Source organism: Helicobacter sp. CLO-3, assembly GCF_001854545.1.
Lineage (GTDB): Bacteria > Campylobacterota > Campylobacteria > Campylobacterales > Helicobacteraceae > Helicobacter_B.
Map to the genome: position 1 here is coordinate 1 of NZ_MLQN01000011.1, position 57,671 is coordinate 57,671.

The window sequence follows — 57,671 nt, forward strand, 5'->3', positions numbered from 1 at the left end:
AAGAGACAGGGACTAGGGGGCGGTCTTCGCCTAAAGCGCAAGCTTCTTTAGAAAACAAGCGAAGCGCCGTTTCTTCAGTAATTTAAGCCCCCTGTCCCCCTGCAAGAAGCTGGCGACGATAAACAAAGATAAACGCAAAAGTTTGGCGACTAAAAACTAGATTCTAGCCAACGAGAATCCAAACAAAATTACATATAAATCCCAAGCAGAAAAGGAGCATCAAATGGCGGTTGTTACGAGGTTTGCGCCTTCACCCACAGGATATTTGCATATAGGCGGTTTGCGCACCGCGCTTTTCAACTACTTGCACGCTAGGAAACATGGCGGGAAGTTTCTACTGCGCATCGAGGATACTGATTTGGCGCGCAACTCTGAAGACGCCGCGCGCGCTATCATCGAGTCGTTTGAATGGGTGGGACTAGAGCATGATGGCGAGGTGGTGTATCAAAGCAAGCGATTTGCGCTCTACCAAGAATACGCCCAAAAGCTCATAGACGCGGGCAAGGCGTATCGCTGCTATATGAGTAAAGATGAGCTTGATGCCCTGCGCGAAAGCCAGCGCGCCGCTGGGCAGACACCGCGCTATGACAATCGCTACAGGGATTTTACCGGCACGCCACCAGAAGGCGTAGAGCCGGTGGTGCGGATAAAAGCGCCGCTTGAGGGCGAGATAGCTTTCAATGATGGCGTGAAGGGCAAAATATCGGTGCAGGCAAAAGAGATCGATGATTTTATCATTTTGCGAAGCGATGGCAGCCCGACTTATAATTTTGTCGTGGCGATAGATGACGCGCTGATGGGTGTCACTGATGTCATACGCGGCGATGATCACACGAGCAACACACCAAAGCAGATCATCATCTACAATGCGCTTGGCTTTAGCGTGCCAAAGTTTTATCATATCCCCATGATCCTAAATCCCGAGGGCAAAAAGCTAAGCAAGCGCGATGGCGCGATGGGCGTGATGGATTATAAGCTTATGGGCTATCTGCCAGAGGCGATTTTAAACTTCCTCGTGCGGCTTGGATTTAGCTATGAGGATAAGGAGATTTTCTCGCTAAAAGAGATGATAGAGCTGTTTGATGCTGGCGCGATGAATAGCTCGCCTAGCCGCTACAATCAAGAAAAATTCCTATGGCTAAACCAGCACTATATCAAAGAATGCGATAATGCGCGGCTTGAAGCGCTTATAAGCGAGTTTGGCGCGGAAAAGGTGGAGGATAGGGCGAAGCGCGATTTGCTCTATAGCGCGCTCAAAGATCGCTCCAAAACGCTAATTGAGTTTGCCACGCAGTGCAATGACATACTGCGCGCGCCAGAATCTTACGATGAAAAAATGCTAAAAAAGCTCGATCCTGATGCGTTGGAGGCGATGAAGGCGCTTAGCGCGGATGAAAAATTTATAGCGCTTATCGATGATGCGAATATCAACGCAGAATCTATAAGCGCGCTAGATGCGTATCTGCATGAGTTTGCAGAATCTAGGGGGGTGAAAATCGGCAAGCTTATGCCAGCGCTGCGCCTAGCGCTACTTGGCAAAGGCGGAGGTATCGGCGTGTGCGATGCGATACTCATCATCGGAAGCGATGAGATGCGAAGCAGAATCGGGGTGTTTGTAAATAAAACTTTTGTAAAGGAGTCAAAATGAATTATGTAAATTTTGTTAGGGGGGGGGGCAATAGCACACTAAAAGCTCCTGCCTTAAAGGTTTGGAGTGTTGTTTTTTGGTGTTTTGTTTTTGTGTATGCTTTTTTAGTCGCTATAAATGCTAATTTTAGCGTGATTGATGATCATGGTATCATAGGAAGCTTGTTCATTGGAGAAAGGATACCACTTTTTATCAGTATCGAAAACGGGCGATTTTACCCACTCGATGGGCAAGATCTCAATATTTTAAGCATGCTTTTTGGTGCAAGTGCGAGTGTATTTTACACTTTCAATGCTATTTGCGTAATCCTTGTCGCATTTTGCTTAGCACATGCATTACCTATATTTTTTGCGATGATTGACAATAATATGCCATCAAATATGCAGATGAAACAAAATCTTGCGCGCTATACCCTCACTTCTTATGTCCTTATCTTTCTTGTGCTTTGTTCGCCAAGTTTTGTTACCTCATTTTTGAGACTCTTTGTGCCAGAGCGCATGGAGTTTGTATTTTTTAGTATTTTTTTAGCATGCTATGCCTTTGTATTAAAAAATCACCACAAAAAGAGCGCGTATTTTGTGTTATTGCTTGGGATTGCAAGCGCGACTATTGCGCTTTATTATAAAGAAACAGGCTTTGCCATGCTTTTTGCTTTTGCCTTTTTGCATTTTGCATTGAGCTTTAAATATTCTAATCTTAAGGTAAAAATATTTGATATCGCACTTATGCTTACAAGTATTATTTGGGTGCTTGTATATATATTTGTTGTTGTATTGCAAAAAACAAGTAGTGGCTCTTATGGTGATACACCTTATAATCAGCTTATTGTGCTTGCAAAGGTTATATTTAGTTATGCACTTAGTGAGCCCTTTTTGCTCATTGTGCTGCCTTGCTTTTTTATTTATAGAACCTATAGTGTATTTATCAAAAAACAGCCATTTAACGCTTTGTTAGATTCTAGCTTATGTGCTGCTTTGGTTCTTATTGCAGAATATCTAGCACTAAAAATTGGCGATATTCATTATATCCTGATTGGCTATGTTTTTGGGCTTATTGCGCTTGGCGGATGGATGCTAAACTTTCTAAAATTAAGATTTTTTAAGCTTCTTATGGTTATTGCTTGTGTGGTTTTTGTTTTTAATAGCCTACCTTTTGGCATTAGCCAATACGCACATTATAAAGTCGTGCCAAATGGATTCCAACAAACTCTTGGCTTTTTAAGCGAGTATATAAAAGAATATCCAAATACAAACATCTATCTTGAAGGCGTAAATCGCGCATCTAATGTTGAAGTATATGTAAGCTTTGCAATATGGCTTAATTATTATGGTGCGAGCAAATTTGACCTACAATCAGATTTACCGATTGACAATAATCTTTTAGGAAAACCAAACCCAAATAGCCCTTATAGCGTATTTCGCAGCAATGACCTTGCGCCAAAGCAAAGCGGAGACATTGTGGTCCTAAGCCCATATACTTATTTTGAGTTTAGCAATGGGCTTTTAGAAAAACTAGATTCTAAGTATGAGCGCTTGTTTGAAAGCGGCTTTGGCTATAACTTTCCGCGACTTGGGATAAAACCACTTATCAAATACTTTAGTAAAGACCACATTGGCGGAAGCGAAATGATGCTGGGTAAAAATTCCTTTGGCTTGCCATTGAAATTTTACATATATCGCGTGCCTTAAAGATTTTATAATACACAAAAAAGTCGCATTATTTATTTTGCGCGGCTTTTTAGGATATCTGCTACGAGAAATGCCATTTCTATCGCCTGCGTTGCGTTTAGTCTCGGGTCGCATTGCGTGGAGTAGCAGGTGGCGAGGTTTGCCTCTGTGATTGCCTGCGAGCCGCCCACGCACTCGGTGACATCGGCACCCGTCATCTCTAGGTGGATGCCCCCAGCCACGCTGCCGCAAGCCCTATGTATGTCAAAAAAGCTTTTCACCTCGCTTAGTATCTTATCAAATGCGCGCGTTTTATAGCCATTGCCCGCCTTCATCGTGTTGCCATGCATCGGATCGCAGCTCCAGAGTATCGCGCGCCCTTCTTTATGCACGCTTTCTAGGAGTTTTGGGAAGTTGGATTTTATCTTGTCCGCGCCCATGCGCACGATGAGATTTAGCCTGCCAGATTCGTTTTCTGGGTTTAGGATGTCACAGATTCCCATGATTTCATCTTTTGTCGCGTTTGGTCCTATTTTCACACCCACTGGATTCTCCACGCCTCGCAAAAACTCAAGATGCGCGCCATCAAGCTCCCTTGTGCGCTCACCTATCCAAAGCATGTGTGCCGAGCAGTCATACCATTTGCCACTTAGGCTATCTTGGCGCACGAGCTGTTCTTCGTAGTTTAGCAGCAGCGCTTCGTGGCTGGTGTAAAACTCGGTGGTTTTAAGCGTTGGCGTGTTTTGCGTGTTTATCCCGCAGGCTTGCATAAAGCCTAGCGCTTGGGTTATGGATTCTGCTAGCTTTTCATATCGCTGTCCGAAGTCGTTGTTTCGCACAAAATCTAGATTCCAGCGATGCACTTCGCTAAGATCTGCCAAACCACCACTTGCAAACGCGCGCAGGAGGTTTAGCGTGGCAGAACTTTGATGATAGGCGCGCAGCATCCGCGCTGGGTCTGGCTCGCGCGCGCTTGACTCAAACGCCAAGCCATTGATAATATCGCCGCGATAGCTTGGCAAAGACACGCCCTGCGCCTCTTCAAAATCCGCACTCCTGGGCTTGGCAAACTGCCCCGCCAAGCGCCCCACCTTCACCACCGGACAGCTTCCAGCAAATGTCAGAATCGCGCCCATTTGGATGATGACTTTAAACAAATCGCGTATGCTAGAGCCGCTAAACTGCTCGAAACTCTCCGCGCAATCGCCACCTTGAAGCAAAAACGCCTTGCCTTGCTCCACCTGCGCGAAATGCGCGCGCAGGCTTCGCGCCTCGCCGGCAAACACCAGCGGCGGGTAGGATGCGAGCTCTTTTTCGATGGATTCTAGCTGGGTTTTGTCGCTGTATGTGGGATGCTGCTTGATAGGGAAAGCTCGCCATGAGCGCTTATCCCAAGATTTACGCGGATTCATCATCTCTCCTTAAATGTCTGAAAATCTAAAAGTCAAATTTGCAAAAGCCAAAAAGCCCAGAATCCAGAATCTAGATTCTAGTCCGAGGGCTTACATGCTCTTAATAAAAGCGGATTGTAGCATATAAATTCTTGCAATGTGACAACAAGCGGATTTTCAAGCTGCATTATTTGTAGTTTTTGGTATAATCGCGGGTTTGAGACTGCCAAAAGAAAGGTCACCACATGACACATGAGATACTTGATGACAATATGCTAAACAAGCTTCAAAGGCTCGCGATGATAGAGATAAGCGAAAATGAACGCGCAAAGGTCAAGCAAAATCTTAGCGAGGTGCTAGGATTTGTGCAAAATCTAGCTAGCCTTGATACTGCGGGCGTGGATTTGCAAAGCGAGCGCAAAACGCCTATGCGCGATGATGTCGTGCATGAGTCGCCTGTGGCTAGCGATGTGCTAAAGCACGCGCCAAAATCTAGCGAAAACTTTTTTGTCGTGCCCAAAATTATTGAGTAGATTTTGAATCGATTTTGAGTCGCGCGGCAAAATCGCTCGTGCAACAATCGCAAGAATCCAAAAGCCAAAATCTAGGCGCCCTAGATTCCAGCGTGGCTAGATTTTCAAAGCGTTTAGATTCTGGTATTTGCTAGATTCTAGCCTTTAGATTCTAGCGCGCCAAATCCCAAAAGAAAGCAACACCATGCCAAAACCAAAACCCACACCAAAAAATCAAAATAAAAAATCCGCGCCAGCAACAATAGCCAAGAGCAAACCAGAATCTAAAAATCCAGATTCTGCGCCCATAAAAGCGACTAAAACGCCAGCACTCACGCCCGCACAAGTCGCCAGCCAAACACCCGCGCCCCAAGATTTCATCCACATACTCGGCGCCAAAGAGCACAATCTCAAAAACATCCACCTGCAAATCCCCAAAAACAAGCTAGTCGTTTTCACCGGGCTTAGCGGCAGCGGCAAAAGCACGCTGGCATTTGACACGCTCTATGCAGAAGGACAGCGCCGCTACATCGAGTCGCTCTCCAGCTATGCGCGCCAGTTTTTAGACCGCGTGGGTAAGCCTGATGTCGATAAGATAGAGGGGCTGACACCCGCTATCGCGATAGACCAAAAGACCACCTCCAAAAACCCGCGCTCAACCGTTGGTACGATAACCGAGATTTATGACTATATGCGGCTTTTATACGCGCGCGTGGGCGTGCAGCACTGCCATATCTGTGGCAAAAAGATTTCGCATATGTCTTCGACTGACATCATTAGTCAGATTCTAGCGCTCCCAAATGACGCCAAAATGATAATCCTAGCGCCCATCGTGCGCGACAAAAAGGGGAGCTTTGCCGATAAAATCGAAGAGCTTAGGCAAAAAGGCTTCGTGCGCGCACAAATCGATGGCGTGATGGTGCGACTGGATGAAGAGATAGAGCTTTCAAAAACCAAAAAACACACCATAAAGATAATAATCGACCGCGTCATAAACACCGCGCAAAACCACACGCGCATCGCGCAAGCAGTGGAAAAAGCGCTCAATGAGACTTATGGCGAAGTCGAGGTGGAATACACAGAGGCAGAATCTAGTGTGGATTCTAGCCGAGATTTGCGCGCGGAATCTAGTCTGGATTCTGGCGCGGGTTCTGTGGATTCTGGCGAGAAATCTGCAAAATCTAGCACAAAATCCAGCACAGAATCCACCGCAAAAACAACACACAAAGCAGAATCCAAACACGAGCCAAAACCCCATCTCATCCACTACTCCGAGCATTTTGCATGCTTTGATTGCAAAGTAAGCTTTGAGCCACTAGAGCCGCTTAGCTTTTCTTTCAACTCACCAAAAGGCGCGTGCGAGGAGTGCGGCGGGCTAGGGAGCAAATACAGCATCGACATCCGCAAGATTCTAAACACCTCTTTGCCGCTCAATGATGGCGGTATCAAAGTCATTTTTGGCTTCAATCGCAACTATTACGCCGAGCTTTTCCATGGATTCTGCCGCGCGGAGAAAATCGATGAGCGCAAAAGCTTTGATGAGCTACCCGAGCACAAACAACAAGCGCTGCTTTATGGAAGCGCGCAAAGCGTGGAGTTTGAATGGGGCAGAAGCAGGCTCACGCGCCCATGGCGAGGGATTTTGCAAATTGCTTATGATATGTTTAAAGATGAGCGCGATTTGAGCGAATATATGAGCGAGAAGCCTTGTAGCGCGTGCCAAGCACATAGGCTAAAGCCCCAAAGCCTAAGCGTAAAAGTCGCAGGGCAAGGCATAGGCGAAGTGATTGATATGCCTATCGAGGAGGCGTATGCGTTTTTTGCCGATGATGCGAGATTTGCTTATCTAAACGAGCAGCAGCATCTCATCGCCACGCCGATTTTAAAAGAAATCAAAGAGCGGCTATTTTTCCTCTATGATGTGGGGCTAGGCTATCTCACGCTTGGGCGCGATGCGCGCACGATAAGCGGGGGCGAGAGCCAGCGCATACGCATTGCCAGCCAAATAGGCAGCGGGCTTACAGGCGTGATGTATGTGCTAGATGAGCCTAGTATCGGGCTGCATGAGCGCGACACGCTGCGACTTATCAAAACCCTGCGAAGCCTGCAAGAAAAGGGCAATAGCGTCATCGTCGTCGAGCACGACAGAGAGACGATAAGGCATGCGGATTTTATCGTCGATATCGGACCCGGCGCTGGGCGCAATGGTGGCGAGGTGATTTATAGCGGGGATTTGGATGGGATGCTAGATTCTGATACTTTGACGGCGGATTTTATCAATCGCAAGCGCGAGATATACTACCCCAAACACCGCGCGCAAGAGCAATGGCTAGAAGTCAAAAATGTAAATCTACACAACATAAAAAACCTAAGCGTAAAAATCCCGCTAGGCAACTTCGTATGCGTCACCGGTGTGAGCGGCAGCGGCAAAAGCTCGCTCATCCTCCAAACCCTCCTCCCCACCGCGCAAGAGCTGCTAAACAATGCACGCAAAATCAAAAAATGCGATGGCGTAGAAATCCTAGGACTAGAGCATCTAGACAAAGTGATATATCTAGACCAAACCCCCATAGGACGCACACCGCGTAGCAACCCAGCCACATACACCGGCACCATGGATGAAATCCGCGCGCTTTTTGCAGAGACCAAAGAAGCCAAAATGCTAGGCTTTGGCGTGGGGCGATTTAGCTTCAATGTCAAAGGCGGGCGATGCGAAAAATGCCAAGGTGAAGGCGAAATCCGCATCGAGATGCACTTCCTGCCCGATGTCATGGTGAAATGCGACCAATGTGGCGGCGCGAAATACAACCCACAAACCCTAGCCATCAAATACAAAGGCAAAAATATCGCCGAAGTGCTAGAGATGAGCGTAGATAGCGCATGCGAGTTTTTCGCCAAAATCCCCAAAATCTACCAAAAGCTAAAAACCCTGCAAGATGTGGGGCTAGGCTACATCACGCTAGGGCAAAATGCCATAACGCTAAGCGGGGGCGAAGCACAGCGCATCAAGCTAGCCAAAGAGCTAAGCCGCAAAGACACCGGGCGCACGCTCTATGTGCTCGATGAGCCGACTACGGGCTTGCATTTTGGCGATGTGGATAGGCTGGTGCGCGTGCTGCATCATCTAGTCGAGCTTGGCAATAGCGTCATCGTCGTCGAGCACAACCTCGATCTCATCAAAAACGCCGACTTTATCATCGACATGGGACCAGAAGGCGGGGACAAAGGCGGCAAGCTAGTAGATAGCGGAAGTGTCGAACAAATCGCCGCGCGCGCTGGCAAAAGCGGCAGCTACACGGGCAGATTCCTAGCAGAAGAGCTAGAAACCATGGGCGTGAAACAAAAAAAATAAAAACGGAATCTAAAGTGCGCAGACAAATAATTTAAATTTATTTGGTTTATGCATACTTAAAAACCCTATCAAAACGAGAATTGTATTTATTTTGTTATGCGCATTTTATCTAAAGCATGCTTGGAGCGAATTTCCTAAATGAGTGAATTTTTATTTTAAGTCAACCATAAAATTCTTAAAATTGCACATTTTGCTCTAGCTCACCCATATCCGCGCTTGTTTATCGGATTTTTATATGTTTTTGGCTATAAATGCGCGAAAGTTACACAAAGACATATAAAATCTGGGGTTTATATTATGGATATTTTTATGAGTTTTTTGTGGCGCGCGGTGCTGCTTTGTGCTATGAGTGCGGGCGCACTAAATGCCGCGCTTCTGCCAGATCTAGATTCTCCCAAAACAGATTCTTTTGAAACGAATTCTTTTGAAACAGATTCTGCCACATCAGAATCCACGCAAGCTGCAGAATCCACACCGCAAAATCCAGCGCCAGCAGAATCCACAGAATCCGCGCCAGCCACAAAACAAGCAGAACCCACAGAATCCACCACCCCACAACCCCAAGAATCCGCCGCGCTTGACATCAAAAGCGCGTGGCAAAAAGTGCTAGATTCTAGCGAGGCGCTCAAAGCACAGCGCCTAAACACGCAGCGCGCGGATAAACTTTCGCTCGGCGCGAAGCTTAGCTTCCTGCCAGAGATAAATGCTAGCATTTCATACATCCATTTTGGCGACACGATAGAAGCACGGCTTGGGCGCGAGCTTAGCGCGCAGGAGCAAATGGCGCTGCAAGCCATGCAGGGCACACTGCAAGGGCAGCTACTAAATGGGCTTTTTACCTCGCTAAACACGCCCATCCGCATAGCCAACCAAGACACCATGCTAGGCGCGCTAAACATCATCTATCCGCTCTATACCGGCGGGGCGCGCTACCATGGGGCAAAGATCGCTGCCATCACCGCCAAAGACGCCAAAGAAGCCTATCGCCTAAAGACGCTGGCTAGCTTTGAAGAGCTGGTGGGCGTGTATTATGGCGCGGTGCTTAGCAGCGAGGTGCTAGGCGTGCTAGAGCAGATCAAAGAATCAAGCGCGCTGCACTATGACAATGCCTTGCAGCTGCAAAAAGGCGGGCAAATCGCGCGCATAGAGGTGCTAGGCGCGCAAGTCGCGGACGACAAAGCAGGCAATCGCATCAAAGAAGCGACAAATGCCAGCGAGATAGCCTACCTCGCCTTGCAAACAGCCCTAAGCCAAGACATCACGCCAATCTCAAAGCTAGCGATCTCTGACAAACCGCTTGAAAGCGAGGAGCATTATGTAGAGCGCGCGCTTAGCGCATATCCCGCGCTAAAATCGCTAGATCTCAAAATAGATTCTGCCAAACAAGGCAAAAAGCTAGCTATCGCGCCATTTCTGCCAAAAGTCGCTGGCATGGGAAGCTATATATTTTCTGACAACCAAAACACGCTTCTTGGCAACAATCTCCCAACTTGGTTTGTGGGCGTGAGCGCTAGCATCTCGCTCATCACGCCAAGCGCTAGGATCCAGCGCTACCAAGCCGCCAAAATCACACAACTCGAGCTAGAATCCCTGCGCGCCCAAGCGCAAAAAGATTTGGCACTGCTTGTGCGAAAGACTTATAAAGAGGCGGTGTATGCGCGCAGTGAATACGCTAGCCTCGCCTCTTCAGTAGAGCTAGCGCAGGAGAATCTAAAGCTGCAAAACCAAGCTTTCAAGCAGGGACTAGCCACAAGCGCGCAGGTGGTGGATGCGCAAAGCTCGCTGCAAAGCGCGCTAATCGAGCGCCAAACAAGCTGCTATAAAGCAATAGTAGCACTCGCCAAACTTCTAGCACTAAGTGATGAGATAGATAAATTTTATGAGTATCAAAAATAGCGAGAATGGCGAAAATAACACGCGAGCAAGCTCTAGCCTTGAAGTCAAGACTTATTTTATTGTGTAACTTTTTTGTTGTGCAAAAATGCTATAATCACAAAACGCCAATATTAAGGAGAAAAATGCCCCCGCTAGATAAGAAAAAAGCAGAACGCGTTGTCTTTCGGGCTTGTCTCTTGGGTAAATTCTCTTGATTACTTCGTCTCGCTTGTGCGATAGCCATCACAGGCTTATCTCCGCGCTCGCCTTGCAAAGCAAGAGAATTTCCTCTAAGATACTGCGCCTTTGGGTTTTTCTCGCTCGACTCGCAAACGATGATTTTTCTTCCGAAAACGAACGCAGTAAAGTTTCTTCAGTAAAACGAGTCGAGGGCGAAGTTTCTTTAGCAAATACTGCCGCTTTATTTTTCTAAATAATGTTGTTTTGCGCTTGGCGCGGTTGTCATTATCTTGCAAATCAAGATTAAAAAGCTAATCAAGGAAATAGGAGATTTATAATGGAAATTTTAGTTATCTGTTCTATTGTAGCTGGATTTGCGAGCTTTTTTATCGCAGCTTTTATAGCTATTTCTTAGTCGCAAACTTGCGAGCGCTAGCTGCGCCAAAGCTTGCTACACCATTTCAAGGACTTTTTGTGCGTGTCCTTTGGCTTTGACATTATACATGGCACACACGATTTTGCCGCCTTGGATGATGAAAGTCGAGCGGATGATGCCATTCACTTCCTTGCCATACATGAGCTTTTTGCCATACACGCCATACGCGCTAGCCACTTTTTTTTCAGGATCGCTTAGCAATATGTGTTTTAGATTTTGCTTAGTGATAAAGTTTTGGTGGCATTTTGGCGTGTCAGGACTCACGCCTATCACCACCGCATCTTTGGCTAGAAACTCCTTCAAAAGCGCGCTAAAATCGAGTGCTTCGATAGTGCAGCCCGGCGTATTGTCTTTGGGATAAAAATACAAAATGATAGTCTTATCGCCAAAATCTTTTAGCGAAATCTCCACGCCCTCCGCATTTAGCAAGCAAAAATCCGGCGCTTTGTCGCCGCTCTCTAGCCTTTTTGGCGCATCTTGTGTGGTCGTGCTGTCATTTTTCATTTAGATTCTCCTCTTTTGTATTTTTTGGGTGGTTTTGGCATTTTGCTATATTTTGCTGGCGTGATTTTACCTTAAATTTATCGCAGAATCTAGCTAATTTGCGCTTAGATTTGGTGCGGATTTAGCGCGGATAAAAGTGCCTGCGCGATATAATCTTGTGATTTTCTATCCAAAAAGGCACAAAAGGGAATCGAAAAAATCCCATTAGCCACGCGCTCGGATACTGGGAAATCGCCCTTTTTGTATCCCAAAAATGCAAAAGCCTTTTGTAAATGCAAGGGCTTTGGGTAGTGGATAGCAGTGGCGATGCCAGCGCGCGCTAGATGCTCGATGATGTGCGCGCGTATTTTGCTAGAATCTAGGGCGCTTGGGTTTTGCACTTTGGAATCTTGCGCGCAAGATTTTGCTGCACTATCGCTAGAATCTGCCAAATCCCGAGAATCCCAAGAATCTGTAGAATCTAAAGACTCCACGCGTAAGCAAAACTGCGCATATACGCTGTTTGGCTGGTTGATAGGCAAAATTAATTTAGCAGGCGTAGCTAGAGGCGCGGCTAGAGCGCTTTTGGATTCTGCGCCAAACTCCACGCTAGAATCCTTAGAATCCTCGCAAAAATCACTCAAGATCTCAAAATATCTAGCAGCGACTTTTTGGCGCGCGCGCAGTTCGTCTGTAAAATGCGCCAGCTTCACGCGCAAAATCGCGCACTGCATGCTATCTAGCCTTGAATTTATGCCAAGCATATTATGTTCGTATTTGCTGCTCTGCCCGTGGTTGCGAAGCTGTCTGAGGCGCGCAAAAATCGCGCTATCATCGCAAAATATCGCCCCGCCATCGCCATAGCAGCCAAGCGGTTTGCTAGGAAAAAAGCTAGTGATGCTGATGTCGCCAAATCTGCCGGAATGTATTTTGGTGGAATATATTTTGCCAGAATGTATTTTGTCGGCGCGGATTCTGCTGGGCGCTTTGGATTCTGCGCCAGAATCTAAAACTCTAAAATCCGCGCCAGAATCCACACTGCCAGCATCCAAATCATCAGAATCCACCCACGCACCAAAGCTTTGCGCGCCATCTTCGATTATCGCTACACCCGCATTTTGCGCCACTTCGCGCAAGCCCCACACATCATAAGGCGCTCCAAAAAGGCAGAGCGGGATTATCGCTTTTGTGCGCGCGCTTATGCTGGCTCGCACCTGCGCGACATCCAGCGTGTAGTTGCGCGCGTCTATATCGACAAACACAGGCTTTGCGCCCACAAGTGCCACCATCTCCGCCGCCGCGACAAAGCCAAAGCTAGGCGTGATGACCTCATCGCCCCTGCCAATGCCAAGCGCCAGCAGCGCCAAAAGCAGCGCGCTCGTGCCGCTAGAGCAGCACAGACAATGCCGCGCGCCCACAAACTGCGCCAGCTCTGATTCTAGCCTCTCGCACTCCTCGCCAAGGATAAAGCTAGTAGATTCTAGCGTGCGCGCGATGGCAGAATCTATCTTTTGCTTATACGCGTGGTATTGCGCGTGCAGGTTTATAAGCGGGATTTTCTGCAAATTGGATTCTGCGGGCAACTTGGATTCTGCGATTTTGGATTTTAGACTAAAATCCAGCACTTTAGATTCTGTATAAGACTTCATAGCAATTTTGCAAAGCTTTAATTATTTATCGCTAGCTTCTATAGCCGCATATTTTTCTACCATAAATGCCGGATTATAGCTCTTTTTCACCCTTCGCAAGCCCTCAATCCCTAGGTCTTCTTCGCGATTTGCATAGACAAATTCGCTAAACTCATTTGCTAACAATTGCTGGTTTATGATCTGATATGCGCCAGTGATGTGCGCGGCGGCTTTCTCGATGTGAATCACTACCATTTTTTCGCTTATCTTCTCGCCAAAGCTAAACGCCACTATCTCATCATCCACGCGCACCACACCGCCTTGCAAATCCAGCGCATCAAAGGCGTTTAGCGCGTTTTGTATGCCGATATTTTCTAGCTTGAGCGCTTGTGTGGGGGCGGGGTGCGTGGCTAGCCATGCGTTGGCGCGCTCGATGATTTCTGGCACATTTCCCCGACTGATAGGCTCGTATCGCCACGACTCATAGCTTTGCAAAAATTGATTCAAATGGTTTTTTTTCTTGTGAAATTTACGCCCGCTAAGTGCGATAAGCTCGGCAACACTATAGACATAATCAAACCTATCCTCGCGCGCGATGATGCTAAGATGCGGGAAGGTGCTTTTTACCATCTCGGCATTTTTGGATTCTAGCGATTCAAAATGCAGCGGCACGCCGCTTGCCTTGACATAGGATTCTATCGCTTTTAGTGCGGCTATTTTATCCCCTGCGCCTATGGGGTAGAAAAAGTAGGGCGTTTTGCCCTCATATTTTGTTTGGATGATGAGCGTGTCGTGTGCTATGGCGTAGCTTATCTCGCGCGCGCACGACCAGATGTAGAGATTGCCAAAAGAAATGTCAGAAATCATAAAATCCTCTTGCGCCAAAAATGGCATGATGACGCTTTTGGATTCTAGGGTGATTGGCGTGAAATTTAGTGTTTGCATATTGGCTCCTTTATTTTTGTTGGTTATTTGGTTATTTGTTTTGTGCGCGTTTGTTGGCGTTTGTAATGCTTGTGATTTGGCGCGTTTGGCGTGGGTTTGGATTCTGGGGGCGTGGATTTTTAAGCGCGCCTAGAATCTGCACTAGATTTATGCCAGAATCTAAGCGCCCAAACGCCACGCTCTAAAGCGCCCCCAAACGCCACGCCGCGCCTAGCTAGTTTTTGGATAGCTTCCTAGCCATTTTAGCTGCTCGCCATACTCATCAAAAATCGTCTTCACCTTCGCATCATCTCTATGCCCATCAAAATCAACATAAAAGCCCGACTGGAAGTCCTCGCGCGAGCGGATGGGGCGAGAATCTATTTTGGTGAGATTTATCCCAGCGCGCGAGAAGCGCTCGAGAAATGCCAGCAGTGTGCCGGCGCGATCAAAGCCCTTTAGCGTGGCAAAAAGCGAGGTTTTGTCGTTGCCGCTTGGGGTGTTGGTAAAATCGCTCACCACGACAAAGCGCGTTTTGTTGCCGCGATAGTTTTCCACATCGGCAAACATTATTGGCAGATTGTAGATTTTTGCCGCGATTGAGGAGCAGATAGCCCCGCTTTGGCTGTCGGCTTTTGCGAGCTGGGCGGCTTTGGCAGTAGAATCTGTGGGGATTTGCTCGATAGATAGGAGGTTGTGCGCGCTTAGGAACGCATCGCACTGCCCAAAGGCGATGTCTTTGCTGTAAATGCGCTTGATTGCGCCCAAATGCTCGCAGCTTGAGGCGAAGCTAAGGTGTATTGGCAGCGTGATTTCAGCGACGATTTTTAGGCTGGAGTTGGCGAGATTGTCGATGCATTCGCCTACGATGCCATTTGTGTTGTTTTCTATGGGGATGACGCCGTATTTTGCTTGCTTGGATTCTAGCACGCGAAACACCGCGCTTATCGTGTTTATCGGCAGATATTCGCTCATCGCGCCAAACCTATCTTGCGCGGCTTGGTGCGTGTAGCTGCCGATAGGTCCTAGATATGCGACTTTTTCTGGCAGCTCGAGATTGCGCGAGATAGCAAAAATCTCTTGGAAAATCGCCTCGATTGCGGGCTTTTTGAGATGTTTGCTAGGCAGTGTGCTTAGGCGATTGATAATTTCTAGCTCGCGCTCTGGGCGGTAGATGTTGGCGTTATTTTTCCTTTTGGTAAGCCCTACTTGCTCGACTACATCAAGCCTGTCATTTAGCAGGGCCAGAATCTTTTCATCGATGCTATCGATTTGTGCGCGCAGGGCGGAGATGTCGGCTGTGTTTTGGGTGTTTTGAGTGTTTTGCTGTGGCGCTTGATTTGGTGTTTTGTCGGATTTTTTCATATTTTATCCTTGGTTTATCCTTATTTTTGGCGGGGTGTTTTTGGCTTTTTGGCTTGATTTGGACTACCTAGAATCTAGGCTTTTACAGCTTTGGCTTATGATTTTTAGCGATGTTTTCTATGGTTTTGGCACTTGATTCTAGCGCGTCTAGCTCATCTTGCACGCTTTTCTCAAACGACTCTCGAGGCTTTATCAGCATCACTTCTTGCTTATAAATAGCCACTTCTGCGGGGCGCGCGCGCGAGTTGTAGCTGCTAGCCATGGAGTAGCCATAAGCGCCGGCGTTTTGGAAGGCGATGATATCGCCCGCTTTCAAGGTTGGCAGGGCTATATCTTTGCAAAATGTATCGCTGCTTTCGCACACTGGACCCACGATATCGGCTAATGTTTTTTGGCTGGATTCTGCGCCAGAATCTATTTTTGCAGAATCCACCTTGCTAGATTCTGCCCCTTTAGAATCCACTTCGCGCGCTTCTTGCGCTATCACTTCTAGATGATGATAGGCATGATAGAGTGCTGGGCGCATAAGATCATTCATCCCAGCATCCACTATCACAAAGCGCTTCGTCGCTGTTTTTTTCTCGCCTATCACACTTGCAAGCAGCACGCCACTTTCGCCCACCACGCGCCTGCCCGGCTCACAGATTATCGTCCAGTCACACCCGCTAAGCGCGCCTAGCACGCTTTGGGCGTAGTCATAGAGCTTTATTGGATTCTCATCTTTGTAGCGGATACCCACGCCCCCGCCGATGTCAAAAAATCTAAGCGGGATCCCGATAGCCACGAGCGAGCGCGCCAAATCCGCGATTTTCATAGCACTCTGCCTTATAGGCTCTAGCTCGGTAAGCTGGCTTCCTATGTGAAAATGTATCCCCACAGGCTCTAAGAAGTCCGAGTGATGCGCGTATAGATACATCTGCTTGGCATTCTCGATATCCACGCCAAATTTATTTTCATGCAAGCCAGTGGAGATATAAGGATGCGTTTTTGGATCGATGTTTGGATTTACGCGGATGGAGATTCTGGCTTTTTTGGGCTCTTGCGTTGGAGTGGCATTTGGCGCTGGCGCGGTGTTTTGCGCTTTTTTTTGCGCGGGATTTTGCGCGGCGCTTGACTCTGACTTTTTAGCACCATTAGCACTAGAATCCCCGCCAAAAAGCCCTTTGGCAATAGATTCTATACGCAGCAATTCCTCATAAGACTCTACATTTAAAAACAAAATATCGCGCTCTAGCGCCTCTTTTATCTCCTCATCCTTTTTGCCAACGCCAGAAAAAATGATCTTATATTTTGGGATATTTGCTAGCATCGCGCGGCGCACTTCGCCGATAGACACGCAGTCCGCGCCACTTCCTAGACTTGCTAGCAAACGCAAAATGCTAAGATTTGAGTTTGCTTTTAGCGCGTAGCAGATGAGCGATTTGCGCCCGCTAAAGGCTTGTTTGAAATCCAAAAAATTGCGCTCTATGGATTCTAGATCATACACATAAAGCGGCGTGCCATAGGTGCTTGCCAGCGTTTTTAGCGTGGCGTTTTTTGGCGAGGTGTTTGGCGTGTTTGCAGTGTTTTTGGTGCTATTTTTATCTGCCTTGCTACAAGCGCAATCGCTTGCAGAATCTACTTTTGACTCATTCATTTTATCGATCTCTTTGCTTTGGAATCTTTTCTAAAATTTAAAAAATTAAGCTAAAATTCTAGCAAAAATAAGATAACCTCCACAAAAAGTTGAGAAAATGTCAGAGTTGCTTTTTTATTTGAGTTTGTTTTTGTTTGTGATTGGCGCGTGCGTCATCGTGGTGGCGAAATTCACCAAAGCAGCGCCCAAAAAGAAGGCGCAAGAGGATGATGGGCTGGTGACTTTTGAGACGATAATGGTGCCGCTTGAGTTCCCGGATAGCTCGTATATGCAGCTGCAAAAGGCGGTGGATTTGCTTTTGAAGCACTATCATGAGCTAAATCTCACCACCACGCAAAAGCGATTTTTCCTATACCAGCTAAGCAAACATCCGCATATCAAGGCGGATTTGGTGCTTTTTGTGCTCAATGATTTGAGCGAGAAAAATCCAGACATCGCAAAAGAGCTAGAATCTAGCGTCAAACGCGGGCTAGACAGACGCGAGCTGAATAATTTCAAATAGTTTTATTTACTGGGTGGCTTAGTTTGGATTCTGGGATTTTAGGATTTTGAGATTTTAAAGCGAAGTCCAAAAAAGAAGTCTAGATAAAGCAAAAGCAAAAGCAAAAGCTATCAAAAAGTAAAAAGTCAGAAATGAGAAATGGTCGGAGTAGCGGGATTCAAACCCACGACCTCACCCACCCCAAGGGTGCGCGCTAATCAGACTGCGCCATACTCCGAAAACTACCAAAATCTAAGCGAGCATAAAATGCCAAGAAATAATATTTGCGCTAGATTCTAGATATTTAGCACAAAAATCAAGGCGTTAAAAATCAAGACGCCAAAAGCAAAAATGCCAAAAATAAAGGCGAATTGTAGCATTTTTTCTTTTATCAAGGCTTAAACCCACCAAATCGCGCAAATCACACAAATCATACATCACGCAAGTTTGCTATGCTATAATGCCAGCAGCAAACGCAAAAACGCACACAAAGGAGCACACATGAAAATACAAAATCTAAACCCCATAAGCCCAAGCGACCTAGAATCCATGGGGCTTGAGTGGCATACAGATGCGGATTCTACCCCATATATCGCGCCTGAAGCGGTGGAGGTGAGTCAGGCAGAGGCGGAGGCGTTTTATAGCGCTGGCAACGAGCTTTATGATATGTTTTGCGAGGCGGGGCAGTATGTGATAGACAAAAATCTCTTTTTTGACCTCGACATCCCTGTGAGCCTCATCCCTACGATAAAGCAGAGCTGGGAAGAGGAGGTGCATTGGCATTTGTATGGGCGCTTTGACTTTGCAGGCGGGCTAGATGGCAAGCCTATCAAACTGCTTGAGTTCAACGCCGACACGCCGACTATGCTTTATGAAAGCGCAGTCATCCAGTGGGCGATGCTGAAGGCAAATGGGCTTGATGAAAACGCGCAGTTCAACAACATCTACGAGGCACTTGGCGAGAATTTCAAGCGCATGATAACGCTTGGCGAGGACACGGCGAATTTTGATGAGGTGTATGAGGGCTGGCGGATTTTGTTTAGCAGCGTCTCTGGCAATGCAGAAGAAGAGCGCACGGCTAGATTTTTGCAAGAGATTGCGCGGGGCGTGGGCTTTGAGAGCGCTTTTGCGTATATCGAGGATGTGAGATTCTCGCCGGATGAGGGGGTGTTTTTTGATGATGTGAATTATGAATTTCTTTTCAAACTCCTGCCTTGGGAATCCATCGCTATCGATGAGCCAGAGCTTGCGATGCTTATGCGCGCTATCATTGAAAACAAAGTTGGCATCTTCCTAAACCCCGCATACACGCTGCTTTTCCAAAGCAAGCGCATGCTAAAAATCCTCTGGGATCTCTTCCCTAACCACCCGCTTTTGCTAGAATCTAGCTTTGAGCCGCTGCGCGCGCCAAAAAGCGGCAAACAAGTGCAAAAAGTAAGCTTTGGGCGCGAGGGCACAAATGTATCGATACTAGATTCTACCGGCGCGCCGATAGTGCAAAATGGCGGCGATTATGGCAATTTCAAATCCGTGTATCAAGAGTTTTGTTTGCAAAATGAAAGCGGCGGCGCGTTTTATCAGCCAAATGTGTTTTTCGCGTATGAGTCATGCGGGCTAGGATTCCGCAAAGGCGGCGAGATTTTGGATAATTACTCAAAATTTGTTAGCCACATCATCGTGTGATATTTGCACGCTTTGACATCACAGCATCACAGCATCGTGGCATCGTGGCATCGCGCAAGATTTGTGCTGCGTCGATGCGCCGAGAGCGATTTCTAGCATTAAACGCTTGGCACTTGGCGCATTGATATATCGCGCATTATGGAGACAACATGAAAGTATTCAAGATACTTTATATTTTTTGGGTTATACTTTTTATATTTGCTTGGATACTTTCACCTGTAATTGGGCATAATCCAAATAGATTAAAGGAATTTTTTATAGCAGTTGGGTGGATAATTCTACCGCTAATAGTATTGAATTTATGGTTATTTTTTATGATAGAAGATAAAAAATATTTGAAAAGGTTTTTTCTATTGTTGTTATATTACCCATTGGCTCTTATTTTATTTATAGTTATTACTAGATTAAGTTTTGCGTAGGGGCTTAAAATAAAATCCCACATCAAGGAGCTTGGCGATTATGCCAAACTCGCTTTTTACAGCACCATAGGTGGCTTATGCCAAACTTGCAAGGCAAAATTCAAGCCAATCCAAAATCTAATCAGAATCTAAAATCTAATCAAAGCTCAAACAAAATCTAATTAGAGCCCAAAATCCAATCAGATTCTAATTAGATTCTAGAATCTAATCCAAAATCCAAGTGCCTAAAATCCCCGCTTACCATACCTTTATCTCTGTTTTGGTGGTTTTATAGAGGCTTTCACCTGAGCCATCAACATCATATTCTATGGCGAAACCATATTTGATGCTAGCCACGCCGCTTTTTTTGATGCTGACATTTTCATAAGAGTCGCGCGTGACTGGTATCGCGCCCACGGTTGCGCTGGCTTTGGGCGGGATTTTTTTGCTAAATTCTTGCTCGGATACCAGATCGCCATCCATATAAAGCGCGCCATAAGTTATAGTGATAAAAGTGTTTGTGAGATTTGTGACATTTAGGCTCACGCTGCCCGTGCCTACGCGAAAAGCCGAGCTTGTCACGCGTATGTCGCGGTTTTGTATCGTCATGCCCGGCACATTGACATTTGCCAAAATATAGCGCGCAGGCGTGTCGCCGTTGTTGTTTTCTGCGTGCATATCCGCGCCATTATTCATAAGCAGCGTTATCATCGCGCTATTGCGCGCGCTCACAGCATAGTGCAGCGCAGTATTGCCGCGTATGCTGTCTTTGATATTTGGGTCCGCGCCCTCTTTTAGCAGGATTTGCGCGAATTTTAGGTTGTTAAACTGCACGACTTTGTGAAGCGCGCTCTCGCCATGTGATAGCGCATTGACATCAGCGCCCCTACGCAAAAGCAGGTATAAAATATCCATGTTGTTTTTGCGCGAGGCATCATAGAGTGGCGTGCTGCCGCGAAGTCTGGCATTGACATCAGCGCCTAGATCCACGCCTTTGCGCACATCGGTGTAGTTGTTGCTAAAAAGCAGGTAGTCATAGCGGTTTGCTATCGCTTCATTTATGCTTAGCGTCAAAAGCGCAATGATAGGCAAGATGACACGCGAGAATCTGCTGGCAAAAATGCGCGCTAGATTCTTAGATGCGCCAAACGCCCTAGTCATGCCAAATACGCCAAACGCGCCAGAATCTAAAAATCCCATATCTTTGCTTGATATTTGCATTTTAGCTCCTTTTTCTGCTTTTCTCTTTTTGTTTGCGCTATGCCAAATGTGTTTGTGCTAGCTCTTTTATCTGCGTGTATATCACTTTGAAATCCGCGCCATAAGTGCGACACTCACAAATTGTCGTGAAAAAATTGGTATCGCCCGCAAAACGCGGCACCAAATGTATATGCAAATGCTCGGGGATCCCAGCGCCGCCTACATTTTTGATGTTTATCCCCATATTTATGCCCTGCGCGCCAAAAGCCTCTAGCATTTTGATGCTTTTTAGCGCGATGTCATTTAGATGCGCCCAGTCTTTCTCATAAAGCGCACTTGGCGTGTCTTTGTGCTCGTGGGGTATTATCAAAATGTGGCCGGGCGTGTATGGATAGCGATTCATCACGCCATAGCAGATATCATCGCGGTAGAAAACGAAGTTTTTCTCATCATCTTGCGCGTGCAGAGAAATCGCACAAAACGGGCAGCCCTCCATATCCTGCTCAAAATACTCTCTTCGCCAAGGTGCATAAATGTGGTTCATTTTTGTCCTTTTGGTGGTTTTGTCAGTGGCTAGATTCTGCTTGATGCGCTTGATTGTCGCGGATTCTTAGATAGATTCTGCGCCTGCTTAAAATTAAACGCCAGAATCTAAAAATACTAGAATCCAAACTGCGCCCAAACAAAGCGCTAATCAGCCCCAGAATCTAAAGCCTTAGAATCTAAACTATACCCAACTTAGCTAAACAAAATCTAGCTTAACACATCTCGCCCAAAGCGCGCGCGTTAAATACACCCAAACATTTAATGTAATCACTAGATATACCCACTAAATATAGCTTGGCGCATCATTTGCAAAATACACCAAATCCCCGCTGCCAACCATGCCTTTTATGATGTTTTCAAGCTGGGATTTGTCTTTCAAAATCACTTTTGGCGTGTTTTTGATATAGCTAGAGATGAGCCGCGAGTTGCGCTCGCCTGTGATGATAGCTAGGTCAAACACCTCATCGACAGCCTTAGCAAAGCGCACATTGGATTCTTCATCGCTTTCTATGAGTCCGGGCGTGATGATGACTTTGCGCCCTTCATAGAGACTGCATAGCCGCACGCCCTCCAGCATGCCATTTATGTTGCCATTGAAGCCATCATCGATTATCGTTTTGCCATTGGATACAGAGAGGTTGAAGCGGTGCGGGATGGGACTAAGCTTTTTGACTAGGTTTTGGATGGTGCTTATAGACATGCCTAGCTGGTGGGCTATCATTATTGCCACAGCGATATTATCGACATTAAACCGCCCCAAAATATATGTCTCAAACTCCACCCATTCTTTGCCTAGCATCATCTCAAACTTCGTGTGCTTTAGCGTGGCTTCTATGTTTCGCAGCTGCGCTGGATAGGGGATGATTTTTCTTTTGGTAGCAGAATCTAGCTCTTTTGGCAAAGGATTTTTATTATAGACAAAAACCTGCTCTAAGCGGTTAGATTCTAGTAGCTCAAACTTCGTGCTAGCAGTGTTTTCTAGCGTTTTAAAATACTCGATATGCGCGTTTCCTATCTCGCCGATGACGCCAAGCTGCGGGTTTAGAAGCGTGGCTATCTCTTTGATATCGCCTTTCATCCTAGCGCCCGCCTCCGCGATGTAGATATCCGCGCCAAAGGGCAAATCATTGTTTATATCATACACAATACCTTTAAAAGTATTCACACTTCGCGGGGTGAAATAGACATTGAAGCGCCCTTGCAGAATCTGGGCTAGGAAGTTTTTGATACTCGTTTTGCCAAAGCTTGCGGTTACCATGATGATTTTTAGATTATGCATCATCTCTAGCTTGTCTTTTGCTAGCGTGATGAAATTTCGCATAAGCACCGCTTCATAAATCTCACAAATAATCATCCCAAACACAAAAGGCATAAGCCACAAGAAATAAAGCGAAGTCGCATCATAAAGCACAAAAAGCAGCTCATTTAGTGCGATAAAAATCGCCATAATCCCAAAAAACCGCCACACGCGCCGCGTAAATACCACGCGCTTATCTAGCTTGATAGCCCAGATGATAAGCATCGGCAAATACACAAGATAGAGATAAATATAAAAAACAATATGCCACCCTATCCCAAAACACACAAAAAACATCACAATAGGCAGCACAAAATACGCCAAATGCCACGCCTGCTTGTGATGCTTGGTGATGACGCGCCACGCGCTGTAGTTATACCACTGCAAAAGCGTGATAGAATAATACGAAATAGCAAAAATAAACAATAATCGAGAGATGATATCTAGTATATGTAGTAGCACTTTTTCTCCTATGGCAAAATGATAAAATCAGTAAAATCGATGTGAGCGGGGGCTTTTGGCGCTTGTGTTTTGGGCGCTTGGGCTTTAGATTCTGCATTATTGCGCGCGCGAGAATCTTTTGCGCTAGAATCTTGTGCGAGAGAATCTAAATCTCCAGAATCCGCGTTTTTAGAATCCGCCTCGCAAACACTTATCTGCAAATCCTCCACGCTAGCCCTGCTTGGACCCTCTTTTAGCATCGCGATGAAGGGCCCCATCACTTCCTTGCTAGCTTTGGCATAGACTTCCACGCTGCCATCTTGTAGATTCTGCACGCTTCCTAGCACGCCTAGCTCCTTTGCCTGCGCGAGCGCAAACTTGCGATATCCCACGCCCTGAACTCTGCCTAAAACAACAACTCGTATAATATCACTCATCGCTTAGATTCTCCTTTATTTCCTTTGCTGGTGGCTTTGGTTAGTTGGCTTTGCCTGCATTTTGCGCGGTGCTTTGTGTAGCGCTTTGCATGGTGTTTTGCGTGGCGTTTTGCATAAAATCCCGCTCGATTTTATCGCCTTGATGCAAGAAAAAATAATGATCGCCCTCATACACAAAAAAGCGGCTGCCCTTCATAAGCGCGTGTATCCGCTCGCCAGAATCTAGCGGCGTCGCATCATCATCCCTGCCCCAAAAAATGCTCGCCCTTTTTTTAGATTCTGCAAAAATGGATGAAAAATCCTCATTCACCACGCGCTTAAAAATCTCATACATCACGCGGTTTAGTCCTTGTGCGTCTTTGGCGCGCAAAAATGGGATTCTCACCCCAAGCTTTTTAGTAAGCTTTGAAAGCGCGATTTTGGCGCGCACTTTGAGCGATTTTTGGCGCACGATGCCAGCAGAGCTTAAAAGCATCACTTCATTGTTTTGGTTTTGGCTTTGACTTTGACAAAGCATAGCAACTTTGCCACCAAAGCTATGTCCGGCGATAATGTCAGCTTTCACGCCAAGCGAGTGGAAAAAAAGATCAATAATGCGCGCATAATCGCTGGTGTCAAAAATTTTGGGCGTGTTTTGTGTATTTGGCGCGCTAGATTCTGCGCCTGTGTCGTTTGCGCCAAAGCCCGCGCTAGAATCCAAACTAGAATCTAGCATTTTAGATTCTGCGCCAAACTCCTCGCCATAGGGGCTTTGTCCAAATCCCGGCAAATCGATATAATAATGCGTAAAGTCTTTGAAATATGGTGCAAAGGCGCGCTGCATTATTTCTTTGTTGCTCCCCCAGCCATGCAAAAATACGATATTGCGCGCTTGTTTGTTTGGCGCGCCAGAATCTAAAGCGCCAGCACCCGCGCTAGAATCTAAAGCGCTAGAATCCAAAACGCCAGCGCCAGAATCCACCACACTAGAATCTAAAACACTGCCGCGCGGATTCTGCTTGATATAGCTTATTTCTAGCGTTTGGTTGGCGTATTTTATGGTGCGGATAGCCATTGGTGCTATTTTCCTTTTGCTTGGCGGATTTTTTCTACATAATGATAGCTTGGCTTTATCACCTGCGGCTTTGGCAGCGCGTGCGCGAGGTTTGCCAGCTCGCCAGCAAAATCTGCAAAAAGATAGTTTGCCATGCTTCCGGGGATAGGATTTATCTCATTTAGATACACCTCATCATCTATCACGAAAAAATCACACCTTATAAGCGCACCTTCAAAAAGCGTGCCATAAATCGCGCAAAACGCATTTTTTAGCTTGGATTCTAGCTCGCTTGAGATGTCAGCCCTCGCTACTTGTGCGGTGCGCGAGAAGTCTAGATATTTGTCATCAAAGCTAAGCAGCGCGCTTTTTTGCGGCTCCTCTACCATGGAGAAAACGATCTCGCCCTGCGCGTTTTTGTAGCCTGCGAGATTGTATTCTTTCACACCTTTATAAAATGGCTCGACCAAAATCTCTTTGTCATAGCCAAATGCAGAATCTAGCGCGTATTCCAAATCCGCCTCTTTCTCCACCACGCTTACACCGATAGAGCTTCCTAGCTTTGCAGGCTTTATGATGAAAGGATAGGGAAAGCTGATTTTGACGCCTGCGTATTCGCCCGCGCCAGAATCTAAAGCGCCAGAATCCGCATTTGCTAGATTCTCGCCTTTTTTGAAACTCTCATAAGGCAGCACTTTTACGCCCTTTTCTTTGGCATAGATTTTGGTGAGGATTTTATCCACGCTTAGCGCGCAAGCAGTGATGCGCGGCGCGATGAAAGGGATCTGATAAAACTCAAGCACGCCAGAAAGCCGCCCATCCTCGCCATCACCGCCATGTATGAGGCTAAGCAGCACGCCAAGATTATGCAAAATCTTCGCGCCAAAAAGCCCGCGCATAGCAAATCCGCCAAGGGTAAATTCTAGCTGTTTGCACTGCTTGTAAGCACCAGTGGCAAAGGTTTTGGCTTGCATTTGCTCGGAGGGGATGAGATAGAGTTTATGCAAATGATCTAGAAAGATAAAATGCGACACTTGCGCGCCTAGAATCTTTTTTAGGCTAATAGCGCTCACGATGCTTATCTCATGCTCAAAGCTAGCCCCGCCAAAAATTATGCTAATGTGTGGCTTCATACTCGCTCCTTCTCCTTGTTGTGTATTGTGTATCGTGTATTGTGGCTTTTGGCGCGTGGATTTTGCGCTAGAATCTGCACCAGAATCTAGATTTACAAAAAGTGAGATTATAGCCAAAAAGTTTGCATATTTCACCCAAACGCCAAGCTTTTATCAAACTTTGGCGCAAGCTTTTATCAAGCATTGTTTGACGTGCTTCATCGCAAGCTGTTTTGCAAGCTGTTTGGCGCGCTTCATCAATCTCCTTTTGACGCACCTTTTGACGCGCTTTTATCGCCCTTATTTTGCCAGCTTCAAGGATTTTTGGGATTTTGCGGATTTTTCAGATTCTGCGGATTCTGCAAATTTTTTGGCTTCCAGAGATTATAAATCATTTTGATGATGATGCTAAACACCACGCCTTCAATCATCGCCGCTAGGATGAAAGTATAATACACCTCTTGCGTGATAGCATTCCAGTCGCTCGCGATTTTGGCAGTGGCGACTAGGAAGGTAAGCGGCATCGAGTCGCTAAGCGCAAAAAGTGCTACATCTCTAGGATGTTTGAAATACTTGCGAAACGCCACATTTGCCGCGACATATCGTATCGTTATCATGCCTAGCGCGATATATGCGCCATGCAGGATAAAAGTGAGATTTTGCCCGATGAGGCGCAAATCCAGCGTGCTACCCACATACACAAAAAACAGCGGCACAAAAAACCCAAATCCTATGTCATTTAGCTTATGCACCATCTCATGTTTGTATGAGAAAAATATCGTCACAATCATCCCCGCCAAAAACGCCCCAAGTGCTGGCTCAAGATCCAAAAACAGCACCAAAGCGATAAGCATCACAAAAAGCATCATCACAAATCGTATGTCTTGGTTACTCAAATCATCATAAGGCATCGCGTAGAGTTTCAGCGTAGGAAACCACCAAAACAGAATCTTAAATATCCAAAACAGCCCCACGATACCCAAAATAAACACGCAAAGCACCGCTAGATTCTCATACAGCTTCCATGAGTTGCCATAGTGATAGATTCCATTGATAAGCGTGAGTGCGGCGATACTCACCACCTCGCCCACCACGCCCACGCGAAGGGCTAGCTCTAGCCATTGTTTGTCTTTGCCATAGTCTTTGATGAGCGTCATTATCATGCCTAGGCTCATCACCGGGAAAGCGGCGATGAAGATTTTGTTTAGCCCAAGTGCTAGCACCACTGCTACAGAGATGCCATAGAGCACGACTAGGTAGATGATGACATTTTTGATGAATTTTTTGCCGAGGTTTTGGAATCCGCGCAAATCCACCTCCATACCACACAAAAACATCAAAAACAAAAAGCCGACTTTTGCGAGGAGTGCGAGGCTCTCGCTGCTCTCAAATATCCCAAAATACAGCCCAACACAGCCTAGACACATCTCTACGACGACGATAGGGATCCTGCTGGCTTTGGCGATGATGGGCGCTATGGCGATGAGAAGCGAGATGATGGCTAGATTTACAAAGGTGTCTAGTAGAATGTGATCCATTTGCTGGTGCTCCTTTGGGGGTTGGGGGGCAAATTACGATTTTGGCTAAACTTGCAATGTATGTTTGTTGGCAAAAAAGAAGTTAATGTTGGTTTGAGAAGTTAAAGAGAGGTAAGCACGCCTACCTCTCCGCTATAATAGCAAGCTAGCCTGCCATTATTTGGTCAGCAATGGAATTATATCAATTTTATATATAAAAAGCAAGTGAGCAATTATAGCTTATTAAACATTATAAAAAATGCTATTTGTTTAAAGGCAACAAATTGCGACACAAGAAAATTATTTTTAATAAAAAAATTTTTATTTCTTTCAAATCGTTCAAATAAGCACAATAATTCTTTTCTTTTTGTTTTTTTCATACCATGTGAATTGCAAAGCCTCATAAAAAGCAAAATCGATGCACTAAAATCATGCAATGCAGGATTTTTATCTATTTTACTTCTTGCCGTCTTAGAAATATTTTTTATTTTTACAAGATGCGATTGCAACATTTTATTTGATGTAAAATTGCTATCATAAGGAATTTTTAGCGTGTTTAAAATACAATTATTGTGTGCTGTCGCATTGCGTAATTTGCGAACACGGTATGCCAATGGATATAAATTCTCCTTATTAGGATATTTTTCAAAATAGAATTTATAAAACTTTAAAAAATCTCCATAGCTTAAGACTTCTATAAGATTCCATAATGCCAAGTCGGTACCATATCTTGCCAGTAGATTTTTTACAAACGATACGCCTCGAGATTTATTCGATATTTGTTTCTCAATTTCTGTATTTTGAGCCAAAAAGTCTTTTACTATGCTATATCCATCTTCATTTTTGTTGTTGCAAAAATGTGCATTAAGATAAACTTTAAGTAAATGTTCTATATCAAGACTAAGTTCCAAGATAAATCGTCTTAGGTGCATATCCAGTGTTGAAAATTCAACAAGGTAAGCAAAATCAAGATTTTGATATTTACCATTATACTTATCGTAGTTTTTTTGCATAAGACTTGATTTTAAAAAAATAATTATTATTGGCCAAAAAATATTTAGCCTTTTGTTCTGTGTAAAGCTCAAAAGCAATTCCAAGCTTTTGCATGTGTAATATTTGCTCATCTATGGTTAATTTTTCTTTTAATACACTCATGCCACCCCCTCGCAGCTATATATGATAAATAATGAAATTATAGCAGCATAGCAATCAAAAATCAAGATATTGGGCCTTGCATACCACAAACTTTATGGATGGTGGCTTTGTTGCTTTTTATTTTTTTATATGGTTTGGTATATTTTTAGACTTACCTAATTCTAAGTTGCCAGCGGTTTTGGTGTTGGCTTGAAATTTGCGTTAATTTGGCACGATAGAGTTTTTTCTCATGGTTTTGATAAGTGAAAAAAGCATTATAGCCGAAAGTATCGTATAAACTGCGCCTATGGTAGAAAGCGGGTCAAACGGCGAACGATTATCTGTAAATAATCCAATCGCTGGGACTAAAAACTTTGGCGAGGAAACAAGGATAACAAAAGGCAATATGCAAAGAAGCAATGTAAAAAGCTGCCTTAAACACTTTGTGAATCTTATTAGTTTTATATATATGATACACACCAAATGATTTTTTTGCTTTAGGCGCTTTGCAAGATTGATCAGCTGTGCGTCAAAAATTGTATGTATTATCAACAAAATAAAAAGTGTCAAAAATAATAAGACAATAAAAAAATTTAAGCCAACAACACAAGCAGTATTATTTTGTATAAAATTCTTTATATTTGCATCATAAAAATATTTTAATGAAGCCGTATCGAGTGCACCAAACAATTGATAACCATCGCCAATGGTAAAAAACACCATAATGCCAGCGCTTAGAAATGCAAAAATTCCTATAAATATCAACATTGACCTAATAGCTATCGACAAATCAGTATGATGGTCGCTTGTGTAGCGATAGAATCTAAGAATAAATAAATCTATAAAATCTTTTGCTGTAAATTTTTGTTTTTCGGATTCTGGAATATTTTTTGATTTTTTATGCTCGGAAGCCAAATCTTTTTTAGAATCCAATTCTATTTCTTTGCAATAAAGCTCAAATTTATGATGATTTGAAGCATCAAGCAAATTGTTGTCTTTTATTAATATGTTTTTAAGCGTGCGGAAAGAATCTCTAAAATCATAAGCCACTTCATTTTTGCCCTTGGACTTATTACTCTCATCAATATATGGTTTTCTCATAATCGTTTGCTGCAAACTATCAAAATTAAAATTAAATTTTATGCCAACAATGTTTAGGTTATCTGCAAAAATTACTTGATTAAAATTTGGCGCTTCTCTAAAAGTAGGACCATAAAAAATCATTGGCTTGGTAAATATAGACATATCAAAATTGGTGTGTTTAAAGTCACATCTATAAAAACATGCTTCTACTTCAACTTTAAAGCGAATTGTTACATTGCTCTCAAACTTACAATTATCAAAATATATTCTTTTTGTGTCAGGTTCAATTATAACTTCACCCATAAAGCTACAGTCAATAAAAGAAATGGGATATTTTTTTATTATTTTAGAATTAAATTGCGCAATTTCTCTAGTGTTGTTTAATGCAAAAGAATCATTATAATACAAAATATTGAATTCAAGGGCATTGAAGGCTTTGGCTATTTCCCTTTTAGCAATAATTTTATTTATAACCCCTTCTGTCTTATTGGCATTATCTCCCGGTGTTAAGTTTTTAAGTGTTTTGGTATTTTTACCAATTCTTTTTCTAGCCAAGCTTACCCCTTATTATTTTTACGCCTTGCCTTTGGATTCTAAATATTCCTCATAAGTTCCGCGGAAGTCGATGATTTTTGCTCCAGCACTAGAAACGCCAGCAGAAGCGCCGCCGGCAGAATCCGCGCCAGAATCCGCACCCGCACCAGAATCCGGCACAAGCTCGATGATTCTATTCGCATACGCATCGATAAGCTCCCTATCGTGGCTTACGCATATCACATTCCCGCCAAACTTATACAGCGCCTCGCCAAGCGCGATGATGGATTCCAAATCAAGGTGGTTTGTGGGCTCATCAAGCACGAGGAAATTCCCGCCTTCAAGCATGATTTTACTTAGCACCATGCGATGCTTTTCGCCCCCACTTAGCGCACTCACGCTCTTTTCTTGCTCTTCGCCACTAAAAAGCATGCGCCCAAGCGCGTTGCGGATTTCGCCACTCTCTTTGCGCTTATCAAACGCGCGCAGCCACTCATACAGGCTTTCCTCGCCCTTTATTTGCTCGCTCACATTTTGAGGGAAATAGCTTTTTTCAATCGTCGCGCCCCACTTCACACTGCCGCTATCAGGCGCAAGCTCCTCGACTAGAATCTGCAGTAGCGTGCTTTTGCCCACGCCATTTGGTCCGATAAGCGCGATTTTATCGCCGGGCAGGATTTTCAAGCTTACAGATTCTAGCACCTTTTTATCCCCATAGCTTTTAGAGATATTTTCGCACTCTAGCGCTTCGTTGCCAATAGTGCGATTTGGCTTAAAAAGTATGCTAGGATCGCGCCTTGAGCTTACAGCAAGTGATGAGATATCAAGTTTTTCGAGTTGCTTTTGTCGGCTGGTGGCTTGCTTTGCCTTGCTTGCGTTTGCAGAAAAGCGACGGATAAAGTTTTCTAGTTCCTCTTTTTCTTTGAGCTTTTTGTTGCGTTCAGCCTCTTGCTGCTTAGAAATGAGCGTGCTTGCGATATACCAATCATCATAATTCCCGCTAAACTCGCGCACAGCGCCAAAATCCATATCCAAAATATGCGTGCAAACGCTGTTTAAAAAGTGCCTATCGTGGCTGATAACCACAAGCGTGCCTTCATGGCGCTTAAGGTTTTCTTCAAGCCACGCGATGGAGGGCAGATCAAGGTTATTTGTGGGCTCATCAAGGAGCAAAATATCAGGCTTTGGGAAAAGCACTTGCGCGAGCAGAATCTTAAATTTATCCCCGCCGGTGAGCGAACTCATAAGATTCTCATGCGTGCTTGCATCAAAGCCCAAATCCTCCAAAATCTTTTCAATCACCACTTCGCATTCATACATCGGGTCCTCTTCCGCGCAGATGATTTCAAGCTCAGCTAGCTCGTTATTCACCGCCTCATCGCTCAAATCCGCGTTAGTATAAAGCCACTCTTTGCGCTTTAGCGCATCATAAAGGCGCTTGTTGCCAATAAGCACGGCATCTTTGAGACTTAGCGTTTCAAACGCGTATTGATCCTGCCCCAGCACGCCTAAGCGCGCGCCATTTTGCACCACGACTTCACCGCTAGTTGGCTCATTTGCGCCACTTAGGATTTTTAGAAAAGTCGATTTTCCCGCGCCATTTGCACCAATGAGCCCATAGCGTTTGTGCGCATCAAGGGTGATATTGACATTTTCAAAAAGCTTTTTTGTCGGGTAGCGCATTGTTAGATTGATTGTTTGAAGCATAGTTTCTCCTTGAAGTGGTTTTGTGTGTCGCGTAGATTCTGCGTTTAAGGCTATTTTAGCGCACTTTAGGCTTTAAGCGGATTCTGCGTTTTGCGCTATTTTGTAGTCATGCTGCTTTTTGGCATGCGATTTGGGCGATATTTGCCTAGCGCAAGCAAAATCCAAACAGAATCCAAAACCGCGCAGAATCTAAAACCGCGATTGTATCACAAAGCACAAAAATTCTAAATAGCAAAGCCAAGCAAAAGTAGAATCTAGCACAAAATCAAGATAGATTATCATTTATAGTGGCATAATAATATTGACTTTTGTGTTTTAGAGTTATATATTTTCGATGCCAAATCAAGCGAGCCAAACACGCGCGAAGGCTGGAAATATACCAAAAGCATGCGCGCGCTCAAGGTAATGTCCTAAGGTAATAGGAAGATAATTGTCGAGGCAATCACCAAGATAATCATCCAAGACCATCGCCAAAGCAACGCCTAAAAGGCCATGCCTAAAAATGGCGATATTTTGGCAATGTTTGGTTTAGGCGCAACGCGCTTTGGACGCGATGCGCTCGGGCGCGACGCACCTAGGCGCAATACCTTTGCATTTTGTAGCCTTGATAAGTTTTGTGTCTCAATAAGTTTAAGGAGTAGAGTATGCAGACAGAAGCTTCTAGAAAACAGCTAAAAATACCTTTGCCATATCGTTATAGACGATATATGATATATTGTTGTGTCGCGATTATCGCGCTTGCACTGCCATTTATCCAGATAAATGGACACCAGATTTTCCTGCTTTCATTCGTGCATAAAGAGCTGCATCTGCTAGGCGTCGTGTTTAGCGTGCAAGAGCTGTATTTGATGCCATTTTTGCTTATTTTGCTTTTTGTTGGCATATTTTTTATGACAAGCCTTGGGGGGCGTATTTGGTGTGGCTGGGGCTGTCCGCAGACGATGTTTCGCGTGATCTATCGCGATGGTATCGAGACCAAACTCCTAGGACTTCGCAAACGCATAAATGACAAGCAAAAAAAGCCAGATTTTAGCCAAACAAGCAATAAGCTAAAAAAAATCATCGCTATGGCGCTTTTTTCTCTCATCGCGCTTACTGCTGCGGCAAACTTTTTGTTTTTCTTCGTCCCGCCTTATGAGTTTTTCGAATACATAAGCAACCCAGCCGATCACAAAATCGTCATGGGATTTTGGCTAGGTATCGCTACATTTTTGCTATTTGATGCCACGCTTTTGGGCGAGAATTTCTGCATCTATATGTGCCCTTATGCGCGCGTGCAATCCGTGCTTTATGACAATGACACCATCATGGCTATCTATGATCCAAAGCGCGGCGGCGCAGTATATGCGCCAGATGGCAGCAAAAACGCCCTAGCACCCAAAAAGCAAAACGCCGCCAATGAATGCACCAACTGCGTGGCTTGCGTGAAAGTATGCCCCACGCACATCGACATCCGCAAAGGCATGCAGCTAGAATGCATCAATTGCCTAGAGTGCGTGGATGCCTGCACGAGCGTGATGGCGCACTACTCTCGCCCATCACTTGTGCAATGGAGCTCGCCAAATGCGGTGGAGACAAGCTCTAAGGTGCGATATTTTAGGCTAAAGACTATCGCTTATATCGCGTTTTTGAGCCTTATTTTTGTGATATTGCTAATCGTTGGAAGTGGCAAAGAGACGATGCTTCTAAACATCGATAGAAACACGCAAGCCTATGAGATCCGCAAAAGTGGCGCGGTGGATAACTACTATACATTTTTGCTGCAAAATACGGATTCTAAAGAGCATCAATTCTATTTTGAGATTTTGGATGCGGATGAGCTAAAAGTGCTAGAGCCCACCGAGCCTATCAATATAAAAGCTGGCAGCAAGGTGAAAAAAGCGGTGTATATACGCGTGCTAAGCCCGCTAGATACTGCGCTAGAGGACAAAGACCTGCATAAGAAAATCAAGATAAGAGCCTATGCTATCGATGATGAAAATATCTTTGTGGAGCGCGAGACATATTTCGTCTATCCTTCCAAACAAGAGATAAAAAGCGCGAATCATTAGGCTTTGGCGGGCTTGCTAAGCAGGAGATAAAAAGCACAAATCCTTAGGCTTTGGCGGGCTCTGCTAAACAAGAGGCAAAAAACGCGCAATCTTTAAGCTTTGGCAAGTCTCGCTATTTTGCTGCTTGCGCGATTTTGAAGCGCTTCTTAAGCAAAACTTGGCGCAAAGACGCGAAAATATGCTACAATCGCGCCCATCAATAAAGCTTAAGGAGCGCCTATGAAAATCCTAGTCATCCAAGGACCAAACCTAAACCTCCTAGGGCATCGTGACCCTAGAATCTATGGACCACTCACGCTTGATCAAATCCATGAAAATATGAATACTTTTGCCAAGCAAAACAACATCCAGCTGGAGTTTTTCCAAAGCAATTTTGAGGGCGAAATCGTGGATAAGCTGCAAGAGTGCGTGGGTGGCGAGTATGATGGCGTGCTTATAAACCCTGCGGCATACGCGCATACTTCTATCGCCATCGCTGATGCGATAATGGCGTGCGGCGTGCCGGTGGTAGAGGCGCATATCAGCAATATTTTCGCGCGCGAAGACTATCGCCAAAAAAGCTACACTGCCGCGGTGTGTGCGGGCGTGGTCGTGGGATTTGGCGCGTATGGCTATCATATGGGGCTTATCGCGCTAGGGCAGATTATCACTGAAGTGCAGGCTTTCAAAGCGCAAGAAGCGCAGCAAAACGCCAAAAAATAGCCTGCTAGAGCGATAAAATGAATAGCGCAGAATCTGGCAAAAAGGCGGAATCTAGTAGAAAAGTGGATTCTAGTAAAAAGGCAGAATCCAGCGCGCTGGGCGCACAAGAAGCAGAATCTAAAGTCGGCGCAAAAAGCGCAAAATTCAAGGCTGGCGTAAAATCTAAGATTGGCGCAAAATCTAAGATCGGCGCAAAATCCGCCCCCACCGCGCCAAATAGCTTCATCACCACTGATGAAAGCGCGCAATATTTTGAGAGCGGATATAGCTGCGATAATGCGATTTTACTAAAGCTAGATTCTGGCGTGTTTTTCATCACAGATTCTAGATACACCACCGAAGCGCGCGAGAATCTAAAGCAGGGCGTGCAGCTAATTGAAAGCCACGCGCTGCTAGATTCTGCGATAGAGATTCTAGGCAAAGCGCGAGTGAAAGAGCTTGCATTTGATCCAAGAATGCTTTGCGTGCAGGATTTTGAGAGGCTTTCAAGCAAGCTTGATAAATGCAAACTCACCCCAGCGCCAAACTTCCACCAGCTAAAGCGCATCATCAAAAGCGATGAAGAAATCCGCCTCATCCAAAAATCCCAGCAGCTAAACAAAAAAGCGTATAAAAAGTTTGCAAAACTCATCCAAAAAGGCATGCGCGAATGCGAGCTCTACGCGCTTAGCAAAAATATCCTAGAAAAAAATGGCGCATATTCTCTAAGCTTTAGCCCAATCCTTGGCATAAACGCTAATGCTGCCAAACCACACGCATTGCCAAGCGAAGTGCGACTTAGGCATGGCGATTTGATATTGTTTGATGCAGGGATAAAATACAAGCGCTACTGCTCGGATCGCACGCGCACAGCGTATTTTTCAAGCAAAGGCTTAAGCTTTAGCAAAGATCAGCGCTTCAAAGACAAGCATTTGCAAAAAATCTATGACATCGTGCGCAAAGCCCAAGAATACGCTATTATGAACCTTCGCGCTGGCATGAGTGGCAAAGAGATAGACGCCCTCGCGCGCGGTGTCATCGAAAAGGCGGGCTTTGGCGAGTATTTCTCGCACAGCACGGGGCATGGCATCGGGCTTGACATACACGAGCTGCCCTTCATCTCCACGCGCAGTGATATGATAATCGAGGATGGCATGGTGTTTTCCATAGAGCCCGGAATCTACATACCCGGCAAATATGGCGTGCGCATAGAAGATCTAGTAGTCGTGCGCAATGGCAAAGCAGAAATTTTGTAGCTTTGTAGTTTTTGTAGTTTTACATAATCTTGCACTTTGCTCGTGCTTTGCACGCTCGATAAAAGCGCGCGGCTTTTATCAAAATTTATCGCGCCAAATTCCATCATCGCGCAATGCTTAAACGATTTGGATTCTAAAATAAAGCCTAGATTCTGGCGATATTTTTCAAATACTAGAATCTAGCTTTGCACCCCTTTTGATTTGCGCTCACACTTATCGCGCCGCCTATCACTATTTTATTGCAATTTTACTGCACAATTTTGCCGCCCTATTTTATCCCTGTTTTTGCCGCATTTCTCCACCAACATTTTCCCGCCTCATTTTCGCCCTGCCCTATTTTGCGTTATCCAGAATCTATTTTCTACTCAATATTTTTCTTGCGCAGTATCACGCCACATTCTGCGTGCGTGGTGTGTGGGAATTGATCAAACACGCAAAAGCGCTCAATTTTATGCGTCTGACAAAGCGTCTGCAAGTCTTGATGCAGGCTTTTTGGATTGCAAGAGATGTAGATGATATGCGTAAATCGCGCGATGAATCCCAGTATCGCCGCGTCGCCTATGCCGCTGCGTGGCGGGTCGATAAGGATATGCGAGAATCTAAACGCGGTCATATCAAGCCCGCGCAGGCGGAAAAACGCCCTATCGCCGCGAAGCGCTGCTATCGTCTCTTGCGCGCTTAGGCGCACGCTTTTGATGTTGGTGATGCCATTTAGCGCGGCGTTGCTTTCTATGAGCGCGCTAGCAGACTTCACGACTTCCGTCACAAGCACGCTAGAGAAGCTATCTGCCAGCGCGATAGAAAAATTCCCATCGCCCCCATACATCTCTAGCAAATCATCGCGCCTGTGCGCTGCTATCGCGCGCTTGATGAAGCCTATCATCTGCGGATTTATAAACGCGTTTGGCTGGCAAAACTGCCCTTCCCTGCGATAGTAGCGATATTCCTTACCGCTGATTTCTAGCCTATCTAGAATCCTATCGCTGCTAATTATTAGCTTTTTATTTTTGCTGCGCGCGATGATGTGGGCTTTGATTTTAGATTCTAGCGCTTTGGCGGCGGCTTCAAACTCGCTATCTAGCTGCTTGTGGTAGATAAGGCTTATGATGCTTGGGTAGGCGGGCGCGGTGTTTGGCTGGGCGCTTTGTGTTGTTTGCGCGCTTTGGTTTGCTTGCATTTGCGTTGTTTGCGTTGTTTGCGTTGTTTGTGTGGCTTGCGTTCTGTTTTGCGCACGCGTGCCTAGCGCCTCTATGGCGTAGAGTTTGTGGCTAAGCAATGGATTTTTGTTTATATGTTTCACAAGCTCGCTTAGCGTGTATTGTAGGTTTGGCAGAAGTATGGGGCAGCTAGTGATTTTCACGCGCTTATTCGCACCGCGCGCACTCATCGCCAAAAAAAAGCGCTGCGGCGAGACCGGATCTATTTTGCTAGAATCTATTTTGCCAGAATCCAAATCGCCAAAATCCAAACCGCCAGCCTTTGGCGCGCTAGATTCTCCGCCCTCTTTATAGATGCGAAACTCCCCGCGCGCGCGATAGCCAAGCGGCGGCGATGCGATAAATTCTATATCAGCAAGCCCAAAGGCTTCTTTTATCTCTTGTGTTTTGTGGTGCAAATCACAAGCCACCTCATCATCGCTGCACCCGCCACACACGCCAATCATCGAGCAAAATGCGCCAGAATCTAAAACGCTAGAATCTAAAACGCTAGAATCTGCAGCCTCAAACCTTCCACTAGATTCTAGAGTGCTAGATTCTGCGCCAAAATCCTCACCGCCAAAACCCATAATTAAACCCCAAAATCAAAACGGCTCTAGCATCATCGATGGAAAAAGCCTTAGCACAAAGCCCTCGCTCCCCACCAGCTCGATAGTATCATCATAACCTTGCACGATAAAATTGCCCGCAAAATGCTTGCCAAAAATCGCCTCGATTTGCGACTCCGCACTACTAGCGCACATCTTGCGCGTCATACCGCCCTGCCCCACCGCTATCATCTTGCCCCCACCCCTTATCTCATAGCTGGCAAAAAAGTTATTACACCCCACAATCCCATTTATCCGCCCACCGCTAAATGTCAGATACGCATTCTCCATATCATAAGGGATAGTTATCTCATACTCGCCCATTTTCATGGATTCTACCTCCCAGCGCCCCTGTTTGGCGAGCGTGTAGGCGCTGATGCCTAGCAGATTCTCCGCCATCGCGCTTGTCGCCACAAACGCACCAAAGGCTAGAATCCGCGCGCTCCGGGAAATCTGCGCAATCCACGCAATCCACGAAATCCGCGCAAAAAAACGCATCGATTTTTTCATATTTTTCCTTTATTTTGTTTTGTGTTTATCGCTTTGCCTGTCAAAAGCCTGTTTGCCAAACTCGCCTAAAACCACACCATTTTGCGATCATGCAAACTATAAGCCACCACGACAAAAGCATACAAAATCAATGTAAAAATGAGATTATACCAAGCAAATTTTGGAATATGAGTAAATTTTGAAGCTTGCATGACTTTTGGATTCTGCGTAGAATCTAGATTCTGCGTCAAACTTGGATTCTGGGTGAATTTTGGATTCTGGCGCGATGTTAGCAAAAAATACGCGATATCAAAAATCGCAAAAATAGCAAAAATTTTCACCGCCAACCTAGCATAAAACGCCAGCAGCATCGCATAAGACTCATCGCCCAAAAACACCACCGCCTCAATGATTTGATAAGAAAAACTCGGGATAAACCCGCCATAAAGAAAGCTTGGATACGCGCAAAATAGGTAAATCACAAACAAAATCGTAAAATGCCGCAGCGGCTTCATAGTCGCCCCAAGCGCGCCAAACACAAACAGCGCCAAAACGCCGATGAAATTCGCGCTAAAGGTGTGCGTAAGCCACGCGATAGGCAGGAAAATAAGCGCCGCATAATCGCTGGCACTAGAATCTAGATTTGCAAGGCTTTCTAGCGCTCTTGGCAAAAGTGCGAAAAATATCACAACATAGCAAAGCGTGACAAAAGCGGCTCGCGCACGCCAAAGGCTAGAAAAAGTGCTGGCAAGGATTCTAGAAAATATTTTGGCCGAAGGGATTCTAGAGGGGATTCTGGCCGAATCTCCAGAAAAGATTCTAGCGAAAAAGCGGCGCGGAAATGGCGCGCTTTGCGTGGTGCTCGGCTTTGGCTGTAGTTTTGGCTGCGACTGCGGCTTTTGTGGCTGTGCCTGTGGTTTTGTTTGCGCCTGCTGTTTTTGTGGCTTTGGTGCTTTACCGGCGTTTTTCTCAATGTTTTTCTCGACATTTCTCTCGGCGTTTCTTTTGGTGTTTTTCATGGATTCTAGCCTTTTGTTATTGCGTTGTTTGTGTGGTGTTTGGCGCGCTATCCAAAATCATTGCGCTTTTTACACATACTTTTTGGCACTTTTTTGGCGCGCTTTTGGCTTGAGATTTAGGTTATTTTGCGTTTGAAATTGTAGCTAGATTTTGCCTATTTTGTCGTGAAATGTGTCTTGCGCGCCAAATAGCAGAATCTAAAAATCCAAAAAAACACAAAATATAAACATATGTTAAAATGCGCTTCAGAAATAAAAGATAAAAATACGAATCAAAATGCCAGCATGCATCATACAAAAGCGCGCGATTTTGGCAAGATTTAGTGCGATTTTGTCAAAACAGCCGGCATTTTCAACAGTATTTCGCCAGCAAACAATTCCAAAAAGGAGCGATTCAATGGAATCTTTATACCCATATTTTCTTGTCATTCATGTGATTTGCGCGATTATTTTTCTGGGCTTTATTTTTACCGAAGTCGTGCTGCTTAGCCGCATCCGCAAGATTCTAGGCGATGAGATAGCCGATAGCGTGTATCGCGTGGTGCTATCGCGCGGGACGAAAATCATGCCGCTTTGTGTGGTGCTGCTGGTTTTGAGCGGTGGGGCGATGATTAGCCGATATATCGGCGTGGAGAAGGGATTTTTTGACACGACTTTGCAGCAGTTTTTGGTGATAAAAATGCTGCTAGCACTCCTCATCGTGCTGGTGGTGGCGATATCGCTCATCTCTCATGCGACAAAAAGGCAAAATCCGCTTAAAGGCTATGGGCACTTGGTGATTTTTGCGCTTGGTTTTGGCGTGGTGTTTTTAGCCAAAATGGCGTTTTATTGGTAGATTGACAAAGCTAATAAAACCCAAAATCCGCCACGCATTCACACACAAAGCCCGCCAATAAGCCAACGCAAACTATAATCCACTCGCCAAACTTAGAATTCACCTCATCGCCCATAAAGCGATTTTATGCGATTTTCTAGGCTTGGATGCGTGCTAAACATATCGCCCATCTCAAATATATACGCCGCTTTGCGCGTAGGGTTATTATCCACTTGCGAGAAGTCATGGCTTGTGTAGTTGTTTGAAATTTTTTTTAGCGCGCTTATTATCGGGTCTGGATTGTGCATGAGATACGCGCTGCCCGCATCTGCCATATACTCCCTAGAGCGGCTTAGAAACATCTGCAGCCACATCGTAAGCAGCGGCAGCACAAACTGCAACACAAGCAAAATACTCCGCGCCTTTTGCGCCCCATCATTGCGCCTATCGCCCATGAAAAGCCACGCCGCGCTATTGCATATCAAAAGCAAAATATTACTCAAAATCCCAACACTCATCGTAAGCCTTATATCGCCATGCCTTATGTGGCTCACTTCATGCGCAAGCACGGCTTTTAGCTCCCTTTCATCGAGGTTTTTGGCAAGCTCGGTGGTGATAGCCACTAGCGAGTTTTGCTCGCTCCAGCCACTAGCAAAGGCATTCATATAAGGCGCGTGGATTAGATATAGGCGCGGGGCGTGCGAGAATCCAGCGCGCGAGAGCACATCATCAAAGGCATTTCGCACGAAGGCTTGCAGGGGCGCTAGGTGCCCGGATTCTGGTATCAGCTCGTATTCATCGCCCTTTAGCATGATGACATCAAAGCGCGAGAGGCTATACCATATCACCGCGCACGCCACGAGTGCCGCGATAGTCGTGATGAGCGGAAACTCGCGCAGGGAAAGAAGCGCGTAGAATCCATACTCAAGGCTAGGCGCATCGATGCGGATAATATCCACAAGCAAGCCAATCAGCGCAAAAATCGCTATATATACGCAAAGCACGGCGTAGGTTTTTATCTTGTTTTTTTGCAAAATACTATCAAAATTCATCGGCTCTCCTTTCGCTTGATGTCGTTTTTTGGTATCACTTATGTGTTTTTGGATTCTGGCGCACTCTTCACTCTGGCGCGTCATAGTCGTTTGGCGCGGATTCTAGCATACGCACATTGCTAGAATCTAATTTACGATTGCCAAGCTGTTCTAGCAAGCTCGTGGCATACGCGCCTTTAGGCAAGGTGAAATGCAGCTCAAAATGCGCGTTTTGCGGATTGTAAGCGCACTCCACATCGCTCGCCCACACCCACGCATAGCGCCTAGAGCCTTTCGCCAAAATATTATCCAAAAATGCCTTTTCTACGCTTAGCGCGTTTTGGCTGGCGCGCTTTAGATTCTCGCCACTTAGCGCGCCGGTGGGCGCTATATCGCGCGCGCCAAATCGCTCATAATCATGCGGCGTGATAGATTCTAGGCAAAAAAACTTGCCATAGGGATAATGACAGCAAATCTCGCCGGGCAGTAGCATGAAGCGCTGGGGCTGCTGGTAGAGTGAGAGAATCGCGGCTTCATCGAGGGCATTTGCCAAAATAGAATCTATGGGGTTTGGCGCGCTTTGGTTTTGTGAAATGCCAAAATTTTGCAAAATAGTAGAATCTCGAGAAGCAAAATCTTGCAAAATGGCAGAATCTTGCGCCAAATTTTTAAGTGTAGATTCTCGCGCCTTTTTTAGATTCTCTGCCTTTAGATTCTCCACCATTTCGCGCATTTGTGATATATCAAGCGTTTTGCGCCAGATGCTTAGGCGCACGCGCGCTTCTAGCCATGCGTTAAACAAAAAGCTTTGATAGCTAGAGATGAGAAAATTTCGCATGCGTTTGTTGCGCGCCAGACTTTGAAGGATATTTGGCGGGATATTTTTGGAAAAATTTGACGCGCCAGAATCCAGCCCAGCCCCAAACGCATTTCTTAAAGCAAGCGGCACGCCCCCTGCATTCTCCGCGCTTTCGAAGCTCGCAGCGCCCCCAGCGCCCCCAGCATTTTTGCTGCCCTTCACCCCAAGCGCCCTGCCTAGCAGATAGTTATCCCCATCCACGCCAAATCGTTGGAATCCAAAAAAGTTCGGGAAGCCTTCACGCGCGATATCACTAAGCGCAGATTCTAGCCTAGTCGCGTTTGCTTGCGTGATTTTTTTTAGCCTTATGAAAAATCGGTTGCCTTTGAGATGCCCTAGCTTTAGCTTGTTGTCATGAAGCGTGGAGGAGATGAGCTTTATCTCGTGGCTTTTGGCGATGTTTTCAAAAGTGGATTCTAGGTTTTTCACCCTAGGGAGTGATAAAAACTGCGTAGTGGTGGCGGATTTGTCTTTTAGCCCGGCGTATCCTATGGATTTGATATGCACGCCAAAATGCGCGCTTAGGATTTTTAGCAGCTCAAAGGTGCTTAGATTTTTTTTGCGCACTTGGATTATCTGATGCTCGCCCTTGCCGCTAAACTCATAAAGCGGAATCTCTTGCACGACAAAATCACGCGGCGTGTGCGAGAAGTGAAAATCGATAGGCGCGTGGTTGTAGGCAAATCTCATCTCACACCACGACGCGTTTTAGAAATGGAGAAAGATGCGTCAAAATCACATAAGGTATCGTGCCAAAGCATTTGGCATACTCCCGCACATCATCAAACACGCAAACCTCCTCGCGCTCCCCCGCACACGAAAAGCAATCCATCGACATAATAGGCAAAATCTCCTCGCCACTCGCACAAAATAGCGGCGCCTCCTTGCCGCTTAGGCGGAAAAGCCCATCGCCATAGCCCACATCATAGGTGCTAAACACGCCGCTTTGGCGCACCACACTCACCCCGCCATATCCTATGCGCTCGCCTTTTTCTAAGAAATGCGATGAAATCTTTTGCGCCCAGAGGCTCGCTATTGGTGTGAGTGAAATATGAAGCGCGATGTCGCTTGTGTGATACCCATACGCGCCGATTCCTATACGCACCAAGTCATCCGCACCCTCGCCAAATAGCACACCCTGCGCGATTTTGGGCTCTTGTGCTACTCTAAGCGCGCCGCTGGTGCTTAGAGAGTGGAATCTTGGGCGTGCAATATTTTGCGCCTCGCTCCACGCGCAAACGCGGCGTTTGATTTTGGCAAAATTTTCAAGCGAGGCTTCAAATGCCTTGTCATCATTATCACCATAGCCATTATGCGCAAACACGCCAGCAAGCCTTATGCGCGGTGCTTTGGCGATGAGCTCTAGCGCAGAATCTAGCTCGCAAAATGAGATGCCATTGCGATTCATGCCTATATTTACTTTTAGCTCGATGGGGTGGGCGGAGTTGGCTGGCGCGGGGTGGGTGGCGCTGGTGGAGCGATGACTAGAATCTAGATTCTGTGCGCTTTCTAGCTCGTTTATCAGATATTTTAGCTCGGATATGGAGGTGATGGAGTGATAAATATTGCTAGGCGCATTTAGCGGGATGCGCCCATAAAGCGCGGTGATCGCCGGGAAAAGGTGGGCGATTTTTTGCGCTTCGGCGTAGTTTTTGACAAACACGCTTTTTATCCCCCAAGCGCGCGCCAAAGCCGCTATCTGCTCTAGCCCATGCCCGTAAGCATTATCCTTTAGCACGAGTGCCATTTCTGGCGCGCCTACTTGATTATTGGTGGTTTGGCTATCGCTGGTCTTATCGCCAGCTTGATTATTGTTTGTTTGCGCGCCACTTTGCGCTGAAGTTTTCGCGCAGATATGCTCGCGCAGTGCGTTTAGGTTGCGCTCAAACGCTAGAGAATCTAAGCGAATATATGCCATTTATCGCCTTTATTTGGTGTTTTGCTCGCGCTTTTTGGGAAGGCTTGAGATGTAGCTCGCAAGCGCCTCGATGTCTGCATCGCTTAGATTTTCCGCTTGGCTATACATGATAAATTTCGCGCCGCCATTATCTGCTCTTTTGGCGCGATAGCCGCGCAGATCAGCGATAAGCTTTTGTTTATTTAGCCCAGCGATTGTAGCGCCGCCTTTTGCGCCGGGCGCTACTTTTTGCCCGCTTTCGCCATGGCATGGGATGCATCTAGCAAAGGCTACTGGCACATTTAGATTCTGCGTGTTTTTGGGCTTTGTTTGTGGCGCTGCGTTTTTGGATGTTGTAGAATCTATAGATTCTGCGGAAGCGACATTTGCGCCCAAACTAAACGCGATGAAAACGCTAAAAAATTTCGCGCGCAAGCTTTGGCTAAATTTGCTAGCATTTTGGCGCAAGCTTTGGCTAAGATTTTGCGACATTTTGCTAGCTTTAGTTGCCAGCATTTACCGCGCTGCTGGCATTTTCTGGATTCTCATCTTCTTCAGCTTTTGGCATATCTTTGTTTTTATAAAGATAGATAGTCATATTTTTGCTCGTTAGCGTCAAGGTGTTTTTGTCTTTTTGCGCCACGCCAAAAGCGCCCTCCAGCCCGCGCACGAAGCGAAATTCAAAGCGCACGACTTCATTTGGCGAGCAAAGCTTCCTAGTCAAGCCGCCGCCACTTATCTCGATATTTTTCCTATCGCTCCAAGTATAGCTTGCAAAATACGAGCCACAGCCGCTTTGCCCAGAGATTCTGCCTTGCGTGGTGTCAAAATTTAGCGTGGCGATTTCATCGATTTGTGCGAGTTCTTTTAGTTTATTATCATCGATGTCATCGAGGTTTGGGATCTGCGCAGAATCCAGCACATCCACATCAGCAGAATCATGCTTGTCTTTTTGCACTTTTGGAAGCTCGGCAGCATCGCTATTTAGCATTTTTTGCGCGCTTTTGGCAATGATTTGTGGCGCATAAAAGACTTCATCGCCAACTACTATGCGCTCGATATACCAGTTGTCACCGCTGATATTGCCCTGCGAGGCTTTGCGCTGGATATAATCAAGCAGCGAACACCCGCTCACATACCACGCGCTAGCGGCAAAAAGCGCGCCGAGTGCGCCTAATCTGATGAGTTTTTTGCTGAATGTTTTGATTGTGGATTTTGTGCCAGATTGTTGAAAAAGGTTGGATGATGTGTGTGCGCTCATTTTTGCCCTTAAATGTGATATAAAGCTGCTTTTGACTGCATTTGCGAGTGAGAATCCTAAGCCAAACGCTAAAATCATCTAGATTCTCGCATAATAAGCGCGTATTGTAGCTAAGCATTGCTAAAACCAAGCAAAAAATAATCCAAAAATCGCCAAAAATACTCTATAAATATTCCAAAAATCGCTTGGATTCTAGCGCAAAATCTAGGGCTTTTTGGGGCGCAAAATACCAAACACAAATACCGCGCCCCGCGCGCTAAAACACCCTACACACTAAAATACACCGCCAAAATCGTAATCACAAGCCCAACGCCTAGCGTGCCAAACGCACTCGCGCGGTTTTTCTTGCAAAATGAAGTGACAAAAAGCCCAGAGAGATAAAAAAGCAAAAGCGAGATGCCAAAGCCAATCGCGATAAAATCAAAAAGCGAGAATCTAAACCCGCCTAGCTCAAACTTCGTGCCACCGGATTTATGCATAAGCATCAGCACCCCATAAAGGTTGCGCTGCGTGGTGCGAAGAATGATTTTGCCATCTTTTTCTTGCACGATATTCACGCCATAATACACATTTCCCATGCTAGGCGAGCCACGGAAGTTTTTCACCTCGGTGTTTTTGGGGATTTTTAGGTTATTTTCTTCTAGCACTTTTAGGATGAGTTCGCGCTCCTCGCCTTTGCGCGGCATGGATTCTAGCTCGATATTGTGGATGATGGCACCCGAGTTTTGGCGGATTTCAAAGATATAGAGCACGCCGGTTATAGCATATATGAGTGCGGCTGGCAAGAAAAAAAGGCTTAGATAGGTGTGGATTTGTATCCAGTTTTTTTTGGTGATTTTCATGATAAAGGCTCCTTTTGATGATATTTTAGCTCATTTTGACTCTTTGGCAGAGCAAAGCGGCAAACAAAATCTGGCATTATAAGCGCGCTTTGTGAGGCGGGCGTGAATAGCAAAATCTAGGCAAAACAAGAATTCTAGAATCTAAAAAATTAGAAACTAGATTCTAAAAATCGAGAATCCAAAAATCTAGAATCCAAAAACAGAATCCCGCTAGATTCTAGATTCTCGCGCGAGAATCCGCTACCACTTAGCGCTACCCCATAAACAGCCCATAGCCAAACGACGCCACATAATACCCAGCGACTGAAAGCACATACGCCACAATCGTGGTAAATACAAACAAATACGCCACAAACTTAATCCCCCCAGCCTCCCTGCCAAAAGTGATGGTCGCTGCAAAACAAGGGATATAAAACATCACAAATATGATAAATGCCATCGCTGTGGGGAAAGAGATGTTGTTTTTCAGACTTTGCTGCAGCGAGCTTGTATGCTCATTTGCCTCATCGCCTAGCGCATACAAAATCCCAAGCGTGGATACCACCACCTCTTTGGCTGCAAATCCCGCCACCAGTGAGATAGAAAGCCGCCAATCAAAATCCATAGGCGCAAAAATAGGCTCTATCACCTCGCCAATTTTGCCCGAATATGTTTGGCGCAAAAACGCCTCCAAATGCTCGTTTTCAAGATACCAAAGCTCCTCTTCTTGCGCTTCTTTGCTGGCATTTTTATACGCGCCAGATTCTACCAAAGCCTGCTTTTTGGCTGCAAACTCTTCATCAAGTGCGGCGTTTTTGGGGTATTGAGAAGCAAACCAAATAAGCACCGAGCCTAAAAATATAAAGCCCGCCGCCTTTTTCAAAAACATCACCACCTTGCTCCAGATGCTAAACCACACGCCCTTCCAGCTAGGCATACGATATTTTGGCATCTCCATGACAAATGGCTCTTGTTGGCCTGAAAAGATAGTAAGCCGCAAAAACTTCGCCATCAAAAGCGCCACCACCGCGCCAAACAAATATATGCCAAAAAGCACAAGCCCCGCGTATTTGTCATCAAAAAACGCCCCCACAAACAGCACATAAATAGGCAGTCTCGCACTACAGCTCATAAACCCTATGACAAAAAGCGTGATAAGGCGCTCGTTTTTGTTTTTTAGCGTGCGTGTCGCCATGTATGCAGGCACAGAGCAGCCAAAGCCCGCGACTAGCGGGATGAAGCTTTTGCCATGCAAGCCAAATTTGTGAAAAAATCCATCGAGCAAAAACGCAATCCGCGCCATATACCCGCTCCCCTCCAAAATCGCGATGCCAAGATACAGCACGATAATAAGCGGCAAAAATGCGATGATAGTCCCCACGCCCCCTATCACGCCATCACAAAGCAGCGACGCCACCTCCTCTATCACGATATGCTCGCGCAAGACATCCGCGAGATAGGAGAATCCATCCTCTATATAGTCTTTGAAAAATCCGCCCACATAAAAAGTCATCTCAAAAAGCAAAAACATAAATGCAAGAAAAATCGGTATCCCCCACACGCGATGCAAAAGGATAGAATCTATTTTTTTGGTTTTTTGCAAAATGGTTTTTGGGTATTTGGTAGCTTCTTGCGCCGCGCCGCGCCCATAAGCTATGGCGTCTTGGTTGAAAATGCGCTGGATGTTGTTTTCATTAAACGCCTTTGAAAGCGTGGCTATCGCGGCGTTGGTGTGCTGTGTGATTTGCGAATAGCTTGGCTTATCGTGCAAAAACGCATAAATGCTAGGGTCAAGCCTAAGCAAAGAAATAGCGATTTGTCGCGCGGAGAGCGGGTCTTTAGCACTAGGGTAGGCGCGCAATTCATTGAAAGATTTTTGCAAAATAAAGCGCTCGAGATTTTCTATTTGCGCCTCTATTATGTCATTATACACGCGCTTTGGCGGGCAGAAGGGCTTGGCAGCGACATCTAGGAGCGTATCTAGCAGGGTGTCTAGATTTTCTTTGTTATTAGCAGAAATAGGCACGCATGGCACGCCTAGAATCTCGCTAAGCAGCCTATCATCGACATTTATCCCCTCTTCGCGCGCCTCATCTATCATATTTAGCGCTAGCACCATTTTCACGCCAAGCCCCATGATTTGCCCGCTAAGGGCAAGGTTGCGCTCGAGATTGGTCGCATCTAGGACATTTAGCACCAAGTCATAATCCCTAGATTCTAGGAAGTCTTTGGAGATTTTTTCCTCTGGCGAATAATCATTTAGCGAATAAGTGCCCGGAAGGTCGATGATAGTGAGCTTCACGCCTTTGTGTGTGATGGTGGCTTGCGCTTTTTCTACGGTGACGCCGCTAAAATTGCCGACTTTGATATGCGCGCCAGAGAGGGCGTTTAGAAGCGAGCTTTTGCCGACATTTGGCTGCCCGATGAGCGCGATAGTAAGCGAGCGCTGGCTTGGGGCTGGCGCTTGCTGGGTTACGCTGTGTGCTGGCTCTTGCCCGGTTGTAGCGTGTGTTTGTTGTGTTGCGACGCACGCTTGCTGATTTGCATTCTGCGCGTCTGCGGTATTTGCTGGCTCTTGTGCGCCATCTTGCATTTTAGATTCTGCATTGCTTTGAGTATTTTTGTCTGTTTGGTTGATTTTTTGACTCATATATATCCTACGCGATTAATTTCGCGCATTATATATCAAGATTAATTACTACAACCTTATAATATATCGCACCCAGCCAAATAATATTGTCAAAATAATATTTTCGTGCATGCGTATATTTTTGCTATAATTCACACTTGACAAATTTGTAACTTTATAAGGACAACCCCATGCCACAAACCAATACCACTAAAACCCAAACCGCCCAAACCGCCCCATACTTCACACAACGCCTAAAACACGCTATCAAACATAGCCCTTTATTTCCTTTGATTCGCCCTGCTTTGATTCTCATCAATCCGCTGCGAGACAAAATAGAATACCTACGCACCAAAAATCTAAGTGATGAAGCATACTTTTTGCGTCGCCATCAAAGACTCTTTGGCTACACACCAGATTTTAGAAACCCAAAAACTTTCAATGAAAAAATAATCCATAGAATGCTCTTTGATAGAAACCCAATCTACACAGCACTCGCAGATAAACTAAAAGCTAGAATCTACATCGCTAGCAAATTGCAAAACTTTGACGATAGCACAAATAATAGCAACCTTCCCAACAAACAAACCATGCTAAACCAAGACTCTCCTCTTTTTGCTCCTATAGATTCTATCCATGATTTGCTCTTTGCTACAAACTCTTCGCCATTTTTACCAAAGCTTTATGGTATATGGAAAAGTGTAGATGATATAGACTTTGACTCTTTGCCAGAATCTTTTGTGCTAAAAACAAATCATGATGGTGGTGGCGTGGTGCTTGTGCCAGATAAACAGGAGTTTTTAACCAACAAAAAGCAATTCAAGCGGGCTGTAAAAAGACTTTGCGAGCACCTTGGAAGAAATCATTATTCATTATTCCGTGAATGGCATTACAAAGACATTGAGCCTAGAGTGTTTGCGGAGGAGTTGTTAAAAGTAGCAGATAGTGGTGGTATGGAAATCGAGGGAGAATACAAAGCACCAGAAGATTATAAAGCGCATGTGTTTGGAGAGGGAGAGGAAACATATATGCAAGTTGATACCGACCGCTTTACCAACCACACACGCACTATGTTTGATAATAAATGGGAGAGGCAGCCCTTTGAGCTTTGCTACCCAGCTCCAGAATCCACCCCACCAAAACCAACAAATGCTGATACTATGTTTGCTATAGCAAAAGAAATCGGCAAAGATTTTGATGCGATAAGAGTAGATATGTATAACACTGATAATGCTAATATTGGGGGGGGGGGGCAAAATAATCATCGGCGAGCTGACCTTCACTCATGGCGGGGGGATAGAGAAATTCACTCCGAGCGAATGGGACGAGAAGTTTGCCAAAGCGTGGAGGGTGAGGAAGACAAACTAAATACACTAATCAGCAAAGCCCTAGACACCTACAAATTTCATATGTTTGCAAATGCAAGCGAGCAAGACATCTATATCCAAGTAACTACCGATCGATTTGATGACTATCAGCGAGCGATGATGACGATGTCTTGGGAGCTCGCGCCTTTCAACTTCACCTACAATAATGCAGAATCCAGCATCCCACCAAAGCCACTAGCACTTCAAGAGATGTATAGAGTATCGCAAATCCTTTCGCAAGATTTTGACTATGTCCGCGTGGATCTTTATCAAGATGGCGCGCGCGTTTATGTGGGCGAGCTTACTTTTACACCTGGTGGTGGAAATGAAGCACTAAACCCGCACAAATGGGATAAAAAGTTGGGCAGTTTATGGAATCAACACACCAAAATCCAAAAACAGATTTTAAAGCGATAATTCTAATTTCACCTAACGCCAAATACCATAAATAGACAACTATAATGTATTTTTGTGCTATAATCGCAAAATTTTTACAAGGAGTCTATAATGCTACGCCAAACCAAATCAACTCTCAAGCAAAAATTGAAGCGCATATTCAACACTTGGCGTGAAAAACGAGAATTTAATGGCTATTGGAGTGAGAAAACGCGCCAATATTTAGCTATCCACAAACAGCTTAAATCCCTGCCACAAGATCACAAAAATCGCATCATAGAATACTGGGCCCCATATCTTAGCATAGAAGGGGGGGGGGCATACAAACACGCAAGCACACAAACCAAGCCAAATCAATCACCCAACCTAACAAATAAACTCCTTGCTCGTTGTCAGCACACGCTTGACTGGCATACTATCATTTACAATGTCAATCAACACCATCCGCTTGATGTGCGCTATTTGGATAATTTTTTTTATTATAAATATATAATCCCTTACTTCAACCCACCGATGTATAATCATGTCCTAGGCGACAAAAACTACTATGATGCGATTTTTCATAATTTTAACAAGCCCACAACAATTCTACGCAAAGTAAAATCGCAGCTTTTCACCCCAAAAGCAAATCAAAACATCCCAATAACCATCAATCAAGCTATTGATCTTATCCTTTCGCACAAACAAGCTATCATCAAGCCTACTATGATAAACCAAACAGGCTCTGGTAAAGATATAAACCTACTTAGTGCTGATATGGGTAGAGAAGAGATTGCAACAATCATAAAATCATACAATAGCGATTTTATCGTGCAAGACCTTATCAAACAGCACCAATGGCTGGCAAATCTAAATTCTCATTCTGTAAATACATTTCGTATCATGACGCTTTTTTACAAAGAAAAGTTTCACTACCTAGGCGCAACACTGCTTGTCGGGGAGGAGGGACTTACTTCCAATGGCGGACATTTCCGCATAGGCATTGATGAAAATGGGAATTTGAGAGATTTTATCATCAAGGGTAAAGGCGAGCATATAGAGAAACTCCCAAATGCTATAGAGCCATATTCAAAAGCTGTCCCTCATATAGATAATATAAAAAATATGGCATTAGAAATGCACTCTTGCATCCCGCATATTGGGCTTATTGGCTGGGATTTTACACTAGATGAAAATGGAAAGCCTTTATTTATTGAGTTGAATTCAAACTGGCCTGGCATAGAAATACTAGAACTATGCAATGGAATATTATTTGGCGAAATGACTGATGAAATTCTAAAAGACATATATAAACATTATGCTTCTATAAAATAAACTAAGGCAGCCAAATGACTCCAAATAAAAGCATCCAAAACCTCAAGCCATACTTGTCTATCCCACATAAAATTTGGGAAATGGATGAGCAAAAAGATTGCCTTAAACTTGATTGGAATGAAGCGACTATTCCGCCCTCTCCCAAGGTGCAAGAAGATATTATGGGCTTTCTTAAACATGGGCATATGAATTGGTATCCGAATACTAAAAATATTGCACTTTTTGAAAAACTCTCGCATTATGTCGCACAGCCAGCCTCTTGTGTAGAGCTATTTAATGGTTCGGATGCAGCGCATGAATGTATCATTGATGTATTTTTGGAAAAAACAGATAAAGTAGCGATTGTTGCTCCGACTTATGATAATTTTAGGGCGCGCGCAAATGGTGCTGGGATAGAAAGCATTATTTTTCCGCTAAACCAAGAGTTTGATTTAGATTTTGAAAGTTTAAATCTATTTCTAAAAAAAGAAAATGTGAAGATGCTATATATTTGCAATCCAAATAACCCAACGGGAAAAATATATTGCCAGCAAAAACTAGAATCTATTATCAGAAAAAATCCAAATGTATTATTTCTTGTTGATGAGGCATACTATGAGTTTTATGGCAAAAGTGTTTGTCACCTTATCACGGAATGTAAAAATCTAATCATTACCAGGACTTTTTCAAAAGCATTTGCTTTGGCATGTTTTAGGATAGGATATTGTATCAGCAATGAAGAAAATATAAAGGCTATCAATAAGCTAAGAAACCCAAAAAGCGTAGCAATGCCATCTCAAATAGCAGCTAGCGCGGCGCTTGATGATATAGAGTATATGCATAGTTTTGTCAAAGAAGTAAAAGCTGCTAGGGATTTTTTCATAAATGGATTGCAAAAATTGAATATCCAAATATCGACACAAAGCGAAGCTAATTTTGTTTTGTTCCAAAGTCGGCACGCAAAAGAACTTGCATTTTATATGCAAAGCAATGGTATTTTTGTCCGAGACTACGCACATATTATACCAAATGCCTGCAGAATCACCATAGGAACGCAGGAGCAGATGCATAAAGTGCTAGAATGCATAAAGCAATTTTTGGATAAATAATTTATTGTAAGGAAAAATATGAATAGCAAAATCCTAGCCCTTTTTGATTTCTGCGAGACGATTACAGATTTTCAGACACTTGAGCGATATCTGCCATTTATAGGCAGACACAATCGGCACTACTCGCGCTTGCAAAATGCCTTGCGTCGCAGAATCTATCGTGTGAGAAATATCATAAGGCGCAGGATTTTGCATAAGCCAGCTATAGAATATCCGCGCTTTGAGATGTTTATCGGATTCTCCTATGAGCGCGCGAAGGCACTGGCACAAGATTTTGTCAAAAGCGAGGTGCTGCCAAACCTAAATCCACTCGTGATACAAAAACTCCACTATCATCAGCAAATGGGGCATACCATAGTCATCGTATCTGGCGGGCTGTCTATTTATATCGAGGAGTTTGCCAAGCTATTTGATATCAGGCATGTGGTGGCGGTGGATTTGGAAGTGAAAAGCGGCAAGCTTACTGGAAACATCGATGGTATCCACACTATGCAAGAGCGCAAACTTTATAAGCTAGATGATATGCTGGATTTAAGCAAATATGATTTGCCAAACTCCTATGCTTACAGCGACTGCGCGAGTGATGTGCCGCTACTAAGCCTAGTAGGGAATCCATGCGTGATAGAATGTGGCAAAAACTTGCGCTGGGCAGAGATGCTACATCTGCCAACAATGAAGGGAAAGTGAAGCCAAGGAAATAAAGTCGAGATTTTGCAACATAAAAACAAAACCGCAAAATCTAGAATCCAAAAGCAAGCAATAAATAAAATCAAGTCTCTAAAACTTAAACATATACTCCAGCATTACGATGCCAAGGGGGCTAAAGTTTGCAGCGCGCCGCGCGGGCAAAAATCGATAAATCGCCTGCACGCGATTGCGCTTGCCAAGCATCATCGTGATGCCTGCTTGCATAAACACTTCACCGGTTTTTCGCATATTATCAAAGCTATTGTAATCGCGCTTGTCATAATAAAAATACGCATCGCCGCCGATGCCAAGCAGCCCACCCATAAACACCAAGCGCTTTTTGGATAGCGGAAACTCCGCGATAGCATCGATCCCTAGCGAGACCATCCCAAGCACGCCAGAATAGCGCCAGAATCCAACATCCACGCCAAAAAATCCCCTCACGCCCACATATCGGTTAAAAAAGCTCACCACGCCCGCGCGCACGCCAACGGTGGGGATATTCATAAAGTCACCATAGCCGCTTATGAAGCTTGTACCAAGGCTTGCGCTTATGTATTTTCCGCTTTTTTGGCGGCTTATGAAGGTGCTTTGCGTGATGGCTTGGCAGAGCGCATCGCAGGTCAAATCGCTATCTGGCAAAATGCCTTCAGCCACGCTGCTGCTAGCTAAATCGCCGCTGGCTAAATTAGCAGGCGAGGCGCTTTGGGTGAGTGCCAAATCTTGTGTGGATTTTGGCGCGGTGGCAGAATCTAGGGCGCTAGAATCTGCGCTTTTGGCGCTACTTTTTTTTGCTTTGGATTTTGTTTTTTTGGGATTTTGCGCGCGAGAATCCAAACTGCTAGAATCCAAATTTTCAGCGTCCAAAGCGCGAGAATCTGATTTGCCAGAATCTGCGTTTTTGGCATCCAAATTTTTAGAATCTAAGGCGTTAGATTCTACGCTTTTGGTGCGCTCTTTGTTTGTGGCATTTGCGGTGTTTGCAGCAGTTGCGACACCAGCGCAAACTACCCACACGCAACAAATAGCAAAGAATAAAGATGATTTTTTCATGCTGATTTTAAACCCCAAATAATCTTAGTAAAACACAACCCACGCACCGCGCACTAAACTATCATCTAAATCAAGCGCAACAAAAAGACGGATTCTAGCACAACAAGGCTTAATCTTTGAAATCCGCGCGCCACAAATACCACTTTAAATACCACTAAATACTTGGCGCGCGCTTTTGGCACACATTTGCCAAATACACTTTGCCAAGCGTACCTTGCTAAACGCGCACCTTGCCAAACGCGCACCACACAACGCGCAAAATAAACCAAAAGCAACTAAAATACTAGGATTCAGATCCTAGAGGGCCTATATTACACATCTTAAATTCTTGATTTTTGCTGAAATTTTTTTGATAGGTAGAGCCCACAAGCGTATTTATCTTGCTAGATAAGCACAGATTTAAGCCTGCTCGCTATGGATTCCATAGCGGAATCCATAAGTGACGCATTGTAAGACTAGAGATTGCTCGCTTTCATATCGATGACATAGCGGAATTTTGCCTTGCCGGTGGTGAGGTCCTCGTAGGCTTTGTTGATTTTATCCGCGGTGATGATTTGCGTCTCTGGGTAGATTTTGTGCTTGAGTGAAAAATCTAGCATCTCCTGCGTCTCATTTATCCCGCCAATAAGCGAGCCATACACCTTTTTGCCCGCTTTAAATACAAGTGTATCAAGGCTGATTTGTGGCATTACTTCGCTTGGTGGAAGCCCCACGATTGCAAATTCCCCGCCATAGCGCAAAAGGTTGATATACGCGCTTGGGTCGTATTTTGTAGGGATGGTTGAGATGATAAAATCAAAGCGCTCTTTGACTTCGCCTAGCTTGTCGGTAGTGTAGAGTGCCTTTGCGCCGAGTTCTAGCGCCTCTTGCTCTTTTTTGCGATTGCGGGCAAAAACGCTTACTTCTGCGCCCATTTTTAGCGCGTATTTTAGCGCCATCACACCTAGCCCGCCAAAGCCCGCTACGCCGACTTTATCACCCTTTTTGATTTGGCTAAATTTTAGCGGTGAGTAGGTTGTGATGCCAGCGCAAAGCAAGGGCGCGACTTTCTCTAGTGGCGCGTCATTTGGGACATTTAGCGCAAATTTTTCGCTTACCACGATATTGTTAGAATACCCGCCATAAGTTGGTTCACCGCCATGAAAGCAGTCTTTGCAGTCATAGGTGAAGACGACTTTGCCATTTTCGCAGAACTGCTCTTGGCTTCTTTTGCACGCCTCGCATTCCCCGCAGGAATTTACCATGCAGCCCACGCCTGCATAATCGCCGACTTTAAACTTGGTGACATTTTTGCCTACAGCTAGCACGCGCCCGGCGATCTCATGTCCTGGCACCATCGGATAAATCCCCTCATGCCACTCGCTGCGCGCGGAGTGGATGTCGCTGTGGCAGATCCCAGCAAAAAGGATTTCGATAAGGATGTCATTTTCCCCCAGTGCGTGGCGACTTGCGCTAAAAGGCTTAAATGCTGAATCTTTAGAATCCACCGCATAGCCTTTGAAGTCTATGCGCTTGCCTTCTTTGGCTTGTTGTATGGCTTGGTCAATGTATTTTTGCATGTTTGCTCCTTTTTTGGATTTGGTTTAGAATCTTGCTGGCTTGTATCGCGCGATGCGCCTATCATAAGGCATCTGGCATGGCAATACAAGATATGAAAGATTCTTTGCGTGCAATTATAAAGGATGATAGTAGCTATCTGTCAAGAGCAAAATGGAAAAATTTAGAAAAATTTGGCAGGATTTTGGATTCTGCGCGGAGTTTGGCGCTGGATTCTATGCTAGATTCTGCGCGCTCTGCCGGCTTGTTTTTGAGATTTTGTGCTTTGCTGCTATAGAAAAGTATTTGCCACAAATAAGCTATTTGTGATGATATGTTGGGTAGAATCCAAAATTCAAATTCTCTAAAATTTTGGATATAAAAAATCAATATAGCCAAACAACTAAAGGATACTCCAATGCCAGCACCTATTATTCTTTTTGTCTATAATCGTCCATGGCACACAAAACAAACACTTAAAGCGCTGATAGCCAATAATCTAGCTAAAGATAGCGAGCTCTTTATATACGCCGATGGCGCAAAAGATTCTAGCGGCGAAGAGCAGCTGGCCAAAATCCAAGAAGTGCGCGATTATCTGCGCCACATACTAGAATCAAATGCCAAAAACAAGTATTTCAAACAAATAACATATATCGAGCGAAAGCGCAATTTTGGCTTGGCGGATTCTATTATTGAAGGCGTAAGCGAGGTTATGTGCTCGCACGGCAAGGCTATAATACTAGAGGATGATATAGTGACATCGCCTGTATTTTTGGACTATATGAATGCGGGTTTGGATAGATATGCTGATAAGCCAAGAGTATGGAGTATAGCGGCTTGGGGCTATCCTATAGAGCCAGAAGGCTTGGGGGATTGCTATTTTTGGCGCTCTCCACATTGCTGGGGGTGGGCTAGCTGGGCGGATAGATGGCAGTATTTTAACCGCGATATAAAATGGGCTATGGATAATTTTTCTAAAGAGGATATAAAATATATAAATTTTGATGGCGCAGCGAATTATTTCAATCAACTTATCGAGAATTATAAGGGAAAAATCAAAACTTGGGCTATTTTTAACTATCTTATTGCGTATAAACACCGCTCACTTACGCTATGTCCTAGCACATCATATGTTAGACAAATCGGCTTTGATGGGAGCGGAGTGCATTGTGGCGAAGAAGGCGATATATATAACACCAAAAAAATAAATGTAAAATTCCCTATCGATTTCCCAAGCGAGATAGCAGAATCTAAACTCGCACTAGATAGGATTAGGGCATTTGAATTGAGTCTCAAAAAGCCATTGCATATAAGGGTGATAAATAAATTTAAGCGCATAGCAAAAAGAATATTGATCCACCCCACACAACCAAAAAATGCACAAAATAGGTCATAAATCATACTGACCTTGCCATAAAAACTGCGCTTTTGCTCAATTGCACTAAAAATACTTTTGCAAATACACCATATCAAATAAAATTAAAGTCATTTTTTAAGCACGCAACGACAAAATATATATTACCTACAGCTTCTAACTATACCTTAGATTTTGTAGTGCAAGATTGAGTCACAGGAAAGCTTCCCGTGACGATGGGTTATAAATATGTTGGTTTTCTATATCCTCCAGCTGATTTTACTCATCACATAGCTTCTATCGATATGCTGATTCGCCCTTAGCGCATCGATATTTGCACCGCCAAAGTCATTTAGCGTCCTAGCATCTTTGAAAATGCTCGTATAGTAGTTGGCTATCACGCCAAGCGCGAAATTCTGCGTGATTTCCCAGTCTATGCTAAGCTTTAGCGAGTATTCCTCTGTGGCGGGCGCTGTAGTGTAGCGCCCATCTAGCCCCACTTCTAGCGCATTGGCAAAGCTCCCTAGCTTCTCATATCGCGCCTTGGTGAAGACAAACGCACTA

At 45.0% G+C, this 57,671-nt stretch carries 50 protein-coding genes and 1 tRNA gene (1 of these 51 running past the window's edge); 19 read left to right on the forward strand and 32 right to left on the reverse strand.

The window, feature by feature from the left end; all coding sequences use genetic code 11:
• The first annotated feature begins 223 nt into the window (after positions 1–223).
• A complete protein-coding gene (gltX, locus tag BKN38_RS04135; RefSeq protein WP_066455922.1) occupies positions 224–1,648 on the forward strand; it encodes a glutamate--tRNA ligase in 1,425 nt (474 codons plus the stop codon).
• Positions 1,645–3,336, forward strand: coding sequence for a hypothetical protein (locus BKN38_RS04140; protein ID WP_082942555.1), 1,692 nt, complete (start codon positions 1,645–1,647; stop codon positions 3,334–3,336). Before gltX ends, BKN38_RS04140 begins: the two co-directional genes overlap by 4 nt.
• A 32-nt stretch (positions 3,337–3,368) precedes the next feature.
• Here the strand turns inward: BKN38_RS04140 and BKN38_RS04145 are convergent, their stop codons facing one another.
• Entirely contained in the window at positions 3,369–4,727 is a 1,359-nt protein-coding gene (locus BKN38_RS04145) for a class II 3-deoxy-7-phosphoheptulonate synthase (protein WP_371113552.1), read from the reverse strand.
• Between the two features lie 224 nt (positions 4,728–4,951).
• Between BKN38_RS04145 and gatC the strand changes: the two genes are divergently transcribed.
• The 3 genes from gatC (at position 4,952) to BKN38_RS04160 (ending at position 10,466) form a co-directional block, all read left to right on the forward strand.
• Positions 4,952–5,239 (forward strand): Asp-tRNA(Asn)/Glu-tRNA(Gln) amidotransferase subunit GatC, encoded by a 288-nt coding sequence (gene gatC, locus BKN38_RS04150; protein ID WP_066455928.1) that lies wholly within the window; start codon positions 4,952–4,954, stop codon positions 5,237–5,239.
• 184 nt (positions 5,240–5,423) lie between these two features.
• Positions 5,424–8,570 carry an excinuclease ABC subunit UvrA gene (uvrA, locus tag BKN38_RS04155; protein ID WP_082942556.1) on the forward strand — a complete coding sequence of 1,049 codons (3,147 nt, stop codon included), beginning with the start codon at positions 5,424–5,426 and terminating at the stop codon, positions 8,568–8,570.
• Between the two features lie 309 nt (positions 8,571–8,879).
• Complete coding sequence (locus BKN38_RS04160) at positions 8,880–10,466, forward strand: TolC family protein (RefSeq protein ID WP_070957703.1); 1,587 nt, start codon at positions 8,880–8,882, stop codon at positions 10,464–10,466.
• 610 nt (positions 10,467–11,076) lie between these two features.
• Here the strand turns inward: BKN38_RS04160 and BKN38_RS04165 are convergent.
• From BKN38_RS04165 to lysA, 6 genes are all read right to left on the reverse strand, one after another.
• Positions 11,077–11,565: a peroxiredoxin gene (locus BKN38_RS04165; protein WP_066455934.1), complete on the reverse strand. Its 489-nt coding sequence runs from the start codon at positions 11,563–11,565 to the stop codon at positions 11,077–11,079.
• Between the two features lie 104 nt (positions 11,566–11,669).
• Complete coding sequence (locus BKN38_RS11775) at positions 11,670–13,193, reverse strand: DegT/DnrJ/EryC1/StrS aminotransferase family protein (protein ID WP_066455939.1); 1,524 nt, start codon at positions 13,191–13,193, stop codon at positions 11,670–11,672.
• A 21-nt stretch (positions 13,194–13,214) separates the two neighbouring features.
• The gene (locus BKN38_RS04175; RefSeq protein ID WP_066455942.1) at positions 13,215–14,117 is read right to left on the reverse strand and encodes a DUF2156 domain-containing protein; all 903 of its coding nucleotides are present in this window, start codon (positions 14,115–14,117) and stop codon (positions 13,215–13,217) included.
• Between the two features lie 31 nt (positions 14,118–14,148).
• Positions 14,149–14,295, reverse strand: coding sequence for a hypothetical protein (locus tag BKN38_RS11040; protein ID WP_156528209.1), 147 nt, complete (start codon positions 14,293–14,295; stop codon positions 14,149–14,151).
• A gap of 32 nt (positions 14,296–14,327) precedes the next feature.
• Complete coding sequence (gene pheA / locus BKN38_RS04180; protein WP_082942558.1) at positions 14,328–15,461, reverse strand: chorismate mutase; 1,134 nt, start codon at positions 15,459–15,461, stop codon at positions 14,328–14,330.
• Positions 15,462–15,543: 82 nt separating this feature from the next.
• Entirely contained in the window at positions 15,544–17,097 is a 1,554-nt protein-coding gene (gene lysA / locus BKN38_RS04185; protein WP_082942559.1) for a diaminopimelate decarboxylase, read from the reverse strand.
• A 97-nt stretch (positions 17,098–17,194) separates the two neighbouring features.
• On the opposite strand from lysA, the gene BKN38_RS04190 reads away from it, so the two are divergent.
• On the forward strand, positions 17,195–17,599 hold the full coding sequence (locus tag BKN38_RS04190) for a hypothetical protein (protein ID WP_066455946.1): 405 nt from the start codon (positions 17,195–17,197) through the stop codon (positions 17,597–17,599).
• Between the two features lie 139 nt (positions 17,600–17,738).
• Here the strand turns inward: BKN38_RS04190 and BKN38_RS04195 are convergent.
• A tRNA-Pro gene (locus tag BKN38_RS04195) sits at positions 17,739–17,816 on the reverse strand.
• Between the two features lie 263 nt (positions 17,817–18,079).
• Here BKN38_RS04195 and BKN38_RS04200 point away from each other — a divergent pair.
• Positions 18,080–19,261, forward strand: a complete 1,182-nt coding sequence (locus tag BKN38_RS04200; RefSeq protein ID WP_066455955.1) for a glutathionylspermidine synthase family protein — start codon at positions 18,080–18,082, stop codon at positions 19,259–19,261.
• Positions 19,262–19,410: 149 nt separating this feature from the next.
• On the forward strand, positions 19,411–19,680 hold the full coding sequence (locus BKN38_RS04205; protein WP_066455958.1) for a hypothetical protein: 270 nt from the start codon (positions 19,411–19,413) through the stop codon (positions 19,678–19,680).
• Between the two features lie 237 nt (positions 19,681–19,917).
• Here BKN38_RS04205 and BKN38_RS04210 read toward each other — a convergent pair whose 3' ends face one another.
• The 11 genes from BKN38_RS04210 to BKN38_RS04260 all read right to left on the reverse strand — a co-directional run bounded on the left by BKN38_RS04210 (position 19,918) and on the right by BKN38_RS04260 (position 31,700).
• Positions 19,918–20,880 carry an ankyrin repeat domain-containing protein gene (locus tag BKN38_RS04210; RefSeq protein ID WP_233712848.1) on the reverse strand — a complete coding sequence of 321 codons (963 nt, stop codon included), beginning with the start codon at positions 20,878–20,880 and terminating at the stop codon, positions 19,918–19,920.
• 37 nt (positions 20,881–20,917) lie between these two features.
• Complete coding sequence (locus BKN38_RS04215) at positions 20,918–21,403, reverse strand: HIT domain-containing protein (RefSeq protein ID WP_066455962.1); 486 nt, start codon at positions 21,401–21,403, stop codon at positions 20,918–20,920.
• Positions 21,404–21,688: 285 nt separating this feature from the next.
• Positions 21,689–23,164 carry a UDP-N-acetylmuramoyl-tripeptide--D-alanyl-D-alanine ligase gene (locus BKN38_RS04220; protein ID WP_066455966.1) on the reverse strand — a complete coding sequence of 492 codons (1,476 nt, stop codon included), beginning with the start codon at positions 23,162–23,164 and terminating at the stop codon, positions 21,689–21,691.
• 8 nt (positions 23,165–23,172) lie between these two features.
• A complete protein-coding gene (locus BKN38_RS04225; protein ID WP_082942560.1) occupies positions 23,173–23,580 on the reverse strand; it encodes an acylphosphatase in 408 nt (135 codons plus the stop codon).
• A gap of 40 nt (positions 23,581–23,620) precedes the next feature.
• The gene (locus tag BKN38_RS04230; RefSeq protein WP_066455975.1) at positions 23,621–24,634 is read right to left on the reverse strand and encodes an alpha/beta fold hydrolase; all 1,014 of its coding nucleotides are present in this window, start codon (positions 24,632–24,634) and stop codon (positions 23,621–23,623) included.
• 5 nt (positions 24,635–24,639) lie between these two features.
• Positions 24,640–25,746, reverse strand: a complete 1,107-nt coding sequence (locus BKN38_RS04235; RefSeq protein ID WP_066455978.1) for a D-alanine--D-alanine ligase — start codon at positions 25,744–25,746, stop codon at positions 24,640–24,642.
• Between the two features lie 293 nt (positions 25,747–26,039).
• Positions 26,040–27,263: a cation:proton antiporter gene (locus tag BKN38_RS04245; RefSeq protein WP_066455984.1), complete on the reverse strand. Its 1,224-nt coding sequence runs from the start codon at positions 27,261–27,263 to the stop codon at positions 26,040–26,042.
• A 212-nt stretch (positions 27,264–27,475) separates the two neighbouring features.
• Entirely contained in the window at positions 27,476–28,255 is a 780-nt protein-coding gene (locus BKN38_RS04250) for an Abi family protein (RefSeq protein WP_066455987.1), read from the reverse strand.
• Positions 28,236–28,397, reverse strand: coding sequence for a hypothetical protein (locus BKN38_RS11045; RefSeq protein WP_158655921.1), 162 nt, complete (start codon positions 28,395–28,397; stop codon positions 28,236–28,238). Before BKN38_RS11045 ends, BKN38_RS04250 begins: the two co-directional genes overlap by 20 nt.
• Positions 28,398–28,598: 201 nt before the next feature.
• On the reverse strand, positions 28,599–30,014 hold the full coding sequence (locus BKN38_RS04255) for a hypothetical protein (protein WP_066455990.1): 1,416 nt from the start codon (positions 30,012–30,014) through the stop codon (positions 28,599–28,601).
• Positions 30,015–30,032: 18 nt separating this feature from the next.
• Complete coding sequence (locus tag BKN38_RS04260; protein ID WP_066455992.1) at positions 30,033–31,700, reverse strand: ABC-F family ATP-binding cassette domain-containing protein; 1,668 nt, start codon at positions 31,698–31,700, stop codon at positions 30,033–30,035.
• Between the two features lie 90 nt (positions 31,701–31,790).
• On the opposite strand from BKN38_RS04260, the gene BKN38_RS11050 reads away from it, so the two are divergent.
• The 4 genes from BKN38_RS11050 (at position 31,791) to BKN38_RS04275 (ending at position 35,688) form a co-directional block, all read left to right on the forward strand.
• Complete coding sequence (locus BKN38_RS11050; RefSeq protein ID WP_156528211.1) at positions 31,791–31,928, forward strand: hypothetical protein; 138 nt, start codon at positions 31,791–31,793, stop codon at positions 31,926–31,928.
• Between the two features lie 416 nt (positions 31,929–32,344).
• Entirely contained in the window at positions 32,345–33,751 is a 1,407-nt protein-coding gene (gene ccoG / locus BKN38_RS04265) for a cytochrome c oxidase accessory protein CcoG (RefSeq protein ID WP_066455995.1), read from the forward strand.
• 219 nt (positions 33,752–33,970) lie between these two features.
• Positions 33,971–34,453, forward strand: coding sequence for a type II 3-dehydroquinate dehydratase (aroQ, locus tag BKN38_RS04270; protein WP_066455998.1), 483 nt, complete (start codon positions 33,971–33,973; stop codon positions 34,451–34,453).
• 17 nt (positions 34,454–34,470) lie between these two features.
• A complete protein-coding gene (locus BKN38_RS04275; protein ID WP_083329088.1) occupies positions 34,471–35,688 on the forward strand; it encodes an aminopeptidase P family protein in 1,218 nt (405 codons plus the stop codon).
• A 361-nt stretch (positions 35,689–36,049) separates the two neighbouring features.
• Here the strand turns inward: BKN38_RS04275 and BKN38_RS04280 are convergent, their stop codons facing one another.
• The 3 genes from BKN38_RS04280 to BKN38_RS04290 form a co-directional block, all read right to left on the reverse strand.
• On the reverse strand, positions 36,050–37,474 hold the full coding sequence (locus tag BKN38_RS04280; RefSeq protein ID WP_066456000.1) for a tRNA (uridine(54)-C5)-methyltransferase TrmA: 1,425 nt from the start codon (positions 37,472–37,474) through the stop codon (positions 36,050–36,052).
• A gap of 15 nt (positions 37,475–37,489) precedes the next feature.
• Positions 37,490–38,002, reverse strand: a complete 513-nt coding sequence (locus tag BKN38_RS04285) for an META domain-containing protein (protein ID WP_066456003.1) — start codon at positions 38,000–38,002, stop codon at positions 37,490–37,492.
• Positions 38,003–38,067: 65 nt separating this feature from the next.
• Complete coding sequence (locus BKN38_RS04290; RefSeq protein ID WP_066456007.1) at positions 38,068–39,000, reverse strand: hypothetical protein; 933 nt, start codon at positions 38,998–39,000, stop codon at positions 38,068–38,070.
• 397 nt (positions 39,001–39,397) lie between these two features.
• Here BKN38_RS04290 and BKN38_RS04295 point away from each other — a divergent pair, with 397 nt between their 5' ends.
• Positions 39,398–39,835: a copper resistance protein CopD gene (locus tag BKN38_RS04295; protein ID WP_066456015.1), complete on the forward strand. Its 438-nt coding sequence runs from the start codon at positions 39,398–39,400 to the stop codon at positions 39,833–39,835.
• Between the two features lie 104 nt (positions 39,836–39,939).
• On the opposite strand, the gene htpX is transcribed toward BKN38_RS04295, so the two are convergent.
• The 7 genes from htpX to feoB all read right to left on the reverse strand — a co-directional run bounded on the left by htpX (position 39,940) and on the right by feoB (position 48,333).
• Positions 39,940–40,866: a zinc metalloprotease HtpX gene (gene htpX / locus BKN38_RS04300; RefSeq protein ID WP_066456017.1), complete on the reverse strand. Its 927-nt coding sequence runs from the start codon at positions 40,864–40,866 to the stop codon at positions 39,940–39,942.
• Positions 40,867–40,933: 67 nt separating this feature from the next.
• Positions 40,934–42,394: a tRNA pseudouridine(13) synthase TruD gene (gene truD / locus BKN38_RS04305; RefSeq protein ID WP_066456020.1), complete on the reverse strand. Its 1,461-nt coding sequence runs from the start codon at positions 42,392–42,394 to the stop codon at positions 40,934–40,936.
• A 1-nt stretch (position 42,395) separates the two neighbouring features.
• Positions 42,396–43,622 carry an alanine racemase gene (locus BKN38_RS04310; RefSeq protein ID WP_082942564.1) on the reverse strand — a complete coding sequence of 409 codons (1,227 nt, stop codon included), beginning with the start codon at positions 43,620–43,622 and terminating at the stop codon, positions 42,396–42,398.
• 9 nt (positions 43,623–43,631) lie between these two features.
• Positions 43,632–44,093, reverse strand: a complete 462-nt coding sequence (locus tag BKN38_RS10260) for a c-type cytochrome (RefSeq protein ID WP_082942565.1) — start codon at positions 44,091–44,093, stop codon at positions 43,632–43,634.
• A gap of 10 nt (positions 44,094–44,103) precedes the next feature.
• Entirely contained in the window at positions 44,104–44,862 is a 759-nt protein-coding gene (locus BKN38_RS04320; protein WP_066456022.1) for an META domain-containing protein, read from the reverse strand.
• A 266-nt stretch (positions 44,863–45,128) separates the two neighbouring features.
• Entirely contained in the window at positions 45,129–45,704 is a 576-nt protein-coding gene (locus tag BKN38_RS04325; RefSeq protein WP_066456028.1) for a hypothetical protein, read from the reverse strand.
• 253 nt (positions 45,705–45,957) lie between these two features.
• On the reverse strand, positions 45,958–48,333 hold the full coding sequence (gene feoB, locus BKN38_RS04330; RefSeq protein WP_233712849.1) for a ferrous iron transport protein B: 2,376 nt from the start codon (positions 48,331–48,333) through the stop codon (positions 45,958–45,960).
• Between the two features lie 170 nt (positions 48,334–48,503).
• Between feoB and BKN38_RS12265 the strand changes: the two genes are divergently transcribed.
• The 4 genes from BKN38_RS12265 to BKN38_RS04350 all read left to right on the forward strand — a co-directional run bounded on the left by BKN38_RS12265 (position 48,504) and on the right by BKN38_RS04350 (position 53,164).
• The gene (locus BKN38_RS12265) at positions 48,504–50,096 is read left to right on the forward strand and encodes an ATP-grasp fold amidoligase family protein (RefSeq protein WP_070957704.1); all 1,593 of its coding nucleotides are present in this window, start codon (positions 48,504–48,506) and stop codon (positions 50,094–50,096) included.
• Positions 50,097–50,186: 90 nt separating this feature from the next.
• Positions 50,187–51,389 (forward strand): sugar-transfer associated ATP-grasp domain-containing protein, encoded by a 1,203-nt coding sequence (locus BKN38_RS04340; RefSeq protein WP_066456040.1) that lies wholly within the window; start codon positions 50,187–50,189, stop codon positions 51,387–51,389.
• Positions 51,390–51,403: 14 nt separating this feature from the next.
• The gene (locus BKN38_RS10270; protein WP_082942569.1) at positions 51,404–52,477 is read left to right on the forward strand and encodes a histidinol-phosphate transaminase; all 1,074 of its coding nucleotides are present in this window, start codon (positions 51,404–51,406) and stop codon (positions 52,475–52,477) included.
• 18 nt (positions 52,478–52,495) lie between these two features.
• Entirely contained in the window at positions 52,496–53,164 is a 669-nt protein-coding gene (locus BKN38_RS04350) for an HAD-IB family hydrolase (RefSeq protein ID WP_066456042.1), read from the forward strand.
• Positions 53,165–53,254: 90 nt separating this feature from the next.
• Here the strand turns inward: BKN38_RS04350 and BKN38_RS04355 are convergent, their stop codons facing one another.
• Both BKN38_RS04355 and BKN38_RS04365 read right to left on the reverse strand, forming a co-directional pair.
• A complete protein-coding gene (locus BKN38_RS04355) occupies positions 53,255–54,217 on the reverse strand; it encodes a hypothetical protein (protein WP_066456045.1) in 963 nt (320 codons plus the stop codon).
• Positions 54,218–54,672: 455 nt separating this feature from the next.
• Positions 54,673–55,776 carry an NAD(P)-dependent alcohol dehydrogenase gene (locus BKN38_RS04365; RefSeq protein WP_066456049.1) on the reverse strand — a complete coding sequence of 368 codons (1,104 nt, stop codon included), beginning with the start codon at positions 55,774–55,776 and terminating at the stop codon, positions 54,673–54,675.
• Positions 55,777–55,853: 77 nt separating this feature from the next.
• Here BKN38_RS04365 and BKN38_RS04370 point away from each other — a divergent pair, with 77 nt between their 5' ends.
• Positions 55,854–56,051 carry a hypothetical protein gene (locus BKN38_RS04370; RefSeq protein WP_066456051.1) on the forward strand — a complete coding sequence of 66 codons (198 nt, stop codon included), beginning with the start codon at positions 55,854–55,856 and terminating at the stop codon, positions 56,049–56,051.
• Between the two features lie 93 nt (positions 56,052–56,144).
• On the forward strand, positions 56,145–57,149 hold the full coding sequence (locus BKN38_RS04375; protein ID WP_301335555.1) for a hypothetical protein: 1,005 nt from the start codon (positions 56,145–56,147) through the stop codon (positions 57,147–57,149).
• Positions 57,150–57,367: 218 nt separating this feature from the next.
• On the opposite strand, the gene BKN38_RS04380 is transcribed toward BKN38_RS04375, so the two are convergent.
• Positions 57,368–57,671 carry the 3' end of an outer membrane family protein gene (locus tag BKN38_RS04380; protein ID WP_066456060.1) on the reverse strand. 1,286 nt of this gene lie beyond the right edge of the window, so the window shows 304 of its 1,590 coding nt (coding positions 1,287–1,590); its start codon lies off the right edge, out of view; it ends in the stop codon at positions 57,368–57,370.

Excerpts from the sequence above, each read along its gene's own strand:
- gltX (WP_066455922.1), top strand. The coding sequence starts at position 224 with ATGGCGGTTGTTACGAGGTTTGCGCCTTCACCCACAGGATATTTGCAT.
- BKN38_RS04140 (WP_082942555.1), top strand. The coding sequence starts at position 1,645 with ATGAATTATGTAAATTTTGTTAGGGGGGGGGGCAATAGCACACTAAAA.
- BKN38_RS04145 (WP_371113552.1), bottom strand. The coding sequence starts at position 4,727 with ATGAATCCGCGTAAATCTTGGGATAAGCGCTCATGGCGAGCTTTCCCT.
- gatC (WP_066455928.1), top strand. The coding sequence starts at position 4,952 with ATGACACATGAGATACTTGATGACAATATGCTAAACAAGCTTCAAAGG.
- uvrA (WP_082942556.1), top strand. The coding sequence starts at position 5,424 with ATGCCAAAACCAAAACCCACACCAAAAAATCAAAATAAAAAATCCGCG.
- BKN38_RS04160 (WP_070957703.1), top strand. The coding sequence starts at position 8,880 with ATGAGTTTTTTGTGGCGCGCGGTGCTGCTTTGTGCTATGAGTGCGGGC.
- BKN38_RS04165 (WP_066455934.1), bottom strand. The coding sequence starts at position 11,565 with ATGAAAAATGACAGCACGACCACACAAGATGCGCCAAAAAGGCTAGAG.
- BKN38_RS11775 (WP_066455939.1), bottom strand. The coding sequence starts at position 13,193 with ATGAAGTCTTATACAGAATCTAAAGTGCTGGATTTTAGTCTAAAATCC.
- BKN38_RS04175 (WP_066455942.1), bottom strand. The coding sequence starts at position 14,117 with ATGCAAACACTAAATTTCACGCCAATCACCCTAGAATCCAAAAGCGTC.
- pheA (WP_082942558.1), bottom strand. The coding sequence starts at position 15,461 with ATGAAAAAATCCGACAAAACACCAAATCAAGCGCCACAGCAAAACACT.
- lysA (WP_082942559.1), bottom strand. The coding sequence starts at position 17,097 with ATGAATGAGTCAAAAGTAGATTCTGCAAGCGATTGCGCTTGTAGCAAG.
- BKN38_RS04190 (WP_066455946.1), top strand. The coding sequence starts at position 17,195 with ATGTCAGAGTTGCTTTTTTATTTGAGTTTGTTTTTGTTTGTGATTGGC.
- BKN38_RS04200 (WP_066455955.1), top strand. The coding sequence starts at position 18,080 with ATGAAAATACAAAATCTAAACCCCATAAGCCCAAGCGACCTAGAATCC.
- BKN38_RS04205 (WP_066455958.1), top strand. The coding sequence starts at position 19,411 with ATGAAAGTATTCAAGATACTTTATATTTTTTGGGTTATACTTTTTATA.
- BKN38_RS04210 (WP_233712848.1), bottom strand. The coding sequence starts at position 20,880 with ATGCAAATATCAAGCAAAGATATGGGATTTTTAGATTCTGGCGCGTTT.
- BKN38_RS04215 (WP_066455962.1), bottom strand. The coding sequence starts at position 21,403 with ATGAACCACATTTATGCACCTTGGCGAAGAGAGTATTTTGAGCAGGAT.
- BKN38_RS04225 (WP_082942560.1), bottom strand. The coding sequence starts at position 23,580 with ATGAGTGATATTATACGAGTTGTTGTTTTAGGCAGAGTTCAGGGCGTG.
- BKN38_RS04230 (WP_066455975.1), bottom strand. The coding sequence starts at position 24,634 with ATGGCTATCCGCACCATAAAATACGCCAACCAAACGCTAGAAATAAGC.
- BKN38_RS04235 (WP_066455978.1), bottom strand. The coding sequence starts at position 25,746 with ATGAAGCCACACATTAGCATAATTTTTGGCGGGGCTAGCTTTGAGCAT.
- BKN38_RS04245 (WP_066455984.1), bottom strand. The coding sequence starts at position 27,263 with ATGGATCACATTCTACTAGACACCTTTGTAAATCTAGCCATCATCTCG.
- BKN38_RS04250 (WP_066455987.1), bottom strand. The coding sequence starts at position 28,255 with ATGCAAAAAAACTACGATAAGTATAATGGTAAATATCAAAATCTTGAT.
- BKN38_RS11045 (WP_158655921.1), bottom strand. The coding sequence starts at position 28,397 with ATGAGTGTATTAAAAGAAAAATTAACCATAGATGAGCAAATATTACAC.
- BKN38_RS04260 (WP_066455992.1), bottom strand. The coding sequence starts at position 31,700 with ATGCTTCAAACAATCAATCTAACAATGCGCTACCCGACAAAAAAGCTT.
- ccoG (WP_066455995.1), top strand. The coding sequence starts at position 32,345 with ATGCAGACAGAAGCTTCTAGAAAACAGCTAAAAATACCTTTGCCATAT.
- aroQ (WP_066455998.1), top strand. The coding sequence starts at position 33,971 with ATGAAAATCCTAGTCATCCAAGGACCAAACCTAAACCTCCTAGGGCAT.
- BKN38_RS04275 (WP_083329088.1), top strand. The coding sequence starts at position 34,471 with ATGAATAGCGCAGAATCTGGCAAAAAGGCGGAATCTAGTAGAAAAGTG.
- BKN38_RS04280 (WP_066456000.1), bottom strand. The coding sequence starts at position 37,474 with ATGGGTTTTGGCGGTGAGGATTTTGGCGCAGAATCTAGCACTCTAGAA.
- BKN38_RS04285 (WP_066456003.1), bottom strand. The coding sequence starts at position 38,002 with ATGAAAAAATCGATGCGTTTTTTTGCGCGGATTTCGTGGATTGCGTGG.
- BKN38_RS04290 (WP_066456007.1), bottom strand. The coding sequence starts at position 39,000 with ATGAAAAACACCAAAAGAAACGCCGAGAGAAATGTCGAGAAAAACATT.
- BKN38_RS04295 (WP_066456015.1), top strand. The coding sequence starts at position 39,398 with ATGGAATCTTTATACCCATATTTTCTTGTCATTCATGTGATTTGCGCG.
- htpX (WP_066456017.1), bottom strand. The coding sequence starts at position 40,866 with ATGAATTTTGATAGTATTTTGCAAAAAAACAAGATAAAAACCTACGCC.
- truD (WP_066456020.1), bottom strand. The coding sequence starts at position 42,394 with ATGAGATTTGCCTACAACCACGCGCCTATCGATTTTCACTTCTCGCAC.
- BKN38_RS04310 (WP_082942564.1), bottom strand. The coding sequence starts at position 43,622 with ATGGCATATATTCGCTTAGATTCTCTAGCGTTTGAGCGCAACCTAAAC.
- BKN38_RS10260 (WP_082942565.1), bottom strand. The coding sequence starts at position 44,093 with ATGTCGCAAAATCTTAGCCAAAGCTTGCGCCAAAATGCTAGCAAATTT.
- BKN38_RS04320 (WP_066456022.1), bottom strand. The coding sequence starts at position 44,862 with ATGAGCGCACACACATCATCCAACCTTTTTCAACAATCTGGCACAAAA.
- BKN38_RS04325 (WP_066456028.1), bottom strand. The coding sequence starts at position 45,704 with ATGAAAATCACCAAAAAAAACTGGATACAAATCCACACCTATCTAAGC.
- feoB (WP_233712849.1), bottom strand. The coding sequence starts at position 48,333 with ATGAGTCAAAAAATCAACCAAACAGACAAAAATACTCAAAGCAATGCA.
- BKN38_RS12265 (WP_070957704.1), top strand. The coding sequence starts at position 48,504 with ATGCCACAAACCAATACCACTAAAACCCAAACCGCCCAAACCGCCCCA.
- BKN38_RS04340 (WP_066456040.1), top strand. The coding sequence starts at position 50,187 with ATGCTACGCCAAACCAAATCAACTCTCAAGCAAAAATTGAAGCGCATA.
- BKN38_RS10270 (WP_082942569.1), top strand. The coding sequence starts at position 51,404 with ATGACTCCAAATAAAAGCATCCAAAACCTCAAGCCATACTTGTCTATC.
- BKN38_RS04350 (WP_066456042.1), top strand. The coding sequence starts at position 52,496 with ATGAATAGCAAAATCCTAGCCCTTTTTGATTTCTGCGAGACGATTACA.
- BKN38_RS04355 (WP_066456045.1), bottom strand. The coding sequence starts at position 54,217 with ATGAAAAAATCATCTTTATTCTTTGCTATTTGTTGCGTGTGGGTAGTT.
- BKN38_RS04365 (WP_066456049.1), bottom strand. The coding sequence starts at position 55,776 with ATGCAAAAATACATTGACCAAGCCATACAACAAGCCAAAGAAGGCAAG.
- BKN38_RS04370 (WP_066456051.1), top strand. The coding sequence starts at position 55,854 with ATGGCAATACAAGATATGAAAGATTCTTTGCGTGCAATTATAAAGGAT.